This is a genomic window from Streptomyces sp. NPDC044063, from assembly GCF_056434285.1.
Genome location: NZ_JBWKFM010000008.1, coordinates 1 through 57,671 on the forward strand (window position 1 = coordinate 1; position 57,671 = coordinate 57,671).

The following is a 57,671-nucleotide window of genomic DNA, read 5'->3' on the forward strand; positions in this document are numbered from 1 at the left end:
CCGATGCTGTCCCATTTCCACATGGGACACGAATCCCACGCTGCAGAGTCCAAGCCGCAGCGGCTCCACGCCGACAAGGCCTACGACATCCCGCATCTGCGGAAATGGCTGTGGGGCAAGCACATCGGCGTCCGCATCGCCCGCAAGGGCATCGACTCCAGCGAACGTCTCGGCCGCCGCAGATGGGTGATCGAGCGCACCATCTCCTGGCTGACCGGCTACCGCCGCCTCACCATCCGCTACGAACGCCACCCCCGTAACTACCTGGCCCTCCTCGGCCTCGCAGCCGCACTCTGCTGCTACAAACGCCTCCTCAAACTGACCATGTAGGACACTGTCTTAATCGTCCCCGGCGTGCCCCGCACGCCCGTCTTCCAGTAGCGGGTGACGTAGTCGGCGACGGTGATGGAGCCGTCGCGCGGGTCGACGAACTCTCCCCGTTCGCTGTCGGTGCCAGCCCGGCGCAGCCACGCCTTTGCGTCCTCCAGGACGTCGAACGACATGTCCCGCACGCCGGGAATTCCGGCGACGCGATATCGAGTGCCCTTGCCGTAGCGGGCGGTGCGCTCCCGCTTGCCGGTGACGGGGTCCTTCTTCTTGTTGATCCAGCGGTCTTCGATGTAGCCGGCCAAGGACTTCCTTGCAGGTGGGGGATCGGGAGCCGTCGTCCTGGTGGTGCTAGGCGGTGGCCGTGTAGCCGGCACGGCGCTGCGGCGCAGCGCTCACGGGGTTCAAGGCGGGGTTCGAGCGAGAGTCCGCCTGCTCCTGCTCGCGTATCCACGCGTCGAGAGCATCGAGCCGGTACGTCACTCGCCCGTGGGCTCCCATCCGGAAGCTCGGCGGCCCCTGCCGACGGTGGCGCCAGACGTACAACGTGCGGGGCGAAATCCCGAGGTACGCAGCCGCGTCCTTCACCCCGAGAAATGCACGACCGATGGTGGGGCCACCTCCGACTGCGGACATAGCGTGAGAGGTAATGGAGGTGACGACAGACAAGTGGGATTCCTTAAATCGGCAAGCAGGAATTGGCAGCGCACCTCGACTGCAGGGAGCGCCAGGACGACCAATGGTCCGGAGAGTCCCCGGTTAGGAGAACCGGGGATCGTCGGCTACATTTCGCCCGCTCCGACCGGCTCAAGGCGGGCGAGGAGGGTGTGGGGCGGGGTCCCGAGAGCGGCTGCGATGGCGACGAGGTCGTCGATGTCGCAGCGGCGGACTGTGCGTTCGATGCGAGAAAGCGCAGTGAAGGTCATGGGTCGGCCGAGTGCGGTGACACGGGCGGCGAGCTGGCGCTGCGAGTGGCCGCGGGCGATGCGGGTGCGTTCGATGGCGCGGGCGGCGGCTTGTCCGGCGGGTCCGATTTCGAGTGGGCGTGGCGGCATTGGTGTGTTGTAGCTTGCGCACCAACCGCTTGGGAGAGCTTTTCAGTCTGCTGTGAGCGATGCGCCGATCACCGGTGAATTTCCGGGGGATTTCGCCAACCGGGATCGCGGACTTACAGTCAGCAGACCGGCGAAACGAACTGTCGTGGATTCCAGTGCCAAGGCTGGACTTTCACGCACCGGGTGTGGCTGTGTTGTCCACGCACCCCGGCCCCGCCGGATGCCCCGTCCAATCCCCGAGGTGGTCTCTATATGACCGCCAGTGAAGGAGCCGCCTTGGAAGCCGCCGCCCCGATGCCCTCCCCCGAAGACGCTCAGCCGTCCTGGCCACCGGTCGCCGTCCCCGGCGAACCGGCTGTATCCCAGCCCGATCCCGCCCAGCCCTCCGAGGGTGAGCAGGTGTTGTCCGACCTGCGGGCAGAGTTCCGGCGGTACGTGGTGCTGCCGAACGAGGACGCGCTCACTGCGGTGACGCTGTGGGTGGCGGCCACACACCTGCAGACGGCGTGGCAGCACGCCCCACGCCTCGCGGTCGTCGGCCCGGCCAAGCAATGCGGCAAGTCGCGTCTGCTGGACGTGGTCACCGAGACCGTGCACGACCCGCTGATCACGGTCAACGCCTCCCCGACGGCGGTCTTCCGGTCGATCACCGAGAACCCGCCTACCCTGCTGGTAGACGAAGCCGACACCCTCTTCGGCTCGGCGAAGGTCGCCGAGAAGAACGAGGAGATGCGCGGCCTGCTCAACGCCGGCCACCAGCGCAACCGCCCCACTCTGCGGGTCTCCGGCCCCAACCACGAGGTGTCGAAGTTCCCCACCTTCGCCATGGCCGCCCTCGCCGGCATCGGTGAACTCCCTGACACGATCATGGATCGCTCGGTCGTCATCCGGATGCGCCGCCGCAGGCCGGGCGAGAAGGTCGCGGAGTTCCGCACCGTCCGTGACACCCCTGCCTTGCATGCCCTGCGTGACCGCCTCGTGGCCTGGCTCGCCCCGCTCCACGCCACCGCGATGGATCTCACGCCGCCGATGCCGGTCGAGGACCGCGCCGCCGACACCTGGGAGCCGCTCGTCGCCGTCGCCGACCTAGCCGGAGGTCCCTGGCCCGAAGCCGCTCGCGCCGCCTGCCTGGCGATGACGAAGCACGAGGCCGAGCAGGACCAGGACAACAGCGCCCTGAACATCCGCCTCCTCGCCGACGTCCGCCGCGACTTCGCCGCCGAAGGCAACCCGGCGATCATCCGCACCAGCCGCCTGCTCGACTCCCTGAACGAGGACGCCGAGTCCCCCTGGCCGGGGTACAGCGACAAGGGCCTGACCGCACGCGGGCTGCAGATCCTGCTGAAGGACTACGGCATCGGTTCGGCCAACCGCCGCTTCCCCGACGGCTTCCAGGCCAAGGGCTTCACCCGCCTGCAGTTCACCGACGCCTGGGCCCGCTACTGCCCCGAGCCCGAACCGACGGCCGAGCCGGAGTCCACGACCAGCGCCTGACCCGACACCACCCGTCCCCACTCGTCGCCGCGCAGGTCAGAGCCGGGACGACTCACCGGCCCGCAACGAGTCGACCCGGCATCAACGCCCTGGCCCGTACCTGCTCTGACCAGGCACGCGACGAGTCGCAACGGGTCCCCACCCGCCACGGACACACCCTCCACCCCCGACTCCTGGAGCGCCCTCACTCTTGCCTTCACCCACCACCACTCTCACCTCCGTCTCCGTACCGGCAACTCTCGCCGCCTCGATCCGCACCGGTGTGGCCCTGCTGGCCCTGGCCGCCTTCGCCCTCTCCTACGACGCCCTGCGTCAGATGGCCGCCGCCAGCCACATCCACCAGATGCTCACCTACGCCTTCCCTCTCGTGATCGACGGCTTCATCGCCATCGGTATCGGCGCCCTGCTCGTCCTGCGCACCTCGCCCCTGCGGCCTCGCCTGTACGTCTCGGTGCTGGTCGGCATCGCCACCGGCACGAGTATCTGGGCCAACGTCCTGCACGCCGTCCGTCTCAACCAGCAGACCCGCCGGAGCAGACTCGCACTCGACGACATCACCGTCGGCGTCATCTCCGCCATCGCCCCACTCGCCCTCGCCGGCGCCGTCCACCTCTACCTCCTGGTCCAGCGCCGTCCCGCCCAGATGGAGCCGCACGAAGAGCCCAGCCACACCGCCGCCGTCCCCGTCTCCGTCGCCGTCCCAGCAAGTGGCGCCACAACTACCCCGGAACCGGTGCCGGTCAGCAATGTGGCTGAGGAAGCCACCGATCAAGTGGCTCAGCCCAAAAGGCGGCCCGCCGGACGGCCCGGCCAGCAGCCGAGCGCCACCTTGGAACGGGCCATCGAGATCGGCCGCACTGCACCGCTGGGACGTGGCGGCCGCGTATCCCGTCGCCACATCGAGAAGGCCATCCGCGACAAGGGCCTCGGCATCGGCCGTGAACGCCTGGACGAGGCCAAGAACTTCCTCCAGGACGAACTCGACCGAGCCCGGGCCGACGCCGCATAGGCCCGGCCCTGCCCGCAAGCTCCACCGTTCGCCCCAGAGCTTCCTGGGGCGAACTCCACTTCCCCTCCCCCACCACCCGACCGGAGACACCCGCTGACCCAGCCCCGGGCGGAGCAAGGTATGACGTTGGACCGTCCAAGAGTCGGTCCAACGCGAACGCCTCCGCCCCAGGGGTGGCGGAGGACGTCGGGCACCAGGGGGTGCCCGAGGAGGAGGCACCTGCCGCCTCCGCCGACGAAGCCACGCTGCGGCGCATCGCTCGCCGCCGCACCCGCGAGGACGTCCAGCGCAAACAGCGCGTCGACGTCCGCTACAGCATTGACGAGAAGGCCCGGATCCTCACCCGCGCCGACGAGATGGGCATCGCCGGCGCCCACCTCGTCGGCGCCGTGATCACGGCCTACCTCGACGGTGATCTCACCATGGGCCTGGCCGGTCAGCGCACCCAGCTCGATGACTGCCTCGACAAGCTCGACGCCCTGCGAGCCGAGGTCGCCCGCATCGGCAACAACGTCAACCAGATCGCCCGCCGCCTCAACGCCGGAGGTGTTCCACACTCTATGGACACCACCGTCCTCGCCCAGGCCGAGCGCACCTTGGACGCCGTCCGCGCCGCCATCGGCGACATCGCGCAGGTCATGAACCACGCCGTCTCCGCGAAGGCCGCCTGATGATCGCCAAGATCGGCGGCGGCAAGAGCACCGCCGGCCTGATCCGGTACCTGTTCGACACGAAGAAGGCCAAAGACCACACCGACCCGCACCTGGTCGCCTCCTGGGACGACTTCGCTCCCGACCCCGGCCGCGCCGACGACTTCGAGGCCACAAAGAAGCTCCTCGTGGCGGACCTCGACCTGCGGGTCAAGCAGGCCAGGCGGCTGGGCCGGGCGCCCGAGCGGCACATGTGGCACTGCTCGGTACGTGCCGCTCCCGGCGACCGGCACCTCACCGACGCCGAGTGGGCGGACATCGCGCGCCGGATTGTGGCGGCCACCGGCATCGCGCCACAAGGTGACCCCGACGGGTGCCGGTGGGTCGCCGTACGCCACGCCGACGACCACATCCACATCGCTGCCACCAAGGTCCGCAGCGACCTGCGCACCGCCCGGCACTGGAACGACTACCTGAAGGCCGACAAGGAACTCGCCGCCGTCGAGAAGGAATACGGCCTCCAGCAGGTCGTACGAGGCGACCGCACCGCAGCCACACGCCCCACCCGCGCCGAGACCGAGAAGGCCCGCCGCGCCGGCAAGGACAAAACCTCCCGCGAACGCCTGCGCACCACCGTCCGACAGCTGGTCTCCATCGCCGCCAGTCCAGAGGACTTCCTCCACCTGCTCGACGGCGTCGAGGGCGTGCTCGTCGACGTCCAGCACTTCCCCTCCGGCGACGTACGCGGGTACAAGGTCGCCGTCGAAGGCGACACCAACGCCGCCGACGAGCCCATCTGGTTCTCCGGCGCCAAACTCGCCCCCGACCTGTCCTTCCCCAAGATCCGCGAACGCCTCACCGTCATCGAGACCCCGCCCGCCGCCGAGCCGGGCAGCTGGCGCAAGCCCAACCCCTGGCATCAGGCCACCGCCACGGCCGAGCGCATCCCCCACCACCTCGACCACGGCGACGACGAAGCCTCCCAAGCTCACATCGCCGCCTTCGGCGAGGCCATCGACGTCCTGCCGCTGCTCGCCCCCAGCCAACTGCGGCCGCAGCTGGAGCAGGCTGCCATCGCCTTCGAACGTGCCACCCGCTCCCGCATCCGCGCCCAGCAGGATCAGGCCCGCGCCCTCCGGGGCGCCGTCCGGGCCCTGCGCGCCGCGCCGGTCACCGGTGGCGGGTCCGGGCTGGCGATGTTCCTCGACATCGCCGTCCTCGTCGTCATCGCGACAGCCCGCTGGCACCAGGCCCGCCAGCACGACCAGCAGGTCGCCGCCGCCCACCAGGCCCTGGCCCATCTCCAGGCTGCCTACCAGCAAGCCGCCGCTCAGCCACTGGCCACCCTCGCACAGCGCAAACCACCGGCCCGCACCATGGAACAGCACGCCCAGCGCATCCTCGTTGCTGTGCCCGACTACGCCCAGCAGGTCCTCGACGACCCCGCCTGGCCGGCACTGGCCGCCACCCTGACCGAAGCCGAGAACGCCGGCCACGACCCCGAGCAGCTCCTCCAACTCGCCGCCCGCCAGCGCACCCTAGACGACACCCACTCCACCGCCGGGACCCTCACCTGGCGCATTCAACGCCTCGCCGCCAGGCAAGCCCCTGGCGCCCGAGCACGAGCAGCCCAAGCCCGCACGACCACGACAGCGCGACCGGCACAGCCCGGCCATGCCCATACGGCACCTGCCCGACACCGGTGATCCCAGCGCTGATGGCCTCGCGGAAGCGACGCCGCGTCGGCCTGGGTGACCCTGGGCTTGGCCGTGACGAGTTCGCCTCGGTCCTGGCATAGGTACCGTTCTGACAGAGACGCCTGAACGGACGGAGGCACCATGCCCTGCCGAACGACTAAGCCAAGCCGGCCTATCAGCAGGTCGGGGGTGCGCTGATGCTGGAGGAAGCCGAGGAGATCGGTCGCCGCGCCCGTCGTGCCCGTCTCCGCCTGGGCATGCCGCAGGCCGACCTTGCGGCCGCTCTGGGCAAGTCGCAGGGCTGGGTCTCCAAGATGGAGCGCGGCCTGATCGAACTGGACAGGGTCGGCGTCCTGAACCTGCTTGCGGCCGAGTTGCACATCCACCCCAACGATCTGATCGGCCGCCCGTACACCAGCTCCCCCGACGAGAACCAGTGGCAGGTTGCCGCGTCCTCGATCCTGCGGGAACTGCGCCGCTACGACCTTGCCCCCGTGTTCGACGGCACCCCGCGTCCGGCGGCGAAGCTGTGGCGGGAGATGACGCGGCTGCACCGACTGCGGGACACCGCCGCGAACGTGGCCATCCTGCGCGTCCTGCCGGACCTTCTCCGCGAGTCACGTGCCCTCGCCGAGGTGACCACCGGCCACGAGCGGGAGGAGGCTTACGCGATCTATGCAGTGTGCTGCAAGTTCGCGCACACCGCCGCCCACGCTCTGGGCCACCCCGAGCTGGTCGCCATGGCCTGCGAGCGGGCCGCCTGGTCCGCACGGCTGTCCGGCGACCCGGTCATGCCCGCGGTCGCCGACTGGATGCGGGTCTGGGACATGTGGGCGAGCGCGGACTGGGAAGACGCCGTCGTCCTGTCCGACAAGGCCATCAGCACCCTTCAGCAGGACTACGAGCGTGGCGAGCCATTGGCCCTGCGGGCATGGGGCACGCTCCAGCTCCGTGCCGCGGTCTCCGCAGCGCGAGGCGGCCGGGCAGCGGAGGCGGAAGACCGCATCGATCTCGCCAGGACGGCGGCCGACCGCATGGGCGAGTACACCGGGCCTCCAGTGTACGACCGGCACTCGCTGACGTTCTCGCCCGGCAACGTCCAGATCCACGCCATCAGCGTGGCCCTGGAGATGGGACATCAGCGAAAGGCCCTGACGATACACCACCGCACCAGCCCGGAGCTGGTCGCTTCGATGCCCAACTCGCGTCAGGGACACCACCACATGGACCTCGCACGAGCCTGGCTATGGGACGGGAACCGCGACAAGGCACTGGGCGAACTGGAGAGGGCGGAGCGAATCGCACCCCAGCTCATCCGCAACCACCCCATCGCCCGCTCCACCCTTCGCAGCATCGTCTACGCCGAACGAGCGGCGACACGGGAGAAGTTGCGGCGCATGTCCGACCGCTTCCACCTGGACGGATGAGGGTCGTATTCCTCGGGCTCATATTCACCCCCTGACCCGTTCCTAGCGTCAGGGGCATGAGCGGACGACCAACTCCCCATCTGCCTTCGCAGGGGGCCGAGTTAGGCGCAACGGCCCCGTTCTTTCCTCAGCTCGGCGACCTCGCGGCCGATACCGCCCGGAACGGCCGAGTCGGCGTCGTCGTCGCCCTCCCCGGCGAAGGCGCCGCGACGTACCACCTGCGCCCGCCGGGCGGCGGCCCGGAATGGTCCGCGTCGGCCGACGCCAGCACGTTGGAGCCGGTGCCCGCCAGGCCCACGCACGCGACCCTACTTGTCACCGACCCGGTCTACGACCCGCGTGCCAAGCAGGGGTCGGTGGCCATCCTCGTGCATCACGAAGATGGTGGCCGCAGCGAGGCCGCGCTGATCCTCACGTCGGCCGACCTGGAGCGCCTGCACACCCAGACCGGGCGCATGCTCGGCGACAGCGAGCGCTCCCCCGGCGAGGCGCCGTGATTACCCAGGGACGACACCGCGCGCCGGACCACGGTCCGAGCAGCCCGACTCACCGCGAATCCGGCGGCATCGCCCTGACCGTCCTGGCCCTGCTCGGCCTCGCCGGCCCCGCCTGGGTCCTGCGCGGCCAGGCTGCCGATCTTCTCGCCGCCGAGCGGCCGACGGCCGTCTTCATGCCGGACGCCACCGAACCGGCCCCCTAGACCGCTCCGGCCCCCGGCCTGGGGCCTGCCCCCGGGTGCCGGAGCACCGGACACCGCCCTGGAGGAGGTGCGGTGCGGGGCCGCCCGAGCTACGGCGGGCTGCCCCGCAGCACAACCCGTTCCGCCCGGCGGAAACCAGCGGCTCGGCTCCGCCGGGCGGAACGGCGCTCGACCTGGCACATGTCGTACGGCATCCGATCGGCTGCCCACCGCTGTGGGCAGGCGGACCATCAGCAGGGAGGGAATCCCGTGGAGATCCCGTACATCGTGGTCGATCAGCTCACCCCATCGCAGCAACAGGTGTGGAACACCTACTTCGGCGACGCCGACCGTCCCCGCTACATCGAGGAGGGCATCTGGCGCCGGACCCAAGAGGAATCCACCGCCGACCAGTCGGGCTGGAGCGGAGGCGACGACGCCCGCCGCCGCATCATCCACTACCGCTACCGGTACGGCCTGGTGCCGACCACGGCCGCCCCGGCGATCGGCCTGACCGACCTGTACCTGTACCACTCCGTGACCGCGCCCGCCGGCGAGATCGCCGCCCACGAGGACGCAATGAGGGCCGCGCTCGCGGTCGGTGGATGGAAGCGCGCTCCCGGCGGATCGCTGTGGATGCGCCGGGACCTCAAGTGCAAGATCACGCCGTTCGCACTGCACCCCCAGGACGCCGTCTCCCGCCGCAAGCTCCCGCAGAACTACCGCAGCCTCGACGTCCAGATCACCTCCGCCCAGTACGCCCCGCCACCAGCCGTTCGGCAACGGCCCTGGGACGTGCTGGCCTCCGGTATCCGGGTCAAGGACCAGCGCGGCACGCCCACCGTCGTCCCGGACCTGTCCGTCCTCGCCGGTCATCTGCCCTTCCAGGTCGAGATCGGCTGCGGCACCTCCGTGGAGGCCGGCATCCCGCCCCTGCACCGCCTCCACGAGATCTACCGCGTCACCGACCGCCAGGGCGACGACCCGCGCGAACACCGCTTCGTCCTCTCCCCCACCTCCGACCCGCTTCTGAACGAAGTGCTCAACGAGCCGGAGGAGAAGACGGCCGAGTTCACCGAGATGTTCAAGGCATGCTTCCTGGCCGAGCCGACGCCAGCCATGCACGCGCTGAAGGAACTCCACGACGCCGGACACCTGGTCGGCCCCGTGATCACCAACAACTTCGACGCGCTGGCAGCCCGCGCCAGCCTGGAGGAGTGCTTCATGCGCCGCTACGACCAGGCCGTACCGGACGTCGAGTGGGTGGACGGCGCGAAGGCCCTGCTCGTCGTCGGTCTGCACGCCGACCGGCGCAAGGTCCAGGCCCGCGCCCGCGAGCGCGGCCTGAAGGTCGTCTACCTCGACCCCGAGGGCTTCTGGCACGACGGCCAGTTCAAGCCCTACCCGCTGGAAGGCCCCCAGGACGGTGACCTGGTCTGCCGGAAGCCGGCTGCGGAGGGCCTGCCGGAACTCGTCAACCTTCTCGCCCTGGCCACCAACTGACCTACCTGCACGATCAGGTCCGGGCCGGACGGCGGCGCTAGCGTGTCGCCCCTGACCGGCCCGGACCACCGGGCAGGCGAAACAGGGAAGGAGCGCCGGCACCATGCGCGTATCCGTCATCGGCTGCGGCCACCTGGGCATCCCACACGCCGCGGCCATGGCCGAGATCGGCCACGAGGTCATCGGCGTGGACCTCGACCAGACGAAGATCGACCGGCTCAACGCCGGCGAATGCCCCATCTACGAAGAGGGCCTGCCGGAACTTCTGGCCACCCACACCGCCACCGGCCGCCTGCGCTTCACCACCGACCTGGCCGAGGCCGCAGCCTTCGCCGACGTCCACTTCCTGGCCGTCGGCACACCGATCGACGCCGACGGCCGCAGCTACGACACCGGCCAGGTCTTCGGCGCGGCCCGCGCGATCGCCCCGCACCTGACACGTCCCTGCGTGATCATCGGCAAGTCCACGGTCACCGTCGGCACCACCCACGACCTGGCCACCCTCCTCGCCCGCTTCGCCCCTGCGGGCAACGACGTCGAGGTCGTCTGGAACCCGGAGTTCCTCCGCGAAGGCCACGCCATCGAGGACACCCTCCGCCCCGACCGCATCGTGGCAGGCGTCCCATCCCCGCACGCCGAGGACGTCGTCCGCGAGGTCTACACCCCGCTGCTCGACAACCAGGTCCCTCTGTTCGTCACCGACCCCGCCACCGCCGAACTGATCAAGGGCGCCGCGAACGCCTACCTCGGCATGAAGATCTCCTTCATCAACGGCGTCGCCGACATGTGCGCCGTCGCCGGCGCCGACGTCCATCAGCTCACGGAGGCCATCGGCCTAGACCCACGCATCGGCCGCGGTGGCCTGAACGCCGGCCCCGGCTACGGCGGAGGCTGCCTGCCCAAGGACGTACGTGCGTTCACCGCCTCCGCACAGAGCCTCGGCGCCCTCGACGCGGCAGCCCTGCTGCGAGCCGCCGAGCAGGTCAACGAATCCCGCCCCACCGCCGCCCTCGCCCTCATCGAGCAGACCCTCGGCCGACCAGTGGCAGGGGCACGCGTCGCCGTGTGGGGTGCCTCCTTCAAGGCCGGCACCGACGACGTGCGCGAGTCTCCAGCCCTCGCCATCGCCGCCCTCATGCACCAGCGCGGCGCGACCGTCACGGTCCACGACCCCCACGCCGTGCCCACCGCACTCGTACGCCACCCCGAGCTCGACTACGCGGAAGACCTGGAGGAGTCGGTCAAGGGCGCGGAGCTGATCGTCCTGGCCACCGAGTGGCCCCAGTTCCGCGACGCCGACCCCAAGGCCCTGTCCGCCCTGGTCGAGCAGCCGGTGCTCGTGGACCTCCGCAACCTCCTGAACGCCGACACCTGGCGCGAAGCCGGATGGACCGTGCGCCAACTAGGCCGACCTGCGCAGGCATAGAACCCCAGGCCTGGCCCCACCCCGGGGCCGGGACACACGGATGGGAGATCCGTCATGGACAACCTGTGGGACAACATCGCCAAGCTCTCCGCCGTCTGCCGCAAGGCCGGTGAACACCTCCCCGACGAGGAACTCAAGTCCCTCCAGGTGGGCAAGGTCGCCGAGGAGGCCGGCGAGGCCATGCATGCCCTCCACGGTCTGAAGGGCCTGACCACCTGCGACGACGCACACGGCTGGCCCGAGGTCCAGAACGACCTGGTCGGCGCCGTCATCGCCGCCTTGCTGGCCATGCACTACATCGACCCCGAAGGCGCCCACGCAACCTTCGAGGACATCTTCCACCGCCGTACCCGCAGGGGCCGCGAAGCCGCTGCTGCCGCCTGACCGCTCCCTCCTCCCCACGCTGGCGGTCGCGTCCCTCGGTACGCGACCGCCAGCCCGCGTCGTAGACGCTCCTCGCCCACCCGCAGGGTGGACCATGGTGAGATGACCGGCACCCAGCTACAAGCGGAAGCGATTGAGGCCGGCACGGGGGTATCCGCGCTGATCACAAACAGCCGGGGCGAATACCTGCTCCACCTCCGCGACGACATCGAAGGCATCTGCTGGCCCGGCTACTGGACGCCTGTCGGTGGACGTCCTGAACCGGGCGAATCGCTGGCCGGCACCGTCGCACGCGAGGTAGCGGAAGAGACCGGACTCCTCATCCCGCTCAAGGAGTTCACCACCGTCCAGCAGAGGAACGTCGAATACCTCGGCAAGGGCCCGATCGCCATCTACACCGGCCACTGGGACGGAGACGCCCACGCCCTCCCCCTCACCGAGGGCATCATGCTCCACTGGTTCCCGGTCTCGGTGCTCCCCCGGCTCCGCGTACCCCCGTGGTGCCGAGAGGCGATCGCCCTCCACCGAAATGCACGGACCAGCTTTCCCGCTTCGGAGGACAACCGCCCATGACCGCCAGCCGCTGCGGCCTGATCACCGGGGCAGGCCACGAGTGCTCTCCAGAATCGCCTCAGCCCGGTGTTGTGGACGATCAGCGGGCGAGTCAGGCTGTGGACCGGCAGGACCGTTCGGAGATGCAGCACGCGCTCCTCGCCGCTGACGCCGAGGAAACTTCTCGACAATTCCGAACGTGTACACGAATGAGTCGTGAGAGATTGTCCTGCGGTGTGCGGCCGCGAATGGGGGAGAGCATGCTGTTTGAAGAGCTTACGGCACTGGCAACAGAAGGCGGACGGGCAGTGGTCCAGGCCGTGGGTACCGCGTTCTGGCCCGTGACGCAGCGTCGTGCCGCGGAGTTGGTCGGCCGCGGTGACGCCGAGCGCGTGAGGGCTGAACTCGTGCGGCTCGATCGCACTGCGCAAGCCCTGACGCCCCAGCTGTCAGGCGATGCCGGCGCGGAGAGGGCGCGGCAGGAAGGGCTGTGGGCCGGACGGTTCGAGGCCCTGCTGGACCACCTCGAAGGGACCGAACAGTCCAGTGCAGCAGCAGAGTTGCGCACGCTCTTTGAGTCCCTCACCATCTCCTCCGGTGACACGGCCATCGGCACCGGCAACGCGACGGCCCGCGACGGCAGCCGCGCCATCACCGGAATCCGGAACGCCAGCGGTAGCCGTCCCGGCCCGTCGAAAGTCGTGCACACCGGAGACGCGGAGGCCGCCGGACCCGGCTCCAGCGCCATCACCGGAATCGTCAACGAATAGGCCGGTCCTGGAACAGCCAGGCACCTCGTGCAGAGCATCGCACGCACCGCAGACACCGACGATCGGCATCGCACTCCCGGAGCTGACCACAGCTCCGGGAACTGGCAATCAGCAATTTGAGGGACGTGCTGCCTCTCACACCGTGTACCTCTGAAACGTGACCCGTTTGGCGAGATCTTGCAGCCCGCGTAAGCGCGTTGACCGATCCCACCAAGGGTGGCATTGAAGCCGGACTTGCCGGAATTATTCTTACTTCCGTCCTCCTCTTTGCGTACCAAGGACTACCATCCGGCTGCAGCGAATGTCCGCATGAAACTCGCCGCAGTCCCCAATCGCAACGGACAACGCGGTCAATCATGGCCGGGTAGTCGCATCACCCCCCGGACTCGCCGACACTGCCCTCCCCGCCCGCCCACTGCAGCAGTGCTTGAACTTCCGCCCCCGCCGCATCATGCACGGACACGGCGCATTCCTGCGCGGCCGCATCACCGTGAACGGCACAGCTGCCCCAACAGCCTGCCCGAGGAGGATGGCGCGATCGAGGTACGTGGGGTCGTCCGCCACCATGCCCGGAAGGTTCCGGCCGGCGATGACGATCAGCGAGCCATGGTGGGCCCGCTCGTACCAGTGAGGTAGGAAGTTGAGCGGCAGCCCCGGCAGGAGGTCGCCGTGGGGGCTGCTGAGGGTGAGTTTGTTGTCGACCAGGCGGGCCTGAAGGTCCCGGCCGGGGACAGGCGGGAGGTCGCGGAGGTCGAGGGGCTTGCCTCCGTTATTGGTGTACAGGGTGCGCAGGTTGGTGAAGCCCGACTCCAGGAAGAGCCTGAGGGCGACGTCCTCGATGCGGCGGCTGCCGTTGATCGCTCCCCAGCCGCCGTGGCAGTCGAGGACGACACCGACACGGTCGCCGCCGAAGAGGATGCATTCGGCGTCGAAGCGATCCGGGGAACGGTCGGGGGCCGGGCCAGAGAGTTCGATCACTTCGGAGAGGTGGCAGTGGGAGTGCGCGAGCCGAAGCATCGGGTGGTGGACGTCCGGGTGGCGAAGGTAGAGGAGTTCAGCCTCGCCGGACTCGTCGATGATCAGATTGCACATAGTGCAGTACTGCTGGGAGGTGGCGAACCGAAGCGTGAGCGACTCCAGGTCGAATGCGGCCAGCGCCTGTTGCACGGTGTCGGAGATCCGCACGCTGCGCAGCCGAGGCAGGGTAGGGGGCGGCGCCACCGCCTCGTCTCGACCGTCCCGGAGGACGCGAGCGCGGAGTGATTCGAGGACGCGCAGGTCAACTGGGCCGCCGCCCACGAGCTCCACGAGGCTGGGCATGGTGCCGTCCGGGTCCGTCTCCTGGTGGAGTGCCCCCAGGAAGACCAGGGTCTCGCCCGCCTCCGGCCAGTTGCCGAGCGCCTGGTGGAGTGCGAAGGCCTGTCGGGCGCGGGAACGCGCGGCCTCCGATGTATGGAGGGCCTTCTCGGCGCGGGCCAGGTTGAACAGGCAGGTGGCGCGCAGGGGGCCGTCGTCGAGACGTTCGCTGATCTGCAGGGCCGTGCGGAAGGACGCGGCCGCGGCGGGGTGGTCGCCGGCCTCGGCGTGGCAGGCACCGAGATTGGTATGCAGGGATGTCAGCACGCTGTCCATGCCGAGCTTTTCAGCGAGCGGGATGTTCTTGGTCATCAGGGCAACGGCTTCGTCCCGGTTGCCGGTATGCAGCATGCAGGTCGAGGTCTGCGAGCGGGCCGAGAGGAGGAGATGGAGATCTTTGTGCTCGGCAGCGGCTCGCGCGGCCTGTTCGTACTGGTCAGCTGCTTCGGCCCACCGCCCGGCCCGTGCGTGGATGTTACCCAGTGCCATCCGGCAGTGCAGGACGCCGTCGACGTCGTCGTGCCGCTCGCAGTCGTTGAGTGCCCTGGTGATCGCGGACAGGGCCTCGGTGTGCTGGCCGCGTCGTGAGTGAAGGACGGCCAGTGCGCGCGTCGCCCGGGCCCGGGTACTGGGGGAGGCGGCGTCACTGAAGTCGGAAACTACGGACCGCAGCATGCGGGCGCCGTCCTGCCACCGCCCCGCGACGAGTAGGGCTTCGCCCAGGGCCGCCCGCACTTGGGCGAGTGCCCGACTCTCGTCAGTGGCGGCGAGAGACTGCTCCGCTTCGGTCAGCAGGCGGACGGCGTCTCCGATCCTCCCCCGGTGCCACAGCAACTGGGCTCGCTTCCGCAGGACATCTGCTTGAAGAACTGGGTTGCCGGACTCTTGGGCCATATCCGACGCGACCTTGAACTGCGACTCCGCCGTGTCGTGGTGCCCGATGCCGCCGCTGTACGAGGCGAGATAGGTCAGGGAGCGCGCCGCATGCTGATGGTCGCCGATTCCGATGGCGAGCTCGGCGCACTGCGCGAGGTAGGTCGCGGCCCGGTCGAGGTCAGCGCGGTGCGCGGCATCCTCACCGAGCCGGAACAACGCCCGGACCTGGCCCTGCACGTCCCCCGTCTCCCGGTGGATGGACAGGGCAGCCTCGAGCGGCTCGGCCGGAGCCGATTCCGGCCGGGCGCTGGCCGGGGCCGCCGCGAGGTCCATCAGCGCCGACGCCTCCCACTCCCGGCTGCCGATGGCCCGTGCCCGTTCGATGTCCCGGACGGACTCCACCGCAGCCTCCGCCACTCGGCCCGTACTGCTCAGCAGTCTGGCGATTGACCGGGTGGCGAGCGTCTCGCCGAAACCGCTGCTCCGGCTCAGGTCCCGGCTGTTGCGCAGGTAATTCTCGGCCCGGCGGGTCTGTCCGACCGCCAGGTACGCCTGACCCAGGTTTCCCAGGGCGAGCGCGAGTGCCTGATGATGTCCGACGGTCCGCCAGTAGTGCAGTCCACTTCGCAGGTATTGGATGGCGTCGCGGGGCCGGCCCAGGTTGATCAGCAGCGTCCCCAGGCCGAGCTGCGCCATGAACAGGTGCTCGGCATCGTTGGCCGCGCGCGCCATTTCGGCGCAACGGTAGTACAGATCCACCGCATCCTGACTCTCGCCTAGGTGCCCGGCAACCACAGCCCGGTTGTACAGCGCGGTGGCCGTCCAGTTGGCGTGTCCGGCCAGCTCCCCGGCCTCCTGTACGCACCGGTAGACGCGGTCGAGCTCCTTCCAGTAACTGGCAACCCGCAGGTGTTCGGTGAGCGCGAAGGCGAGAAGCAGCAGGTGGTCCCAGGCCTCGTACTGCCGGGCCGTCTCGACGAGCGCAACCGCGCCAGGACGGTCCGCGTCCAACGATCGCAGCGCTTCAGCACTGCTCTCGGCGGGCACGGTCGCCTCCTCGTCCAGGAAACCGATTGAATCGGTAGACGACCGCACGCGGACGGCTGTGACGAGACAGGCGTGACGAACGACATCCGCCCGTTGCGTCCCCGACCACGGCGCGGACGTCAGCCGGGCGAAGCGGTGCTGAATTTCGTGCATCACGAATCGATCGTCGTCAATCTGCTCAATGAGGCTGAGTTCGACCAGCGAGTCGAGGAGCGCAGCCGCGTCCGTGAGGTTGTCGTCGTTGATCTCGTCCAGCGGAGGCTGTGTGATGCCCGCTGCGACGACATCGACGGTGAACGACATGTGCGGCAGGACGCCGAGCGCGGAGAAGACCTGCGCCTGGTCACCTTCGAGCGCGTCGAAGCTCTGCTGGAACACAGGCTGCAGCGCGGTCTGGCCGGCGACAAGGGCCTTGACGCTGCGGTCGGGGTTGGTGATCTCGGACAGGTAGCGGTCGGCGTTCACACGGGGCCTACGGGCCAGGTGCGCCGCAGCGATGTGCAGGGCAAGCGGGTGACCAGCGCACGCCGCGGACAGCGCGGCCGTCTGCTCGCCGGTCAGCCGGCCGGGGCCGGCGACCGACCGTACGAGCTCCTCGCTGGGCGCGGTCGGGAGCGGACCAAGGTCGATGAGGCGGACCAGGCCGCTGAGCCCGCTGAGCTTGACGCGGCTGGTCCCCACCAGCGCGAACGGGCCATCGACGGAGAGGATCTCAAGGAGCGCCTCCTCCGAGACGATGTCATCGACGAGCAGCAAGACGCGCTTGCTGGCAAGCGTCATCCGTAGCAGCGCCAGCTGCTGGTCACGGCGGTCCGGCAGGGGAGGCTCGGGTGGGAAAAGCGCGTGGAGGATGGACGACACGAGGTCCGTGGGGCCGGTCGACAGTGCAAGATTGATGTGGAACTGGCCGTCCGGGTACCACTCCGCGGCCAGCCGGGACATGCGCAGGGCGACGTCGCTCTTCCCGATGCCAGGAGCTCCGGTCACCACGACTGCCGCCCGGCCACCGTCGTCCGCGTGCCGCAGCACGTCGAGGCCGGCGGAGATCTCCGCCTCGCGCCCGAACAGGCGCGGGCGCCGTTCGCCGGGCAGGACGGAGTTCTGCACCGAGCGGGACTGTGGGGACGGCAGCGTCACATGGACGTCGCCCGCCACGTTCCCAGTGATTGCCACCCCACCGTGCGAGGCGAACGCCGCCCCCATCGCCCTGACCGAGACGGAGCCGGGCGCGCCGACCACCGTCGCCGCACTGACTCCGGTGATCGCGGTGCCGCCGTCCGTCGCACGGGCGTCGCCACTGTCCCGCACCTCAGCGCCCGGCCGTGCCTCGCCGGACCCGTTCTCTTCCTCCATCAACCCGCTCCCCGAGACTAGCTGTAGTCGATCCCAGTACCGGCACTGCTGCCGGACCCGCCAGCCGTCGCGTCACCGGTCCGATCCACCCGCGCCGATCCCGTGCCCGCCCCACCGGGCCTGCGGATCCCAGTGTGCGCCGCCCCGCCACCGGACGCCTTCGCCTGGCCGGTGTCCGTGGCCGAGTCCTCCTGTCGGGGCTGCAACCACGCCCACACCAGCGCTGCGACCCCGGTGGCGACCTGCAACGACGCCCCGACCAGCTCCCCGGTCCCTGGGCCGTTCAGCAACCACACCATCGGCGTCGCCGCGATGCAGGCCACCCCGACCACGATCAGCACGATCTTCCACGGCCGTGTCACGCCGTCCACCTTCCCCCTGGCCAACCTTTCGGCAGGTATAGCAAGGACGTTCATGCCGTTGCCACTGGTTTCGATGGTCTGGGTTGTCCGTGGTCGTACCTCGAACGATCCGTGCGACGGTGAACAGGGGGGCGGATCGCTCACCCCCCGTGGCTCACTGTGCAGCGTGCTTACGTGAGCGCAGTCCGAATGCGCCAAGGATGCCGAAATCCCGAACATCGCTTCGGGGAGGACGCCGGTTCGGGCGGCGGCAACATTGACGGCCATCGGGAGCGGGCGAAGCATCGAGGTTCCGGTGTAGGCGGTGCAGTTGGCGCCGCCCTTGTCGGCGATGGCGAGCAGCACCAACGAGGCACAAAAACATGCCGCCACGCAGGATGCCTCTGGCCGGAAGGTGGTGGCTCCCCAACATGGTTGGGATACTGCACGGAACTCACGCTATGGCATCCTCCACCAATTGGGTTTCCTCTACCACCTGCAGCTACGGGCGTCGAGCATCTGGGGAGGACGCAGCCCTGTTGTGGGGCAGGTTGAGGGATCCACTTGCGGCGCGCAGGGCACCTGTCTAGCCTTCAGGCAGGAATGGAGCCTGGGACAGCACCTGGGCCACCACCAGTCATCCTGGGGTACGGAGCGTCGGAAAGCACCCTCGCCACCACCTCCTTCCACCCCTTACGCACCCATCCTGTCTCGGCTGTCATCTACCGGACAGGCGAAAGGCGTTCCCGTGACCATCTACTCCCAGCACGCCAACCGTGGGAAGACTCAGATCCTGGCGACCTACCAGGGGCCGAATGGCGTCACGTCCAAGACTGTGACGAGTCTTGGTGACTCTTGCCTTGCGGCTCCGATCATCGACGCTCTCAATCGGATCTCCGCGTTCGCTACCGTCCCTGTCAGTGTCCACGACCGCCGGGAACAGCGTGTGGACTACTACCCGCGCAAGCATCTTGCGGCGCTGACCGACGCTGCCGCCCGAGCCGGGCTTCTCAACGGCGCCCACAGTCTGTGGTACGAGTACGTCTGCCTACGGCTTCATCAGGCACTGGCAGATCTGGACAATGCCTTGGTGACTGTACCCGATACGGTTAGCAGGGCAGTCCGAACCGAACTGGAGCTAGAAGAGCACGAGTTGCGTGCCGCACTCGATGATTTTTCGGGGACCTCTTCGGGAAGTGAGCCGGAGTTCGAGCGCCACTGGGAGTTCAACCATCCTCTCGTGAAGTATGACGATGGAACGGACACGTTGAGCGACGACACCCGCGCGCAGCTAGATCGCCGTGAGGGTAAGTTCGCCGCGGAGGATCGGGGCAAGGCCATCGCCGACCTCCGGGTGCTGGTCACAGCGCACTCCAAGAGTGGCGTCACGTGGGCTTCACTGGATGATCCCAGCTGCGAGCTCTTCGCGGAACCGTACGACTCTGACGGTTTCTACTTGACGGTCCAAGCTCCGGAACCCGGCGACGACGATTTGTGGGAGATCGGGATCGGGCGCTGGGAGCCGGACAACCCCCACGAAGAATACGGAGAGCACACCAGCGCGACGGGCAGCATCGTGGTCGGCTGCGCTCTTCCCACTGCACCGGACGCCGACGAGATCACGCACTTGCTGAAGTCCGTGGACGAGAAGCCGCTGCTGCTTGCTCAGTGGGCCAAGACACCAGTGGGGACGGCGTTCGAGGGGACGACCATGGCGGTAACAAAACGCTACGACTCCTGATCGGGCATCCGGAAGGGTATCGGGTCGGCCGGACAGCGCCCACCTCGACCGGCCACTCATCGAAGGACAGCCCGCGGCGCGTAACTGCCCCCGCTCGCCGGAGAGCGGGGGCAGTTCTGACGGGAATGACGCAGTCGACTCGAAGGCTAGCGTCAGCCTCGACGAGAGCAGCGGCAATAGTGAGCCCTGCCGCCTCAGCCCTGACAACACCCCCTCAGCCTCGGCCCTAGTAGGACTCCGTTAGGTCGGTCTTGATCTTGTTGTGTGTGTCCTGGTGGGCAGGGTTTGGTGGCAGGTGGTGCAGATGCCGGTCCAGCACCTCAGAACGTTCTGGAGAGCGTCGAGGACTTGGTAGAGAGTGGGACCGGTGTGGGTGCTTTTGGGGCCAGGCGCTGTTCGGTGAGGAAGGCGTGGGCGGCGGTCACGAGGGTGACATGGTGATGCCAGCCCGGCCAGGAACGTCCTTCGAAGTGGTCCAGACCCAGGCCGTGCTTGAGCTCACGGTAGTCGTGCTCGATGCGCCAGCGGATCTTGGCCAGGCGGACCAGGTCGGCGATCGGGGTGCCGGCCGGCAGGCTGGACAGCCAGTAACCGGTGGGAGCGTCGGCGCCGGCGGGCCATTCGGCCAGCAGCCAGCAGTCGGGCAGGACCCCGTCCCACCAGCCCAGCGCGGACGAAGCGGCGGCCTTGACCGGACGCTCGACGGCCTTGCCGGCGGGGCGGACGCGCATGGCGGCGAAGCGGGACCGTAACTGACCGCGGGTGCCCTGCCGCCAGGCGACGGTGGTGAACGCCTGCGGCTCAAGACCGGCGACCAGGGTCGCCACCGATGGTGCGGGCTGTCGATAGCGAGGCTGGGGCCAGCAGCCGACCGGCCCGTTGCGGTCCGGCGCCTCAGGCTCCGCGTCGAACGGATGGGCGGTCACATCCCCGCGGACGGCAAGCACGTAGTCGATTCCGCGGTTCGCCAGAGCGGTCCGCAGGTGTGCGTTGGTGCCGTAGGCGGCGTCGGCCACCACAACCGGCGGCGTCATGCCCCAGCCGGCAAGCGTGTCGAGCATGTCCAGAGCAAGTCGCCACTTCTCGCGGTGCGTGACCTCGGGCGGGACACGTGCCGCGGTCCGGCGGGCGACGTCCGTCTCCCACTCCCGGGGCAGGAACAGGCGCCACTGGAGCCGGCAGGAGGCCGTGTCGGTCGCGGCGTGGACGCTGACCGCGACCTGGCAGTTCGCCTGTTTGCCCAGAGCTCCGCAGTACTGCGGGGCCACGCCGACCGACATCCGGCCCTCCTTGGGCACCGACACGTCGTCGATCACCCAGGCCACCGGCTCGATCAGCGGCAGCATCCGTTCGCAGATACGGCGCTGCACCGGCACCGGGTCCCATGTCGACTGGTTCACGAACTGCTGCAGGTTCTGCTCGTTGCCGTCCGGCAGCCGCGCGGCCATGGCCTGAATGGACTTGCGGCGGCCATCCAGCATCAGCCCCCGCAGATAGCAGTCGCCCTTGGCCCGCTGGTCCTTCCTCGGCACCGACGCGAACACATCAGCGACGAACAACCCCAACTTCACCCGAACACGACCCACTTCAAGCGCGTCCATACACCCAACATGCCACCGAAAACACCCACCAGGAAGACCTAACGGAGTCCTACTAGAGGCCTGGAGGCAGCAACCGGGGGGACCGAGCCAACCCCCTAGACCGATCCGCCCACCACTGCGATGTGTAACCGACTCAGCATGTCCTGGTAGACGCCTCACCAGCGGCGACATCTTCAAGTGCCAGCGCTGGCTTGGGGAGAATCCGGGGAGTATAGAGCCGCTCTGGGGAGCGGCTGGGGAGGATCGGCCGTACAAGCAGGCAGCACGATGAAAGGGCTGGAAAACGGATCGCCGCAGGTCGGAGCGCCCTCCTGGTCGATCGCCGCAGGTCAGCGCCCCAAAGGCGACGACTTCAAGAAGATCTCGTCGCGGGCGGCGATCCTCTTCGCTCCCACGCTGGTGGGAACGATCTACGGCATGAACTTCGACGCCATGCCCGAGCTGCACTGGGCGTTCGGCTACCCCTTCGCGATCCTGCTGATGGCAGTGGTGTGCACGAGCCTGTACTTCATCTTCAAGCGGCGGGACTGGCTGTAGGCGCCGAGCCAGACCAAAAGATCCACTTCGTGCTTGCGAATGCCCGCAAGGGCCCGTCTCGGCGCCCTGGGGAGAATGCGCTGCGCTGAGGAGCGTGCCATCGCTCTCCTCACCTGCTCTTCCGTACCTGCCCTACGACGCGGCTCAGCCGGGCGGCTTCAGCCAAACCGTCACTGAGAGTGACTTGCCGGGCTCTGTAGGCGTCTGCGCGCAGCGCAGCTCGTTTTCTCCATCACCCCTATCCGTCAGCAGTCACTTCCTGCCCCGCCGGCAAGACGGATGAGGAACTCGTTCTCTCGGGAAAGGTATCGTTGTCACTGAAGCCGGTCAGTCGGTGCTTCACCGCGGCCTCGAACTCCTTCAGGCGGTCGCCGAAGAGGTGGGGCGCGGCAAAGGACGTGGAGTAGAGGTAGCCGAGGATGCTCTCGGCGGTCCAGGCGCGCTGGACGGGGGCGCGGAGTTCCGCGACCACATTGAAGAAGGATGACTCTTCCGTGATCGCGCTGTAGGAGCGGTTGTGGTGCTGGAAGGTGCCGGATCCCGCGCGCCGCTCCTCGCCGAGGAAGCTCTTCACGACCTCTCGCACGGCTTCCTTCCAGGTACTGCCGGCTACCAGAAGTCGAAGCGGCTGAGCAACGCTTCTGCCACCAACCCGGTCGCCGTCCCGACATCCAGGAGCCGACGACGGCCATCCGGCCTTGCTGGGGCGGCTTGGTCGAGCACCACTGCCACGTCATCGGGAATGCCGGGGCGGAACTGACGGTAGTACGTGGTGGTTCCGGCGAAGAGGCCCATGCAACGCTCCCTGCGGATGCAGGTTCGATGTCCGTGGCGGCTGCCGCCAGGTCGGTGGCGACGGACACACTGTGGTCGACGACCATTGGGGACTTGGCGTCCACGGGATATCCAAATCACCCTGATGCCTCGTTCGACTGCCCCATACATCAGTGAGGTTGGGCTGGGTGTGGAGGCTGGCTTGCGTGATCGCTCGGTCCCGTACGCCGGGCAAAGGGGAGACTTGGGTCAGTCGCATCGACAAGCCGGGGCCGTCGGCGGTGTTGTGAGTGCCGCCAACGTCGACCGTGACCAGGAGCGGGGGGTCCGTAGCTCTGCTCTTGGTCATCGCGAGGGCGGACACGATTGCCTCAACGCGTGACTGCCGGGCCTCACGCTCGGTCTTCCCCAGCAGATCCGGCGGAACGATTCGCGGGCGCGATCAGGGCGCGTCCATGCCTCGCAGGCTCTGGACGACATACGTCATGTGCTGAGCATTGCCGACCCACAACCACGTACTGAAGTTGCCGGTTCCACCGCTCCCTTGTGCGCAGTCACGGATCCAAGCCTCTCCGGCGCTCGTACTCGGCATCCGGAAGCCGGGAGAGTCGAGTAACTGCCGGGCCATGAAACGATTGTTGGTCGTATGCCCCTCGCCGCGCGCCAGCATCTTCACAATGACAAAGGAGCGGTCGGTGGTGTAGCGCAGCGCTCCCCATGGCGGGCCGCCCCTGCCCGATGGCGGAACGCGAGCAAGGTCGGAGGCGGGCTGTATCCCATAGTCGCCGTAGGTCAATAGGGACAGGTAGGGCCGTCCGCTCTCGACGGTCTCGCACCACAGGGTCCAGTCCGTGCGCGGCTCGTCGCGCAATCCCTGGTCTACCAATTCAGCGGTCAACGGTGGCATTCCACCACCGATCACCGCGGCGGTCCGCCACGGGGCGAGAGGTACCAGCGCGTCCAGCGCCCTCAACGCCTCCTTGCTCGCATCGGGGCGGTCGGCCAGCACAGCAACAAGGTCAAGGAGCAGGTCCACCCGTACAGCAGGGTCCGCACGCGCCACCAGGTCGCGAACACTCTCGACTGCGTCACCACCCCAGTCCTCTGCCATCCGAACCCGGATGCCGAGTCCGTCACCGGAGCGCTGGGCCGCGTCCAGTGCCCATGTCTGCTGCGCCCGAGATCGCTCCGGCCCCGTCACAGGACGTAACGGGGCCGCAGCGACGACGCCGCTCAAGAGGGGCCCAAGAACCGACAGCTGACCTTCATCGGCGAACGGGGCATCCAGCCACGCTGGATGGTAGCGCTGAGCTTTCGTCACTTTGTTCAGGTCACCCCGGAACATGGCCCCCAGCTCCGAAGGCAGCAGGCCGGGGCGGGGCGGGAGACTCCACAAGGGTGCCACAGCCCGCTGGGTGTCGGGACGCAGCCGGCGATAGGCGTCCGCAGCATGAGGTCGCGCCGGAAGTGCGGGAACGTACAACGGTTCGGGCATAGCGGCTCGCCCCCCTCATGCACCGCTTACTCCTCGTCCCTGCTGACCAGGGTGAGCGGCAACGCTTGGTTGCGGAAGAGGGGGTTCTCAGCCAATTCAGCCCCCATTGACCACGCGACACGAGATCAACACCCTCTTGCGCTGGAGAGTTGAGAGGAACGGGTACCGCGCCGTGCTACAACCTCAGCTCACGCCGCCGTGACGCTCTTAGAGCCTGCATCGAGCAGGCAATCAATGGCCGCCCGTCCCTTTCCGCCGGTCTCCGGCAAGAAGTGGGCGTAGTAATCCAGAGTGATCGTCGGGCTGGAGTGGCCGAGCCAGCTGCCAGGGCGACGGCGGACTCGCCCGCTTCGAGGTGACTGAAGCGAACGTGTGCCGGAGCACGTGGAATCCGTCCCTTCGTGATGCCTTCCAGCGCTTCCCCTTCTCCCCCATGGGGATGACCCCGGCCGCCGCGTGGGCGGGCTTCCAGACCTCGTCGTTGAAGCTATTGGCCCGCAGCGCGTGGCCGTACGTAGTCGTCAGGACGAGTGGGAACGTCTGTTTCTCCCGCTCCGGCTCCGCCCCGGCTACCGGGTGCTGGAGGAAGTGGGCGGCCAGTTAGGCGGCGGCTGCCCCAGGCATGTCGACGATGCGCGTCTTCCCGCCCTTGGGCAGGGTGAAGTACAGACGGCCCATGCTGCCCACCGAGACCAACCCGATGACCGGACCGACCTCCTTCGGCCACACCGGCCGAGGCGGCTCCCTCGGCTTCGCCGACCCCGAGCACGGCATTGCCTTCGGCTACGTGATGAACCACATCATCAGCGGCTCCGACGATGTACGGGCGACTTCGCTGGTTGATGCGGTACGCAGGTCACTGATGTGACTGAGTTTGCGGGCGGGGCGGCGTGTTCGGCACACCCTGGGGTCCTCGCCCTCAACACTCAGAACCGAGCTGCCCCGCCTCCCCCACCAGCAGTGCGTACCCAGGAGCGCATCCGCGACAACCGTGTTGCTGAGCCGGGAAGTTCACCTCACCCTGCAAGCAGCCCGCCGGTGTGACACGACGTCTGCAGGAGGCGTGCCGATACGCCATCCAGACCCTGGCAAGGCCGTGAAGAAGATCCTTTCTGGCTCGGTGAACATCGCCGTCGGAGTCGCCGAACAGCACAACCAGGGCTTCGGTAGGGTCACAGCCATGCGAGCGCGCCGTCCGGCCTCAGAGTCCGTCACGCCCGCCTGAGGGTCAACGCGGCCGTCACCTGGTGCGAGCTGATCCTCGACCCTGACCCCACCGCGCCATGGAGTAAGGCGAAGGTCTGGTCGCTCCACCCTCACAGATACCGCCATGCCTGCAGGGCCTTGCAGCAGACCGCGCGAACTTGCTTCCACAATGCGATCTGCGGGCGAGGTGGCGGCAATTCCTCTCTCCTTCCTCGATACCTGCGATCGCCCGGGAAGACGACAGTCGACGGCTGAGACGCTGCTGCACATCGCGGAGGTGGCCAGATGCTGCCCCTACTGTCGCCCCCGGGCTGTCACCAGGGAACGGCCTCGTGCCAAAGTCGCTGGTCGGACAGGACAAACAGAACACCGACGCGAGGAGCAGCACATGCGCAACGGGGGACCACAGTGGACACTCACCGTGCCCACAGGCGGCGACACACTCCGGCAGGAGCGCCTCACCCGGGATCTCCACGACACTCTGCGGAGGACGGACGGCCTCGTCGTCGGCTTCCATGACGCCGACGGGCCCAGCGAACCGGGTCGTAAGGGCACCGGCGTCGGCGAGGTGGCTCTCTGGGCCTCCGCCACCGCCGCCGTCGCCCGTCCGGCGTCCCAGGTCCTGATCACCCTGATCAAGGGGTGGTGTGCCAAGGAGCGGCACCGCAAGGTCGTGGTCACCGTCGGGGACGACTCCATCGAGATCACCGGACGGCCGGACGCCGCACAGGAGCGCATGGTCCGCGAGTTCCAGGACCGGGTCGCCGACGGCGACGGTCCCGAACCGGATGACGGCGCGGCGTGACCCGCTTCCACAAGCGCCGGGCTCTACTGATCGGCAACGAGCACTACGACGACGGCCGCTTCTCGCCACTGGCTTCCGTACGGGCGGATGTATGGGGACTCACCCAGGTCCTGAAGCACCGCAACATCGGCAACTTCGTCTCCGTCCAGACCGAATCCGATCTCACCGCCGACGACATGCGGGCGGCCATCGGCGAGTTTCTTCAGGAGCGCGACGAGGACGAACTTGCGCTCGTGTACGTCTCCGGGCACGGTGTGCGCACCGTACGCGAAGGCGGCGAGTTCCACTTCGTCGCCAAGGACACCGACTACGACCGGGTGGCTTCGACCGGTGTCAGCGCAGGGTTCCTCAACGACGCGCTGGAAGAGTGCGTCGCCCCCCAGAAGATCGTGATGATCGACTGCTGCCGCAGCGGCGGGTACGCCGTGGGCCTGCGCACATCGGACCGAGGGCCCGAAAACTCTGTGTCCAAGTCCGGCGAGCAGCCCCCGCTGACCAGCAGGGGCGTGTACGTCCTGTCGTCCTCGCGGGCCGGGGAGGATTCGTATGCGGACGCGGGCGGCGGCGATGACGTAAAGCCGTCGGCGTTCACCGGCGAGGTCATCGAGGCGCTGCGCACGGGGAAGGTCAGCAAGGACGGCGGCCAAGCGGTATCGGTCAGCGACCTGTTCCACTACGTCAACCGGCGCATGCGTGCCCAGGACGGCGGACGCCAGGTGCCGGTGCACTCCGCGCTCGGCGTCGACGACCGCATCGTCATCGCGGACAGCCCCTTCGGCCGGGCCCCCATCCTTGACCCTCTGAGCTCTCGGCCCCGGGCTGCCGCCGGAGAAGCGGCACAACCACATGCCGCGAAATCCGCTCACGCACAGCCCGCGTGGGCCAACCTGCTGGACTACTACCGCGAGTGCGTCCTGGCCGAGAGCGCCGAGACACCTCTGATGGAGGTGAGCCATCAGGACACGTCATACGTGTGCCTGGGGGGCGCGGAGAGGTTCATCTCCGGCGACGTCGATGACGACGGCTGCGTCGCGCTCCCCAAGGAAGCGGCCCCGCTGGTGGACTCAGCGGCCGAGGAGGACGCCGAGCTCTGGGCGGGCTACCCGGCAGTGGTCCTCACCGGGCCTCGCGCCGGGCGCCCCTGGCGGCAGCCGAAGTTCGCGCCCCTGCTGGTACGCCGGGTCGAGATCGTCCAGGACGAGGGCGAGGTGCGGCTGAAGCCGTACGGCCCCGTCCAGCCGCATCCTCAGCTGGCGCACGACTGGCTGGGCGAGGAGGAAGCCAACCAGCTCGTCGATACGTTTCAGCCGTCCTGGCATCGAGGACAGCACGACCGTATGGCGGTGGAGGTGCGCAACCTCCTCACGCAGGAGTTCGAGCTGCCGTGCGTGCAGGAGCTCCGTCCCGACCAGCTCGCCGACCGCATCGATGTCCGCACGCCCGGCCACGGGGCCCGCAACACCGCCGTCCTGTTCGCGGCACGCCCCCAGACAGGTTTCACGAAGGGGCTTCTCAACGACTTCGCCGACATCGCCAGAAAGACGGACCAGATCGGGAAGACCGCCCTCGGGGTCCTCGCGCCCGACACCGCGCAGCGCGCCCGATCCCTCGCCCACGCGGACCCCGAACCGGTACGCCTCGTAACGCCGCTGCCCTGCAACGAGGCCCAGACGGCGGTTCTCCGGTCCGCCATGACCCGCCGCCTCACAGTGGCCACGGGCCCGCCCGGCACCGGCAAGAGCCAGTTGGTCGCCAATCTCGTGGCCACGGCGATCGCGGCAGGTCAGACCGTACTGGTCGCGTCCACCAACAACGATGCCGTGGACGAGGTCTGGCGCCGCTGCGACAAGCTGGTGCCCGGCAGCGTCGTGCGTACCGGCTCGGCGCGGAAGAACGGCAAGAGCAACGCGGAGTACGAGGCCGCCGCGCTGCACGCGCTGCGTACCGGCCCGGAGCCGTCCACCACCGCGGCCACGGCATCCATGGCAACCACACTGGCCACCGACCGTCTGGCAGAAGTACGGCAGCTTCTGGCCCACATCGCGGAGACCGAGCTGCGGCTTCGCCAAGCAGGCGAAGCCCGCGCCCGTCACGCGGAAAAGCTCGGGATCACCGTCACCGAACTCCAGAACCTGCTCGGTGGCCTGCCCCGACCGAAGGAGCTGGAGGACAAGGCACGTCGTCTCGCCCACGCGCGTTTCCTAGGATCGTGGCGCCGAACCCGTTTCCTGCGCAAGGCCGGTCTGGAGGGGCACGCCGGTGATCCCGCCCCTGGGTGCCTCGCGCTCGCCGGCTTCGCCGCGGCCGAGGCGGAGTGGCGTGACGGGCGCGAACACGCGGCCACCGTAGACGACACAGCGCTCACGCGTACCCTCCGCGATGCGGAGAGCACCGTTCAGGACGCTTCACGCACGCTCCTCGCCACCACGGTCCAAGCCTCCGCCTGGGCCGGACGCCGCCGCATTCTGGACCTGTTGACGGCTCGGGACGGCAAACGCGGTGACTGGCCGCAGTTGGGAAGGGTTCTCGGCCGCTCGGGAACATCGACGGACGCGCCCGTAGTGGCTGGGTGGGCAGTCACCAGCCTCTCCGCCCGGCGTTTCCCTCCGGACCCAGCCCTGTTCGATCTCGTCGTCATCGACGAGGCCAGCCAGTGCGCCATCCCCCACGTCCTGCCGTTGCTGTTCCGCGCGCGGCGCGCCCTTGTCATCGGCGATCCCATGCAGCTCACGCACATCACGCAGACCAGCCCGCACCGCGAGGCTCTCATCCGGCGCGGGAACGGACTGCGGTCCGACTGGCTGGAGAAGCACCACCTCGCCTACCGGCGCCACTCCGCCTTCCACGCGGCCGAGCAGTCCGTGGGCGGCACGCTGCTTCTCGACGAGCACTTCCGCTGTCATCCGCACATCGCCGGGATCTCCAACGAATTCTTCTACGACGGTGGGCTGACCGTTCTCACCGACACCCGTGGCCGTCCCGCTCTGGCTCGCCGCCCCGCCGTCATCTGGACGGACGTGACCGGGCGGGCTGCCCGCCCTCCGTTCGGTGGCTCTTGGGTCAACGATGACGAGACCCACAAAGTGCTCGCCAGCGTCACGTACCTGTTGGACCAGTTGCCGCCCGAGGCCACCGTCGGCGTTGTCACTCCCTTCACAGCGCAGGCTGAAACGCTGCGCAAGCGGCTACGACCGTACGACGAGGAGCGTCTGCGCATCGGTACGGTGCACACCTTCCAGGGGGGCGAACGCGATGTCATGGTGTTCTCCCTCGTCGTCGGAGAAGGCATGCATACGGGCGCAATCGAGTGGGTCAGCGGACAGCTGAACCTGTGGAACGTCGCCATCACCCGGGCACGCAGTCACCTCATCGTGGTGGGGGACAAGGAACTCTGGCGACAGCGAGGAGGCGTGGGCGCCGCGCTGCTGGAGGCTGCAGAGCGGAACGGCGTACCCCCGGGTGGCGGAGACGAGGACGTGCTGCTCAAACGCCTGTATCAGACCCTCTCCCGCACGAAGGAAGCCACTGTCACGCTGGGCGAGACAGTTAACGGGCATCCGGCGGACACTCTGGTGGGAGGCATCGGCGCCACCGCACCCAGAGCTGTACTACTCGACAGGGGAATCGAAGAGGGCTCCGACGCAGCCCGCCACCTCCGGCTCATGCTGCATCGACGGAACTTGCTGGGCAGCGACGACGGAGAAGTCGAAGCCATTCGATGGCCGGCTTGGAGGTTGTACGAGGCAGACGAACAGCGGAGGTGAGATCTGGCCCGCGCCCTGAGCCGGGCGCGGCTCTTGCTCCCCATGCGCCTGTCCTCACTGAGCCCCATCCTGCCGCTGGACGCGGAAAGCGGAAAAGGGCCGCTCCAGCGCTTTGGGCCACCTGGCGGGACGGGCCGACCTAGCCTGCCCCAGCTACTACGCCAGCTCTCGGGAGCCATCTGGGAGTCAACCCACTCCCAAACCCCTTCCAAACCATCCGAGACCACCCGACGCCAACGCCCTGAGCAGGTAAAATACCGAATTACCTGGCCCCGGCTCGACCCGAACCTCATTCGGGACGAAGAGGTCGTGGGTTCAATCCCGCTCATCCAGACCTTCAGCCCAGTCCCCCGGATCCACCGACTGAGGCAGCCACTCTCCCATTACACGACCGAGCAGTTGAGCGGGAACAGGCTTTCGGAGCGCTCCAGACCGTCCTCCGAGCGCAGCCGTACCGTCAGCGGCCTCATGCCGTGATAACCAATGCCTAACGTCGTGCGTGAATCGCGGGACGATTTCGACCTCGCTCGGGTTCACCGCCAGGTACAGCACCACCTCGCAGCTATGCGTGCTGCCGAAGCAGGCGAATCTTCATGTCGAACACCAGGCCGTTGGGCGCCCGACCCGGACGAGCGGAGCGAGGACTAGGGGGTGTATCGAAAGTGCGTGCGGCGGCGGGCGTGTCGTAGTACTGCTGGGGAGACACAGAGACAGGTTCGTTCTCGTTTGGAGTCATCGATGGCCGTTCGCCGTGTCGTACCCAACATCCGGTCGGAGGCCGCGCAGGAGAGCCGGGAGTTCTACGGCCTGCTGGGCTTCGAGGAGGTCATGAACCACGGCTGGATCATGACGCTTGCCTCCCCGTCCAGCCCGGCAGCACAGATCAGCGTCATGACCAGCGACAAGACCGCGCCCGTCACCCCCGACATGAGCGTCGAGGTGGACGACGTGGATGCGGCTTATACGGTCATGCGGGAGAGCGGTGCGGAGATCATTCACCCCTTGCAGGACGAGGAGTGGGGCGTGCGTCGGTTCTTCGTTCGCGACCCCAGCGGACGGGTGGTCAACGTGCTGGGCCACCGCTGACGGCCCCTCCCGCGACCTGGCGAAAGTGCTGGTCACAGCCACTCATTGATGGCCGCGACCAGGACGGTTGCTTCGTAGCGGACGGCGAGTTTCTCGTAGCGCGTGGCCACTACCCGGTGGCGTTTGAGGCGGTTAATTGCCACACTCCACCGCATGACGTTCCCGGTAGTCGACCTTGCCGAACTTCGGCGGACGGCCGCCGCGAGCGCCGAGCTTCTTGCGGTTGCGGACTTGGTCGGCCCTGTCCGGAATGGTGCAGCGGATCCCGCGACTGCGCGGGTAGGCACGGTTCTTGCGGGAGGCGTACGCCTTGTCGGCCCGCACCCGATCGGGACGGGTGCGCGGCCTGCCTGTCCCAAGACGAGGGACACGGACCTTGTTCAGGACCGGCTCGAACTGCGGTGAATCGCCCCGCTGCTCGGCCGTGATCACGATGGACATGGGCTTCTGGCCCTGTTCGACGGCCAGGTGCAGCTCGGTGGTCAGACCGCCGCGCGAGCGCCCGAGTCCGTGGTCGTCCGGCTCGACGCTGACGCCGCCGGGCGGCTCCTTCTGTAGTTCCCCCTTTTCCTCGCACCGGCGGCGTGCTGGTGGGCCCGGCACACAGTGGAGTCGACGTTGATGTCCCAGGTGATCAACTCTTCCGCGTCAGCCTGGGCCTGGATTCAGTGAAGATCCGATGCCAGGTGCCGTTCCGCTGCCAGCGGCGGAACAGGTCGTACGCCCGGCCCCAGGGCCCGTACCGTTCCGGGATATCCCGCCATGGCGCCCCGGTCCGCGTCCGCCGCCGTATGCCGTCGACCAGCTGTCGCCTGGCCCATAGTGGTGGGCGTCCCGGCTTCCTGCCTGTCAGCAACAAGGGCTCCGGCCTGGCCCACTGCGCATCCGTCAGATCTCCGCGTGCCACAAGGCGAGATCATCCCACCTCAAGATCCACTTTCGATACACACCCTAGCGCCCTCTCCCCCTGTGACTCCCCAGTACAGTGAATGACACCCCAGCCACGACCAAGGCTCCAAGGCCAGCCCTCCTTCTACGTGATCCATCAGCCCCGCTGGGGAGAATCTGGGGAGAACGAATCCCCGCTGGGGAGCGTCTGGGGAGGATCGCCCACACAAACAGGCAGCACACCGAAAGCTCCGGGAACCCTCATCGCCGCAGGCCAGAGCCGCCCACCAGGCGATTTCCGCTGGTCAGCGCCCCAAGGGCGACGACTGCAAGAAGATCTCCTCATGGGCGGCGATCCTGTTCGCACCGACGCTGGTCGGCACGATCTACGGCATGAACTTCGAGGCGATGCCCGAGCTGCACTGGGCGTTCGGCTACCCCTTCGCGATCCTGCTGATGGCGGTGGTGTGCACAAGCCTCTACTTCATCTTCAAGAAGCGCGACTGGCTGTAGGTACTCACACCACACCCTTGATCTACTCAGCAGAAGCGAACCACGGATCACGCCTCCGGAGGCCGCCTGGGGAGAATCCGGGGAGAATGCACGGCAGCGGGTAGACCGGGTTCAGGGCCTCCCTCTCGTCGAGCGGCGGCGCCCGGCACGCGACAGCGACACCGAGCGGCAGCCGCGGCGAAGGCTCCGGTGGCGACCGCGCAACGCGGCATGACACGCGCGCTGCGACGCGTCGACGAGAACGGGTGGCACAGCATGTGCCGTCAAGGACGCGGAGCCAACCGTCCTGGCCACCGGGTGGCCCCAGTTCCGCGACGCCGACCCCAAGGCCCTGTCCGCCCTGGTCGTGCAACCGGTCCTCATCTTCCACCGCCGTACCCGCAGGAGCCGCGAAGCCACTGCTGCCGCCCGACCACTCCCTCCTCGCCACACCGGCGGTCGCGTAAAGGGTGTGCGGACGAGCCTTCCCGTTTCGGAGGACGTCCGCCCATGTCCAACAGCCGCCACGACCTGATCACCGGTGCGGCCTGCCCCTGCTCTCCGCAGCCTCCTCAGCGCAAGGCGGCCATCCATCCAGACCGGGGAAACCGGGACCCGGACACCATCCTGGTATCGCCGACGCAGTACGCACGCATTCCCGGCTGCACACACTTCTCCGAGAGCGAGATCAATTCCCGAGATGGGAATGGTCCACCGTCGCCGCAGGTACGTGGGCAAGGATATCCCCAAGCCTGCCGAGTTCCGGCCCCGTCCCGCGCCCGCCCTATAAACTCGGATCAACAATTGATGGACGAATGCAGCATGCGGAGCGAATGCCGGAATTTCCGGGCCGACCTCTGAGCGGTGGGTCACCGCTCCGCACATGCCGTCAAAACCCGTGCCCTTCACAGGCGGGCAGCGACACCCGGACGAACCGCCCAGGACGGCGCTTCCCGGTGTGACGTCCCTCACGGCGAAATCCGGAACGCGACAGCCGTGCCAACCCTGCGGAACGCATTGAACCGAGCACGGTTCTCGGCCATCCGACAGGCGTTCAACGGAAGCCGCCAGCAGGCTGGTTGCGTGGAGCGTTGCCTTGGCCATGAGTTTCGTCGAGTCGGCCACCCACCTGCCACCGTCAAGAACGCCTTTCCAGCCGATGACCAACAAACGACGCGAAACAAACGCGCCAGCCGCAAGCCGCCCCAACGGCCGAGAGGAACCGGCCGGCCCCCCGGGACCGGTGAACACTTCCCTGGGCGGCCGAGCCAAAAGGCGTTTCCCTCCTCTCCACCTCCCCAGGCGTCACATGTTCACCGTTGACCGTGACACCCATGGTGGATGCAGTTACTTCTGCGACATGAAAGGCAGGTGAAGACCCAGCACTCCAGACCGCGCTCTCCGCCGGGATCCGACAGCCGCTGCGGCCGGTCACCCCCGCAGGCTGGCCGATATCGATTTCTGCGCCGTTGACGTACCCCCTGGGAGACGTATTGACTTGCCACTCACCTCCTCAAAATCGAGCTCACCGAAGCGAACCCGTAGCCAAAGCCTGACGCTCCAGCGGAATCACGGCGAGAAATCCGGGTCCGCGCCCGCCTGCCCGAAAACACCTCGAAGGCACGTCGAAGACACCTGCGGGCATTGACGAAAGCCCGGCGGAAGAACATCGGCGCATCCGACGTCCTCAGCCCAGAGGAGAGGAATCCGCATGACCACGCCCGCCGCGACCCCCGACGCCACGCCGCCGAGCCCTGAGTGGACGGGTATCCGGACTCTCGGGTACGCGAACCGCTTCGCCGTCTGGGACAGCGAGTTCCGGTACGACGGCCGGATTCGCGTTCCGATGGGAGTGAAGATCAGGGAGATCCGGTACTCCTACACCGGCAATGACCAGGCCGATGTGAACGCCGTCGAGGTCAAGCGCGGCCGTGGCGGCATCGACCAGGAATTCGAGGTGGTCGACCTCACCTTCCTCGACGACTCCGACCTCATCACCTTCACCCTCCGCGGCGACCTCAATGTCGACGCCGACCCGCGCCCGGCCTATGGCCGCCGCTACCGGATCCGCGTCGACGTCACCCTCGACAACGGAGACGTCCGCACGGCGAATCCGGAGATCGAGGTGCTCGCCGGCGCCTGGCAGACGAACGACCCGGAGAAGGTGGGGCGGCCGTTCACCCGCCTGCCCTTCGACAACGCCTGGGGCGGTACGCCCAACAGCCAGGCCGGCTTCGGCCATGTGTCGGACAACGGCCGCGTTCCCGCGGACAAGTTCATCATCGACCTGGTGAACCTTCGCCAGGGTGAGGCGGGCGTGGCGGGCAGCAACAGCGACCACGTGTACTTCCAGCTCGTCCACGAGGACGGCACACCGTCCCACTACACCCCGACCCCGCAGCCGCTGAAGGCCGAGGGCCACCGGGACAGCGGTACGGGAAACAAGGTGACCCTGCCCGCGCTCGACCTCCGCGCGCTCGGTGACAAGCCCGGGTACTACCGCTTCCTGGTCTGGCCCCAGGCACAGAACCCCGACGGCTCGGTCAGCGAGCTGACCTGGGATCCGGCCAACCCCGAGGATGCCTTCCAGGTCGGCAGCGTCTACTACCGCTATACCGTGCCCCGCACCATCGACCCCGGCCTGCGCGCCGCCGTCAAGACGCAAGAGCTCACGGCGACCGCCGGGCAGGACCGCTGGATCTACCCGCCGTTCGTCGTCCGCAACACAGGCCAGCGCGTGATCGGCACGGTCAAGGCCGTCTTCACCGCGCCGGAGGGGACGTATTTCACCGAGGACCATGTGGCCTTCACTCATTGGGCGGACGAGAGCCACGAGAACATCGCCCGTGGTGTGCTGTCTGCCGACCGCCGCACCCTCACCTGCCCAGCCGTCGACCTGGCCCTGGAGCCGAGCGGCCCCGGCAAGGACGCCTGGGTGTCGCTCTACCCGGCGCTGGTGGTCGAGGCTTCGGCCCCGGCCCCCGCCACGCTCCAGGTCGGCATCCAGCTGGGCGAACCCGTCTTCGTCACCGCCCTCGGCCGGCTCGTCGTCGAGTCCACCGGCTGATCCGGCCCCACCCGGACGACAAGGGTGCGGTGTCCCGGCGCCGCACCCCGGCCCTCCCGGCCACGACACCAGCACGACGACACGACGAAGGCACGGCCACGCCACGACGAACGCGTCGCCGCACCTACTCGTTCCAGGAGTCCACCCTCATGAGAAGGCCGCGCTTCTCCCGCGAAGCACCCCCGGTCACCGCACCCGAACCGCCGGACGACACGGACCCCACAGCACCCCGTATCGTGGCGCTGATCCCCGCCCACAACGAGGCCCAGCGCATCGCCGCGGCCATCGCGGCCCTCCACCGCCAGGAACGCCCGCCGCACCGCGTCGTCGTCGTGGCCGACAACTGCACCGACGACACCGTGGCCGTCGCACGGGCCAACGGCGCGACCGTCACCGAGTCCGTGGACAACCGGCACAAGAAGGCCGGCGCCCTGAACCAGGCCTTGGACCGCTTCCTGCGTGAACTCGCGGCGGCGGACTTCGTCCTCGTCCAGGACGCCGACACCGTTCTCGACCCGTCCTTCGTCGCCAGCGCCGTCGCGGCCATGGACCACACCGTCGGGGCCGTCGGAGGCATCTTCTACGGCGAGCCCGGTGGTGGCCTGCTCGGAGCGCTCCAGCGCATCGAATTCCACCGGTACGCCCGCGAGATAGCCCGCCGCGGCTACCGCGCCGACGTCCTCACCGGCACCGCGACCCTCTTCCGCGCCCGCACCCTGCGCGAGGTCAAGGACGCCCGCCGCGAGGGCCGCATCGGGGGCGGGTCCTCGTATTACTCCCTGGCCTCCCTCACCGAGGACGACGAGATCACCAAAGCCGTACGGACGCTGGGCTACCGCACGGTCTCCCCACCGGGCTGCGCCGTGGTCACCGAGGTGATGACCAGCCTGCCCAAGCTCTGGCACCAGCGGCTGCGCTGGCAGCGCGGCGCCCTGGAGAACCTGCGCGACTACGGCTGGACCCGGGTGACCGCCCCCTACATCGTCCGCCAGGGGTTCATGGGCCTGTCCGTCCTCTTCCTCGCCCTCTACCTCGTCTTCACCGGCTGGATGCTGGCACGGGGGAGACCGGAGTTCCGCCCCTTCTGGATGGCCGTCGGTGCGGTCTTCGTCGCCGAGAAGGCCGTAACCGCCCGTGGCGCCGGCTGGAAGTCACAGCTGCTGGCGGGGACGCTCGCCGTCGAGCTGGCTTACGACATGTTCCAGCACGCGGTCTACGTAAGGTCGTTGTGGGACATGGCGCGCCGCCGCGAGGAACGCTGGTGCGCCACATGACATACGGAGCCCTGCCGCCACTCGGCACGCTGGGTGCCGGCGGGACCTTGGCCCTCTCGGCCAGGAGACCGGGCTCCGGCTTCCAGGCCCTGGCCACCGTGGTGGCCGCGACGACCTTGATCATGGCCGGGGCCTCGCTGTGCAAACTTCTGCCGCCTCGACGCCGGTTCGCCGAAGGCGTCGTCGCCTGGCACTCCCCGCGGCAGATCGCCGTGCACGACCGGATCACGCAGGACGGCACCGCCTGGATCGCGGTGCCGTGACCGGTGCTCATCCCTGAGAAGAAAGGGAGAACCCTTCAATGACCGAGGAAGCGAACAGCGGTACCCAGCCGCCGGACGATGATGGGGCGGAGGGTCAGGCGGTCGAGGGACCGGAGGGCCGGCCGGTCGAGCCGCAAAGCAGGTTCGGGCCGGGCTGGCATATTCCGCTCCCGAGGCTTCCCATCCCCAAGCCGCCGGCGCCCCCGCCCACCACGACGACGCGGCGTCCGGTGACCACGACGCCCAAGCCCACCACCACGACGACCACGACCACGACCACGACGACCACCACGACCACGACACCGCCTCCGCCGCCGCTCACCGCCACCATCACAGGGCGGGCTCCCAAGGCGAACACCGCCGATCCGGAGGTCGTGACCGTATCGGTCCTGCTGCAGAACACCGGCACCCGGATCGACACACAGACCGTGACGATCACCGCTCCGGCGGGGACACAGCTCATCAACGAGTTCGTGGGTATGTGGCACGAGCCCACCGACGCGGAGACCGATCACGGAGGCACCCTCTCACCGGACGGGACCACCTCGACCATCCCGGTCCCGATGAACCTCGACCCCGGCCAGCGGATCGTCCTCTACACCGGAGTCCGTGTCCCCGCGGGCGTCACACCCAGCCCCACGCACGTCACCTTCGCCGCGGGATCCCCCGCCTTCGCCAACGGCACGGGGAGCCTCGTCTGAACGCCGCCGGTGTGCCGGCGCACCGTACGTCCGGCACACCGGCGCACCCGCCACGTCCGCCAGGACGTCCGCCTACTGGAGATGACCGGTTGAGCGCCGCAGCGCACCATGACCCCGAACCCGCCGTGACGGCCTACCGCCTGTCCGACACCCCGGACATGGCCCTCGTGCCCGCACCCGCGCGGCGGGCCTGGATGGAACGCGACACCCTCCGCTACATCTACCGGTGCCTTCCCCTGCGCATCGCCAACCAGAACGGCTGGTGGATCCTCAACGACCGTACGTTCACCGCGCGCTGGAACGGCGGGGACGCACTGGCGGACCTGAGTATCCGCTACGAGGACGACGGAACCGAGGGACAGGCCCTGAGCCACTTCGGCTACGGCATCCTCACCTTCCACATCCCCTACCTGATCCGAACGCCGCCCGGCTGGAACCTGCTCGTGCGTGGCCCCGCCAACCTCCCCAAGGACGGCGCGCACGCGCTGGAAGGGCTCGTGGAGGCAGACTGGTCCGTGGCCACGTTCACCATGAACTGGAAGGTCACGAGGGTGGGCGCCGACATCACCTTCGCGGCGGGCGAGCCCGTCCTCATGCTGGTCCCCCAGCGGCGCGGGGACCTGGAACACCTTCACCCCCGGTGCGCCCCGCTCGACCTCATGCCGGACGCCGACGACCACCGGACCTGGAGTCAGAGCCGCTTGGACTACGCCCAGGCCATCATCTCGGGCGACCCGTCCGCGACGGACGGCTGGCAGCAGCACTATATGAAGGGCACGCATCCGGCCGACCCCCGCCCCTTCCCCGAACACCAACGGACGCTGCGCCTTCGCGTGTTCGAGGAGACCCCCGGCCCCGGGCAGTCCACCGACGACGAAGGGAGCGCGCGATGAGCCGGCTCACGGTCGGTATGGCGACCTACGACGACTACGACGGCGTGTACTTCACGCTCCAGGCGCTCAGGCTCACCCACGCCGCCGAATTGTCCGACGCGGAATTCGTCGTCGTGGACAACAACCCCTCCGGTCCGGCCGCGCCGTCGCTGCGCGCCCTCGCGGACCGCATCCCGGGCTACCGCTATCTGCCCTTCGGCCAGTACGCGAGCACCGCGGTCCGTGACCTCGTCTTCCGGGCGTCGCGCTCCCCCGTCACGCTGTGCCTGGACTCGCACGTCCTGCTCGCCCCCGGAGCGGTCCGCGCCGTGCTCGACCACTTCGAGCAGCGCCCGCACAGCCGGGACCTGCTCCAAGGTCCCCTGATCGCGGACGTGCTGGACGACGGCCGTGAGCCGCCCTCCACCCATCTGGCCCCCGAATGGGGCGAGGCGATGTACGGCGTGTGGCGGTCCGACCCGCGAGGCGCCGACCCGCGGGGGAAGCCGTTCGAGGTGGCCATGCAGGGGCTCGGCCTGTTCGCCTGCCGCACCGAGGCCTGGCCGGGCATCAACCCGCGCTTCCGCGCCCACGGCGGCGAGGAAGGCTATCTCCACGAGAAGGTCAGACGCGGCGGCGGCCGCGTGCTGTGCCACCCCGGCGTCCGCTGGCTGCACCGCTTCACCAGGCCACAGGGCCCTTCCTTCCCTGTCGGCCTGCTCGAACGCGTACGGAACTACCTCATCGGCCATGACGATCTCGGCCTTCCCGACGACGGCTTGGTGGAGCACCTCCGCGGCCTGGTCGGCGAGGAACAGGCGCAGGACGTGCTCGGCCACGCCCGACGGCAGCTCGCCAGCCCCCTCGCCCACTTCGACGCCGTCACCTGCCTGCTCGGTGACGGATCGACGGAAGCCCGGGCGGGCGCACAACGAACCCTGGAAGCCCTCGACATCGACTGGCTCGCGGAATGGCTCACACCCGCACCGGCAGGTACAGAGGGGTTCCTCGCACCCGCCGACGCGGGAGCGGGAAGCGTGCCCACGACGACCGGTACGGGCGTCGGCTACGACCGGGAAGCGGCCCTCCGCCATGTCGTGACGGAAGCCGCCGCCCGAGGGCTCGACCGCGTCCTCGTCCTCGACGCCGCCGCCCTCCGCGCGCCGGGAGCCGCGCAGCGCCTCCGCGAGGCCGTGGCCCCGCTGCACACCATCACGTGGACCTTGCGTCCCCTGGAGACATCCAGCACGGAGTACGGCGCCCTGGCGGTACGCCGCAGGGCGTTCGACCCCCTCGGCCGCGGCGACCCCGCCACCTTGGCTGCTGCGGCACCCTGGCTGGACTGATGCCCGCTGGGGAGAATCGAGCACGCAAGCCGGCAGCCCGGCGAAAGAGCCAGAAACACCCATCGCTGCGGGTCAGAGCGCCTCTCCAGGCGATCTCCGCAGGTCGGCGCCCCGAGGGGGACGACTTCAAGAAGATCTCCTCATGGGCGGCGATCCTGTTCGCACCGAGCTGACCCCGGGCGCTCGCCGGAAGCCGGGTCGACGCCGGGGCGGCGAAAACCCTGGCGCGCGAGGCCGGCGGAACCGGGTAACGTCTTTGTCATGTTCTTCCAGACGCCGATTTACGAGTGAGAGCGTGACGGGCCCCTGCTGACGTCCCTCGACGTCGCCGCGCCCGTCCCCCACCGATGAATCCGTAGACCACTTCACATCACCACCGGGAGAACCCGTGCCCGACAGCAAGAACATCAACAACCCCGTGGGCCAGGGCGGCGGTCAGCGCAAGAAGCTGTCCCGCGCCGAACGGCAGAACAACGGTCCGCACCGCAACCTCGACCGCCAGGGTGCCGCCGACCGGAAGGCCGAGCTGGTACGCAAGATGCGGGAGAAGGCACGCGCGGCTGAGGCCGCCGCGCAGGCGGGCGACGACACCGCACAGAGCTGACACACCGCCGCCACAGGGCGGCACCGCATGGGCAGGGCCCGGACCGCGACCCACGGTCCGGGCCCTGCCTCCGCGGCATCCTCGCTTGCCGAGCACCGCTCGCCTCGGCCTGATGGCCGTGGTCCGCGTCAGTCCCTACTTCATCTTCAAGCGCGACCGGCTCTGGGGCACCACCGGGCGCTCGTTCGTCGCCCAGAGGGAGCGGACGTGGCCCAGGTGGCGGGTCATGCATTTCTCGGCGGCTTCGGCGTCGCCTGCCAGCATCAGGTCGAGGAGTTCGAGGTGCTCCTCGGCGGAGGGGATCAGTTCGCCGCGTTCGTCCAGGGCCGTCAGGCCGTACAGGCGGGAGCGCTTGCGGAGGTCGCTGACCGTTTCGACGAGGCGGTCGTTGCCCGAGAGGGCCAGCAGGGTGAGGTGGAACCGGCGGTCCGCCTCCAGGTAGCCGATGAGGTCGTGGTCGCGCGCCGCGCGGACGATCTCCTCGGCCACCGGGCGGAGGGCCTCGAGGTCCGTGGGGGAGGCGGTGCGGGTGATGCGGCCGGTCATGGGGACCTCGATCAGCATCCGGATCTCGGTGTACTGGTCGAGGTCCCGCTCGTTGACCTCGGTGACCCGGAAGCCCTTGTTGCGGACCGGCTCGACCAGGCCCTCGCGGGCCAGGTCGAGCATCGCCTCGCGTACGGGGGTCGCGGAGATGCCGAAGTCCTCGGCGAGGACGGGGGCGGAGTAGACCTCGCCCGGGCGCAGTTCGCCCGAGATCAGGGCGGCGCGCAGGGCGTGGGCGACCTGGTCGCGCAGCCGCTCACCGGCGATGACGAGGTTGCGCTGCGTGAGGTGCCCCATGGTGTCCCCTTTGTGCCAGAGCCCGGTTGGTTCACCAGTGTACAATTTCACATTGCGTTCAGGGTGTCAGGGTATAGGTCCGGCTCGACGTGTAGAACTCCAGCGCCGCGCGGCCCTGTTCGCGCGGGCCGTGGGCGGAGTCCTTGGCTCCGCCGAAGGGCAGATGGAAGTCCACGCCGGTGGACGGGGCGTTGACGCGGATCATTCCGGCGTCGAGGTGGTCGAGACCGTGCAGCACCGCGGGGAAGTCGGCGGTGTGCACCGAGGTGACCAGCCCGTACGGCACCGAGTTGGCGATCCGTACGGCGTGCTCCAGGTCGTCGGCGGGCAGCAGGACCGCCAGGGGGCCGAACACCTCCTCGCGCAGCAGCGGATGGTCCTCCGGCGCCTTCTCGACCAGCGTCGGGGCCGCGTACCAGCCGGGGCCCCCGGGTACGGCGCCGGTGGCCGCCACCGGAAGGCCGCTCCCCGCCCGCAGCACCCGGTCGCGGGCCCCGTCCGAGATCACCGGGCCGCACACCGTGGCGGGGTCCGCCGGATCGCCGACCCGGAGCGTGCGCAACTCCTCGGCCAGGGCCTCGCGCAGCGGGCCGAGGGCCGCGCCGACGGCGACGACCCGGCTGGTGGCGGTGCACTTCTGCCCCGCGTACCCGGCGATCGCGGCGGCGAGGTGCGAGGCGGCCCGGCCGATGTCGGCGTCGGGCAGGACGATCGCCGCGTTGAGCCCGCCCATCTCGGCCTGCACCGGAACGCCCCGGGCGGTGGCGGCGCGCACCACCGCGCGGCCGGCGGCCGTGGAGCCGGTGAAGGAGACGACGTCGGCGGCCCCCACGACGGCACCGCCCTCGTCGGCCCCGCCGGGAGCGACGGTGAACAGCGCCTCCGGAACGGCCCCCCGCACGATCTCGGCGAGGCGCAGGGCGCACGCGGTGGCCTCGGGCGCGGGTTTGAGGACGACCGCGTTGCCCGCCGCCAGCGCCGGTGCGGCCTTCCAGCTGGGGATGGCGAAGGGGAAGTTCCACGGGGTGATCAGGCCCGCGACGCCGTGCGGGCGGCGCCGGGTCAGCAGCAGCCCGGGGCCGGCGGCCGGTTCGTGGACGGCGCCGGTGGGCTCGTAGGGGGCCTGGGCGTAGTAGCGCCAGATCGCGGCGGTACGGGCCACCTCGGCCCGTGCCTCGGTGAGCGGCTTGCCCACCTCCCGTACGGCCAGGGCGGCCAGTTCGCCGGCGGCGGACTCGATCGCCGCCGCGACGGCGGACAGCGCCGAGGAGCGGGCGGCCGCGCCGCCGGCCGCCCACTCCGGCTGGGCGGCACGGGCCCGCCCGACGGCGGCGGCCACCGACGCCGCCCCGGGAACGGAGAGGCGGACGACGACGTCGGAGGGGGCGGCCGGATTGCGCGAGACGAGGGAGACGAGGGACGTGGCTGCGGCGGTCACAGCAGGAAACCTCCGGGGAAGGGGTCGTCCGGGTCGAGGAAGTACTGCGCGGTGCCGGTGATCCAGGCCCGCCCGGTGATCGTGGGGACGACCGCCGGCAGCCCGCCGACCTCCGTCTCGCCCACCAGGCGCCCGGTGAACTCGGTGCCGATGAAGGACTCGTTGACGAAGTCGCGCCCCAGCGGCAGCTCGCCGCGGGCGTGCAGCTGCGCCATCCGCGCGGAGGTCCCCGTCCCGCACGGCGAGCGGTCGAACCAGCCCGGGTGGATGGCCATGGCGTGCCGCGAGCGCCGGGCGTCGGAGCCGGGTGCCGCGAGGTAGACGTGCTTGAGGCCGTTGATCTCAGGACGCTCGGGGTGGACGGGCCGGTCCGGCGAGGCGTTGACCGCGTCCATGACGGCCAGCCCGGCGGCCAGCAGGTCGTCCTTGCGGCTCCGGTCGAAGGGCAGCCCCAGGGCTTCGAGTTCGACGAACGCGTAGAAGTTGCCGCCGAAGGCGAGGTCGTAGGTCACCGTCCCGTACCCCGGCACCTCGGCCTTGCGGTCCAGGCCGACGCCGAAGGCGGGCACATTGGTGAAGGTGACGGCCTTCGCCGCGCCGCCCTCGACGCGCACGTCGGCCGTGACCAGGCCCGCCGGGGTGTCCAGGCGCACGGTGGTGACCGGCTCGGTGACCGCCACCATGCCCGTCTCGACGAGGACGGTGGCGACCCCGATGGTGCCGTGGCCGCACATCGGCAGCACGCCCGAGACCTCGATGAACAGCACTCCGTAGTCGGCGTCGGGGCGGGTGGGGGGCTGGAGGATCGCCCCGCTCATGGAGGCGTGGCCGCGGGGCTCGTACATCAGGAGGGTACGGAGGTGGTCCAGGTGCTCGATGAAGTGCAGCCGGCGCTCGGCCATGGTGGCGCCGGGGATCACCCCGACGCCGCCGGTGATGACACGGGTGGGCATGCCCTCGGTGTGCGAGTCGACGGCGTGGAAGACATGACGGGTACGCACGGACGTCCTTTCCGTTCGGGGGTCGGTCAGTGGTGTCCGGCGGCTACGGCCTTCTCGGTGGCGGCGCGCACCGCGGCCTCGGTCTCCCCGGTGAGCGGGAGGCGCGGGGGGCGGGTGGGGCCGCCGCGGCGGCCGGTGATGTCCATGGAGAGCTTGATGGCCTGTACGAACTCGGTCCTGGAGTCCCAGCGCAGCAGCGGGTGCAGCGAGCGGTACAGCGGCAGCGCCGTCTGGAGGTCCCCGGCGACGGCGGCGCGGTAGAGCTCGGCGCAGGAGGCGGGGAAGGCGTTGGGGTAGCCGGCTATCCAGCCGCACGCCCCGGCGAGGGCCAGTTCGAGCAGGACGTCGTCGGCGCCGATCAGCAGGTCGAGCTCGGGGGCGAGTTCGGCGATCTCGTAGGCGCGCCGGACGTCGCCGCTGAACTCCTTGACGGCCACGATCGTGCCGTCGGCGTGCAGCCGGGCCAGGAGGTCCGGGGTCAGGTCGGCCTTCGTGTCGATCGGGTTGTTGTAGGCGACGACCGGTATGCCGACCCCGGCGACCTCCGCGTAATGGGCGCGGACCGCCCGCTCGTCGGCGCGGTAGGCGTTCGGCGGCAGCAGGAGGACGGAGCCGCAGCCCGCCTCCGCCGCCTGCTCGGCCCACAGGCGCGCCTCGGCGCTGCCGTACGCGGCGACGCCGGGCATCACCCGCGACCCGTCCCCGGCCGCCTCGACGGCGGTGCGCACCACGCGGGCGCGCTCGTCGGCGGTGAGGGTCTGGTACTCGCCGAGGGAGCCGTTGGGGACGACGCCGTCGCAGCCCTGGTCGAGGAGGTGGCGGACGTGTTCGGCGTAGGCGTCGTGGTCGACGGAGAGGTCGTCGCGCAGCGGGAGCGCGGTGGCGACCATGATGCCCCGCCAGGGGTGTTCGGGGGTCCAGGAGGTGGTGGTCATGCCGATGGCCTTTCCGTTGGGTGGTGGGGTGGGTGATCGTGCTGTGCGGCCAGCGCACCGAGGGGTACGGGTACGGCCAGCGGTCTGCGTTCGGCGGAGGGCGGTACGGTCCCCTCCCCCGTACCGCCCTCCGCCGCGAGGCAGGCCACGGCCGCCCCGCACATCCGGCCCTGGCACCAGCCCATGCCGGCCCGGGTGAGGAGCTTGACGGTGCGCGCGTCGCGGGCGCCGAGCGCGGTGACGGCCTCGCGGACGGCTCCTGCCGTCACTTCCTCGCAGCGGCAGACCTCGGTGTCGTCGGTGAGCCAGCCGGTCCAGCCGGGTCCGGGCGCGTGCGCCGCGGCCATGGCGGTGGCGAAGGCCCGCATCCGGTCCCGGCGGCGTCGCAGTTCCCGTGCGCGGGGACCGGTGACGAGGGCGGGCCGGCCGCGCAGTGCGGCGGCCGCCGCGAGGCCCGCGAGTTCGCCCTCGGTGCGGGCGAGCAGCCAGCCGCCCACCCCGCCCGTCTCGCCCGCGGCCCACAGGCCGGGCACCGAGGTGCGCTGAAGGCCGTCGAGGACCAGCGCCGCGGTGCCGTCGGGGGTGCGACGGGTGGCGCAGCCCAGGCCGGTGGCGAGTTCGGTCTGCGGGACGAGCCCGTGTCCGACGGCCAGGGCGTCGCAGTCGATACGGCGGCCCGTGCCCGGCACCGGCCGCCAGTGGCGGTCGAGCCGGGAGACGGTGACGGCCTCCACCCGGTCGGTGCCGTGCGCCTCGGTGACGGCGCCGCGGGTGAGCGGCCGCACCCGGTGGCGCAGCAGGGCGGTGCCGTGGACGGCGGCTTCGAGGAGTTTGTGGGGGTTGGCGGCGAGGGCCCGCGGGTGGCGGGCGTAGCCGAGGTAGCCGGAGGCCTCGACGACGGCGGGCACTTCGGCGCCCGCCGCGGTCAGGGAGGAGGCGACGGCGAGCAGGAGCGGTCCGCTGCCGGCGACGACGACGCGCCGGCCGGGCAGGACGAGCCCGGACTTGAGCATCGCCTGGGCGCCTCCGGCGGCCACGACGCCGGGCAGGGTCCAGCCGGGGAAGGGCAGGTGGCGCTCGTGGGCGCCGGTGGCGAACAGCACCGCGCGGGCCCGGACCAGCACCGGGCGCCCGCCGTCCGCGTCGGCGCCGGTGAGGGCGTGGACGGCCCAGGTGCCGGGGCCGGAGTCGGAGTCGGCGTCCTCGCGGGTCACGGTCCACACCTGGTGGGCGGCGAGATGGTCGGCGGTGCTGGCCTCCAGGCGCCGGCGCAGCCGGGCGAAGGCGGGCCAGTCGTGGTGGAGGGCCTCCGGGCGCCGGGCGCGCAGGGCCGGGTCGGGGTGGCGGAAGTACTGGCCGCCGCTCTGCGTGCCGGCGTCCAGCAGGGCCACCGACAGGCCGGCCCCGGCGGCCGCGACGGCGCCCGCGAGCCCGGCGGGGCCGGCCCCGAGCACGGCGAGGTCGTAGGGGTCAGAGGCCGGTCGGGGCATGGCCGTGTCCTTCCTGGGTGGTGACCGCGTCGCCGGGGTGGGCGGGCACCAGACAGGCCCGGCGGTTGGGGGTGCCGTTCACGGTGGCGAGACAGTCGAAGCACTGGCCGATGCCGCAGAAGGCGCCGCGGGGACGGCCGCTGTGGCGCGTGGTGCGCCAGGCGAGGATGCCGGCCGCCCACAGGGCGGCGGCGAGGGACTGGCCGGGCAGGGCGGTGACCGTCCGGCCGTCGAAGGTGATCTCGAACGGGGCGTCCGGCTCGGCGCCGGCGAGGCGGACTGGGGTGCGGGCCACGGCGGGCCTCCTCTCGGGGTGCTTACGGCGGGGGCGTGGGGCCGTCGTTCAGGCGGCTGTGGCGAAGCGCCCCGGGTCGAACGGCGCGATGCCGAGGGGAGGTTCGTCCCCGGTCAGCAGCCGGGCCACGACCAGGGCCGTGGCCGGCGCGAGTCCGATCCCCGCGCCTTCGTGGCCGCAGGCGTGCAGCAGGCCGGGCACACGGGGGTCGGCGCCGACGGCGGGCAGGTGGTCCGGCAGGTACGGGCGGAAGCCCGCGTACGTCCGGATCGCCCGCACCGTGGCCAGCGCCGGGAACAGCGCGGTGGCCCCGCGCGCGAGGCGGGCGAGCGCCTCGGTGGACACCGTGCGGTCGAAGCCGACCCGTTCGCGGCTGGCGCCGATGAGCACCGGGCCCGCCGGGGTGCCCTCGACCACGGCCGAGGTCTGCAGGGCCGCCGAGTCGCTGGCCACGTCGGCGACGTAGTCCGCCGCGTACGCCTTGTGCCGCACCAGGCGCGGCAGCGGTTCGGTGACGAGGACGAAGCCGCGGCGGGGCAGGACGGGCAGGTGGGTGCCCGCCAGCCGGGCGAGTTCGCCGCCCCAGGAGCCGGCGGCGTTGACCACCGCGGGGGCGTGGAGGTCGCCGGCCGGCGTCCGTACGCCCCGTACCGCGCCGCTCGCGGTGGTGAGGATCGCGGTGACCTCACGGCCGGTCAGGACCCGGGCGCCCGAGGCCCGCAGCAGGTGGGCGGCGGCGAGGGCGGGCTGGACCTGGGCGTCCTGGGGGTAGTGGAAGCCTCCGGCGAGGCCGGGGGCGAGGTGGGGTTCGAGGTCGTGCAGCCGGTCCGCCGGTATCTCGTCCGCCGTGACGCCCGCTCCGGCCTGGGCGCGGGCGAATGTCCGCAGGGCGTCCATCGTGGCGCTGTCCTGGGCGACGACCAGGCCGCCCTTCGCCTCGTACTCGACGCGCTCCGGCAGGATTCCGGCCAGCTCCCGCCATAACCGGGTGGACAGCAGGGCGAGTTCGAGCTCGGGGCCGGGTTCCTTGTCGGAGACGAGGAGGTTTCCCTCGCCCGCGCCCGTGGTCCCGCCGGCGACGGGACCACGGTCGAGCACGGTGACGGAGAGACCGGAGCGGGCGGCGTAGTAGGCGCAGGCGGCACCGACGACGCCCGCACCGACGACGATGACGTCCGGGGAGTTGCTCTGGGGCACGACAGTAATATTTCACATTGCACTAGACGTGCCAAGGGTCTCCCGCCCCCGAATTCCCTTCCCGGGCACCGGCTTCCGCGCCGGTCACCCCTCCATCAGCGCACCCATCCACGCCTCGATGTCGTCCGGCGTGCGCGGCAGCGCCCCGGACATCAGACGGGCGCCGTCGGCGGTGATCACCAGGTCGTCCTCGATCCGCACACCGATGCCCCGCAGTTCGGCGGGCAGCGTCTCGTCGTCGGGCTGGAGGTAGAGTCCCGGCTCGACGGTGAGCACCTGGCCCTCCTCCAGGACGCCGTCGAGGTACGCGTCCGCCCGCGCCTGGGCGCAGTCGTGGACGTCCAGGCCGAGCATGTGCCCGCTGCTGCACAGGGTGTAGCGGCGGTGGAGGTCGCCCTCGGCGTTCTTCAGCACACCCCACTCCGCGAGGCCTTCGGCGATGACGCGCATGCCCGCCCGGTGGAAGTCGCGGAAGCTCGCGCCGGGCCGCAGTGCCGCGATGCCCGCCTCCTGGGCGGCGAGGACGAGGTCGTACACCTGGCGCTGGACGGGCGAGAAGCGACCGGAGAGCGGGAGGGTGCGGGTGATGTCGGCGGTGTAGAGGGTGTCCGTCTCCACGCCCGCGTCCAGCAGGAGGAGTTCACGGGGGTCCAGCCGTCCGTCGTTGCGGATCCAGTGGAGGACGCACGCGTGGGCCCCGGAGGCCGCGATGGTCTCGTAGCCCGTCCCGTTGCCCTCCGCGCGGGCGCGCAGGCCGAAGACGCCCTCGATCCACCGCTCGCCGCGCGGGTGGGCCAGGGCGCGCGGCAGGGCCCGTACGACGTCCTCGAAGCCGGCGGTGGTGTGGTCCACGGCCAGCTGGAGCTGCCCGACCTCCCAGGCGTCCTTGACCAGGCGCAGTTCGCTGAGGGCCGAGGCGAGACCGGCGTCGGACGAGGCGTCGCGACCGGGCGGCAGCCGGTCGAGGCCGTCGAGGTGGGCGCAGCGGATGCCGGTCGCGCGCTCGGCCTCGGCGAGCTCGGGGCGGCGCCCGACCCAGAACTCGCCGTACCGGCGGTCCCGGTGGAACTCCTCGCCGGTGCGCGGCGAGCGCGGGCGCAGGTACAGCACGGCCTCGTGCCGGTGCGGGCCGTCGGGTTCGAGGACCAGCACATGGCCGGCCTGCTCCTCGCCGGTCAGGCCGGTCAGCCACGCGTAGGCGCTGTGGGGGCGGAAGCGGTGGTCGCAGTCGTTGGAGCGGACGGCGAGATCCCCCGCGGGGACGATCAGGCGCTCGCCGGGAAAGCGCCGCGAGAGCCGCTCGCGGCGTACGGCGGTGAGGTCCGCCACGGGCAGCCGGAGCTCGCCGGGCAGCGGGGACGGCGCCCAGCCGCCGGCCATGAAGGCGGTGAACTCGGCGGAGGGGGGCAGATCATGACTGACCGTGCGGAGCGCGGGGACGGCGGATTCCTTCACGGGGCCTCCTCGGGACACAGGTGGATAACGGAGAGGCTGACACCTTGTCAGTGCAATTTCACATTACTATGTTACGGGTCACATTTCAGCCACGCTGTTCGACTGTTCACGGAGTGACCCTGATGAACAAGCGCACGTGTACCGCCCTCACCGCCGCCCTGGCGGCCACCCTCGCCCTCGGAGCGTCCGGATGCTCGGGCGGAACGTCCGGCAAGCACCCCGCGAACGGCCAGGAGGGCGCCCGGAATCCGGCCGCGGCCAACGTGGGCACGACGGTCGGCGGCACCCCACGCAAGGGCGGCACCCTCACCGTCCTGTCCCACCAGGACTTCGAGCACCTGGACCCGGCCCGCAACTGGGTCATGAACACCATGGACTTCGGGACCCGGCTGCTCTACCGCACCCTCGTGACCTACCGGGCCGCACCCGGCGGCAAGGGCGGCGGGCTGGTCCCCGACCTCGCCACCGACCTCGGCACCCCGTCCGCCGACGCCAGGACGTGGACGTTCCACCTCAAGGAGGGCGTGCGGTACGAGGACGGCTCGCCGGTCACCGCGCAGGACGTCAAGTACAACGTCGAGCGGTCCTTCTCCCCCGACCTGCCCGGCGGCGCCGACTACGCCGCCCGCTACCTCGCCGGCGCCGACGGCTACCGCGGCCCCGCCGAGGGCAGGCACCTGGACTCCATCAGGACGCCGGACGACCGGACCATCGTCTTCGAACTGCGCAAGCCCTTCGCCGAGTTCCCCTGGGCCACGGCGATGCCCACGTTCGCCCCCGTGCCGCCGAAGCAGGACAAGGGACCGCAGTACGACAACCGGCCGTTCTCCTCCGGCCCGTACAGGATCGAGTCCTACGCGCGCGGCAAGAAGCTCGTCCTGGTCCGCAACGACCACTGGGACCCGAGGACCGACGAGGTCCGCAAGGCCTACCCGGACAGACTGGTCGTCGTCATGGGCCTGAAGGCCAACCAGATCGACGACCGTCTGATAGCCGGCCAGGGAGCGGACGCCTCCGCCGTCTCCTGGGGCGCCCTGCGGCCGGAGAGCGCCGCCAAGGTGCTGCCGAACGCCGAGGTCAGGCGCCGACTGCTCGCCGAGTCCCAGAACTGCACGGACATGGTCCAGATGCACACCGGCCGGGCCCCCTTCGACGACGTGCGGGTGCGCAAGGCCGTGCAGTACGCCCTCGACCGGGACGCCGTCCTCACCGCCTCCGGCGGCCCCGCCTTCAACGACCCGTCCACCGCCTACATGCCGGCCCCGCTCTTCGGCGGCAAGCAGCCCGACACCCTGAGGATCCCCGCCGGCGGGGACGTGGAGAAGGCCAGACAGCTGCTGAAGGAGGCCGGCAGGCCCGACGGCTTCTCCACGAAGATCACCGCATCCGCCGGCGACAAGGGCCGCGTCGAGGCCGTCCAGCAGTCCCTGGCCCGGGCGGGAATCAAGGTCACCATCGAGACCGTCGACCCGTCCGCCTTCTACGCCACCATCGGCGACACCACCCACCGCACCGACATGGTCTACACGGGCTGGTGCCCGGACTACCCCTCCGGCTCCACCTTCCTGCCCTTCGTCTTCGACGCCCGCTACATCAAGGAGAAGGGCAACTCCGGCAACCACTCCCTCTTCCGCGACGACGCGACCGTCGAACGGATGGACGAGATCGCCGCCATGACCGACGCCAAGGAGGCCGGTGCCGCCTGGCAGCGGCTGGACGGCGAGATCCTCGCCAAGGCCCCGGCCGTCCCCGTGCTGGTCCGCCGCTGGCCGCTCGTCCTGGGCACCAACATCGCGGGCGCGTACGGGCACACCTCCTTCGGCGGCCAGCTCGACTACGCCACCGTCGGCCTCAAGGACCCCGCGAAGAGCCGGGGCTGAGGGACACCGTGACCACCACCACGAAACCCGCCGCGGCGGACTCCCCCACCGGCGCCGGCCCCTGGCGGCTCGCCCGCGCCGAACTGCGCCGCCGCACCTCGGTGAAGATCTCGCTCGCCGTCGTCGCCCTGTTCCTGCTGATGGCGGCCGGCGCCCCGCTGCTGAGCGCGCTCGGCGGCTGGTCGCCCGAGGAGTTCGACAAGACCGCCGTCGACCCCTACCTGGGTGGCGCGCCCATCGGCCCGCTCGGCGGCGTCTCCGCCGACCACTGGCTCGGCGTCGAACCCGTCACCGGCCGCGACCTGTTCGCCCGCGTCGTGCACGGCGCGCAGGTCTCGCTGCTGATCGCGCTGACCGCCACCGCGATCGTCGTCGTCGCCGGGACGGCTGCCGGCATCACCGCGGGCTACTTCGGGGGCCGCACGGACACCGTGCTCTCCCGGCTCATGGACCTCACGATGTCCTTCCCCTCCCTCATCTTCATGATCGCGATGCTCTCGGTGGCCAGGGACGTCAACCGGATCGTGCTGATGACCGCCGTCATCGGGCTGTTCGGCTGGCCCGGCGTGGCCCGCGTCGTCCGCGGCCAGACCCTCTCGCTCAAGCACCGCGAGTATGTCGACGCCGCCCGCGTGGGCGGCTCCGGGCCCTGGCGCATCCTCACCCGCGAGATCCTCCCCGGCGTCCTGGGGCCCGTCATCGCGTACACCACCCTCGTCGTCCCCGGCATGATCGCCACCGAGGCCGCCCTGAGCTACCTCGGCGTGGGCGTCCGCCCGCCCACGCCCTCCTGGGGCCAGATGATCGCCGAGAGCGTCGCCTTCTACGACACGGACCCCATGTACTTCGTCGTCCCCAGCACCTGTCTGTTCCTGACGGTGCTCGCCTTCACCCTGCTCGGCGACGCCCTGCGCGACGTCCTCGACCCGAGGAGCGCCCGCACATGATCCTCTACCTGGGCCGCCGGCTCCTCGCCGTCGCCGGCGTGCTCCTCGCCGTGGCCGCCGTCACCTTCACCATCTTCTACGTCCTGCCCTCCGACCCCGCGGCCGCCGCCTGCGGCAAGTCGTGCAGCGCCGACCGGCTGGCGGCCATCCGCGCCCACATGGGCCTCGACCAGCCGCTGTGGCGGCAGTTCGCCGACTTCGTCACCGGCGTCTTCACCGGCCGCACCATGGGCAGCGGCCAGTACGCGCTGGAGTGCCGCTTCCCCTGCCTCGGCTACTCGTACGAGAACTCCGAGGCCGTCTGGGACCTGCTCATGGACCGCCTGCCGGTCTCGGCGTCCCTGGCGCTGGGCGCGGCCGTGCTGTGGCTGCTGCTCGGCCTGGGCGCCGGCGTGACCGCGGCCCTGCGCAAGGACACCCTCACCGACCGTGCCCTGATGGTCGGCGCCGTCGCCGCCGCCTCCCTGCCGGTCTACTTCACCTCGGTGATGCTCATCTACGGGCTGATCCGGGTGGCCGGGCTGCTGCCCTACCCGCAGTACGTCCCCCTCACCGGCGATCCGGCGCACTGGGCGTCGAACCTGCTCCTGCCCTGGCTGGCGCTGGCCGTGCTGTACGCCGCCATGTACGCGCGCCAGAGCCGGAGTTCCATGATCGAGGCGATGGCGGAGCCGTACATCCGCACCGCCCGCGCCAAGGGGCTGCCGCGCCGCACGGTCGTCGTCAAGCACGGGCTGCGGGCCGGTATGACACCCGTCCTCACCCTCTTCGGCATGGACCTGGGCGGGCTGCTGGCGGGCGCGGTCATCACCGAGTCCATCTTCGGGCTGCCGGGCGTCGGCCGGCTCTTCTACGGCGCGCTGTCCACCGGCGACCAGCCGGTCATCCTCGGCGTCACGCTGCTCGCGGCCGCCTTCATCGTCGTCGCCAACCTGGCCGTCGACCTGCTCTACGCCGTCGTCGACCCGCGAGTGAGGTACTGATGACAGACGACCGGCCCCTGCTGTCCGTCACGGACCTGACCGTCACCTTCCCCACCCGGCACGGGCCGGTACGGGCCGTGGACTCCCTCGGCTTCTCGGTGGACCGCGGGCGGACCCTCGGCATCGTCGGCGAGTCCGGCTCCGGCAAGTCCGTCACCTCGATGGCGGTGATGGGCCTCCACACCGGCGCCGAGGTCACCGGCTCCGTCGTCCTCGACGGACGGGAGCTGACCGGCCTGCCCGAGCACGAGTTCGGCCGGCTGCGCGGCCGCCGCATGGCGATGATCTTCCAGGACCCGCTCTCCAGCCTCCACCCCTTCTACACGGTCGGCGAGCAGATCGCCGAGCACCACCGCGTCCACTTCGGCTCCCGCCGCGCCGCGGCCCGCAGAAGGGCCGTCGAGATGCTGGGCGAGGTCGGCATCCCCGAGCCCGCGCGCCGGGCCCGCGAATACCCCCACCAGTTCTCCGGCGGCATGCGGCAACGCGTGATGATCGCCATGGCCCTGGCCTGCGAACCCGACCTGCTCATCGCCGACGAGCCCACCACCGCCCTCGACGTCACCGTCCAGGCGCAGATCCTGGAGCTGATCGCCCGCCTCCAGCAGGACCGCGGCCTCGCCGTCGTCCTGATCACCCACGACCTCGGCGTCGTCGCCCGCGTCGCCCAGGAGGTGCTGGTGATGTACGGCGGCCGGGCGGCGGAACAGGCGCCGGTGGACGCGCTGTTCGCCGACCCCGCCCACCCCTACACCCGGGGGCTCCTGGACTCCCTCCCCCGCCTCGACGACGCGGACGACGCACCTCTGCGAGCCATCCCCGGCAGCCCGCCCTCCCTGCTCAGCCCGGCCCCGGGCTGCGCCTTCGCGCCGCGCTGCCCGGTGGCGGCGGCCGCGACGGCGGGCGAGCGCGAGCGCTGCGAGCAGACGCGGCCCCTGCTCGTCCCGTCCCGTGACCGCCTGGTGGCCTGCCATCTCCCGCTGCGCTCCGGCGCCGACACCCGAGGAGGCGCCCGATGACCGCGCCCGCCCCGCCCCTGCTCTCCGTGCGGGACCTGACGATGACCTTCCCCGGCAGGCGGGGCCGTTCGGCGCCCGTCCGGGCCGTCGACGGCGTCTCCTTCGACCTGGCGGCGGGCGAGACCCTGGGCCTGGTGGGCGAGTCCGGCTGCGGCAAGTCCACCACCGGCCGCATGATCGTACGGCTCCTGGAACCGACCTCCGGGTCGGTCACCTATGACGGCCGGGACATCAGCCGGCTGCGGCAACGCGAGCTGAAGCCGCTCCGCCAGGAGCTCCAGATGGTCTTCCAGGATCCGTACTCCTCCCTCAACCCGCGCCGGACGGTGGCCCGGACCATCGCCGACCCGCTGCTGGCGCAGGGCGGTTCGGCGGCGGAGGCACGAAAGCGGGCCCTGGAGCTGATGGAGCTCGTGGGGCTCATCCCCGAGCACATCGACCGCTATCCGCACGAGTTCTCCGGCGGGCAGGCGCAGCGCATCGGCATCGCCCGCTCGCTGGCCACCCGCCCCCGGCTGATCGTCGCCGACGAACCGGTCTCGGCGCTGGACGTCTCCGTCCAGGCCCAGATCGTCAACCTGATGGAACGGCTGCGGCGGGAGCTCGGGCTCGCGTACCTCTTCATCGCCCATGACCTGTCGGTGGTCAAGCGGGTGTGCGACCGGGTGGCGGTGATGTACCTGGGGCGGATCGTCGAGATCGGCGCCAAGGAGCGGGTGTACGCGGCGCCCGCCCATCCGTACACCCGCGCCCTGCTGTCCGCCGTTCCGTTGCCGGACCCGGCGGCCGAACGGGGGCGGGAGCGCATCACCCTGCTCGGCGACCCCCCGAGCCCGGCGGCTCCCCCGCCGGGCTGTTCGTTCCACCCGCGCTGCCCCAAGGCGCGGGAGATCTGCCGCACCGAGACCCCGCCGCTGCGTGTCGTGGCGGCGGGCGAGGCGCGCCGGGCGGCCTGTCACTTCCCCGAGGCCGCCTGAGCGACGGGACGTGCCGGTGCCCTGGTTCCATGGGGGGATCCGGGGCGCCGGCGCGTGCCGTATCGGCACGGCTCTCCCGCACGGCCCGGCGAACTCCCGGCGAACTCGGGCCACCTAAGGGGTTGTCAGTAACATTTCACATTACTACGTTACACATCACATGGCGGCGCGGCGCACTCCCCACCTCAGCGCCATCGCCCAGCGGTTGACGCACGTGCACCGCCGTGCCGCCTCCTCCCACCTCCCACACAGGAGTCACCGGTGTTCCATCCGAGATCCGTGCTCACCGCCGCCATAGCCGTCACGCTGTGCGCCACGGTCGTCCAGCCCGCCCTCGCGGACTCCCCCGCGCCCGCCGCCTCCGCCGCGTCCCCCACGGCGCCCGCGCCCGCCCCGCGAGCGGACACCCCCACACCCAACCCCTTCGACGAGGTCACCAGGCTCGCCGAGACGCCCCGGCCGGCCGACCTGTCGAAGGCCGGACCGGGCTCCCTGTCCCGGGCCCGCGTCCCCGGCCCCGTCACGCCGGCGAAGAGCAAGGGCAAGGCCGCGTCCCCGGCCCCCCGCGCCACCGTGCGCGGCACCGCCGTGCCCTGCACGCTCGACGGCGTCTCCCGGCTCGGCCCCGAGCAGTTCGCCGACTTCCTGATGGACCCCGCCGTCACCGCCGACGGCTGTCTGCGCGACATCCTGTGGACCTGGGACCAGCGACTGGCCCGCGTCATGTCGAAGGAGCACGTACGGGCCGTCGCCGCGCGCGCCGAGCGGTACGGCTCCTCCCACGACGGGAAGAACGGCACCCATGTGCTGGAGCTGTTCACCTACCTCCACGCCGCGGCCTACCACGACTTCTCGCACGACGAGATCGACCACACCGACCCGCAGACCGTGGAGGCCGTCCGGCGGGCGGTGTACTACTTCGGCATCGCACCGCGCACCTTCGACGCCACCCGCACCAACGCCGAGAGCCTGCGCGAGGCCCTCTACGCCGCCAGCACCCCCGGGCTGCGCCACCAGCAGCTGCCGCTGATGAAGCGGGTCCTGGCCACGATGGACGCCTCCCACCCCGAGACCGCGAAGGACCGTTCCTGGGGCGGTGCCGCGCTGGGCGCGCTGTCCGTGGCCTACCTGGGCGTCTACAACGACGACCCCGCCTTCGACGCGGCCGTGGTCGCCGACCCCGCCTACCGCGCGGCCCTCAAGGCCTTCTCCGGCTACACCCACCTCAAGGGCACCGAGAACGAGTGGGTGGTGCGCGACGCGGTCAACGAGTACGCCCGGCTCAGCCAGGTCGCCGCGGTCAAGGGCGAGATCAGCTCCTCGCTGGGCGGGCTGCTGGACACCGTCGTCCGCAACTTCGGCCAGGGCAGCGAGCCCTGGGCCAAGGTCGTCACCTGGCTGAACGAGCTGGAGATGTGCGGGCAGTACGGGGTGTGCAAGGCCGACATCGAGCGGCGCGTCTTCCCGTACTCCTACACCTACGACAACGGCGCCATCAAGGTCCGCACCGCGCTGCCCCGGACCACCGTGGACAAGCTCTACTACGCGAGCAAGCAGGTCAAGGCGCAGTTCCACCGGGTGCTGGGCACCGAGCAGCCGCTGGCGGGCGACACCAACACCACGCTGAACATCGTGCTGTACGCCTCACGCAAGGACTACGAGATCTACCAGCCCCTGCTGACGGGCATGGGCACGAACAACGGCGGCATCTACATCGAGAAGGGCGCCACCTTCTACACGTACGAGCGCCGCGTACCGCAGGACTCCACGCTCACGTTGGAGGAGCTGTTCCGCCACGAGTACACCCACTACCTCAACGGGCGCTGGGCGGTGCCCGGCACCTTCGGCGAGGGGGCGTGGTACCAGAACGACCGCACCACGGCCATGGACGAGGGCACGGCCGAGTTCTTCGACGGCGCCACCCGCGACGACGGCATCAAGGTGCGCAAGTCGCTGGTGCAGAGCGTCATCAACGACACGGCGGGCGGCAAGCCGCGCATGACCGTCGACCAGCTGCTGCACGCCCAGTACGACCGCGACGGCTTCCGCTTCTACTCGTACGCCGGGACGTTCTTCGAGTTCCTCTGGGCCGAACGCCCCTCCCTCCTCAAGGAGATGTACGGCTACCTGCGGGCGGACGACGTGGCCGGCTTCGACGCCTGGCGCGACCGGATGGGCCGGGACTGGTACGTGCAGCGGGACTACAACGCCTTCCTCGACCGGCAGATCGCCAAGGTCGCGGACCTGTACGTGCCGAACACCACGTACACGCCGGTGGGCCGCCTGCAGCAGGCCACGGCCGACCAGGTCCGTTCGTCCTTCGCCGCCACCACCGGCAACACCCCCGAGTGCGGCGGCGTCCGCACCGCCGACCGTCCCCGCTTCGTGTGCACCGGCCGCATCACCGCGAACCTGAGCGACCCCGGCAACGCCGACCTGGTCTTCAAGGACATGTCGGAGACGGTCGACTACTTCATACTCGACCGCGCGAAGACCGGCTCCAACAACCTCGCCGACATGAACTGCTCCTTCGGCAAGGTCGACATCTGGTCCGACCGCCCGGCGGGCTCGGCCGACTACCGCTGCGAGGGCCCGCTGCGCGGCTGAGCGGACCGGGGACGGGGGCCGCCCACCGGGGAGACGGCCCCCGTCCCGTGCCCCTCTTTCGCTACCGCCCGGTGCCCCTCTTCCGCTACCGCCCGGTGAAGAGATTCCGCACGCGCCACCGGGCCCGGCCGCCGGGGTAGTC

At 70.1% G+C, this 57,671-nt stretch carries 48 protein-coding genes and 4 pseudogenes (1 of these 52 running past the window's edge); 33 read left to right on the forward strand and 19 right to left on the reverse strand.

The window, feature by feature from the left end:
- The coding region (locus AC07BS_RS12435) for a transposase (protein WP_478931855.1) at positions 1-330 on the forward strand (330 nt) is incomplete at its 5' end.
- Between the two features lie 2 nt (positions 331-332).
- Here the strand turns inward: AC07BS_RS12435 and AC07BS_RS12440 are convergent.
- From AC07BS_RS12440 to AC07BS_RS12450, 3 genes and pseudogenes are all read right to left on the reverse strand, one after another.
- Positions 333-632: pseudogene (locus AC07BS_RS12440) on the reverse strand (tyrosine-type recombinase/integrase); the annotation flags it as partial.
- A gap of 46 nt (positions 633-678) precedes the next feature.
- Positions 679-963 (reverse strand): helix-turn-helix transcriptional regulator, encoded by a 285-nt coding sequence (locus AC07BS_RS12445; RefSeq protein WP_478932106.1) that lies wholly within the window; start codon positions 961-963, stop codon positions 679-681.
- Positions 964-1,109: 146 nt separating this feature from the next.
- Entirely contained in the window at positions 1,110-1,382 is a 273-nt protein-coding gene (locus tag AC07BS_RS12450; RefSeq protein ID WP_478931857.1) for a helix-turn-helix domain-containing protein, read from the reverse strand.
- 252 nt (positions 1,383-1,634) lie between these two features.
- Here AC07BS_RS12450 and AC07BS_RS12455 point away from each other — a divergent pair, with 252 nt between their 5' ends.
- The 12 genes from AC07BS_RS12455 to AC07BS_RS12510 all read left to right on the forward strand — a co-directional run bounded on the left by AC07BS_RS12455 (position 1,635) and on the right by AC07BS_RS12510 (position 12,973).
- Positions 1,635-2,876, forward strand: a complete 1,242-nt coding sequence (locus AC07BS_RS12455) for a DUF3631 domain-containing protein (protein WP_478931859.1) — start codon at positions 1,635-1,637, stop codon at positions 2,874-2,876.
- A 190-nt stretch (positions 2,877-3,066) separates the two neighbouring features.
- Positions 3,067-3,885, forward strand: coding sequence for a DUF2637 domain-containing protein (locus tag AC07BS_RS12460; RefSeq protein ID WP_478931860.1), 819 nt, complete (start codon positions 3,067-3,069; stop codon positions 3,883-3,885).
- A gap of 173 nt (positions 3,886-4,058) precedes the next feature.
- A complete protein-coding gene (gene mobC, locus AC07BS_RS12465; protein WP_478931862.1) occupies positions 4,059-4,556 on the forward strand; it encodes a plasmid mobilization relaxosome protein MobC in 498 nt (165 codons plus the stop codon).
- A complete protein-coding gene (locus AC07BS_RS12470) occupies positions 4,556-6,241 on the forward strand; it encodes a relaxase/mobilization nuclease domain-containing protein (RefSeq protein WP_478931865.1) in 1,686 nt (561 codons plus the stop codon). The genes mobC and AC07BS_RS12470 overlap by 1 nt, the downstream gene beginning before the upstream one ends.
- A 188-nt stretch (positions 6,242-6,429) precedes the next feature.
- Positions 6,430-7,659, forward strand: coding sequence for a helix-turn-helix domain-containing protein (locus AC07BS_RS12475; protein ID WP_478931867.1), 1,230 nt, complete (start codon positions 6,430-6,432; stop codon positions 7,657-7,659).
- Between the two features lie 56 nt (positions 7,660-7,715).
- Entirely contained in the window at positions 7,716-8,156 is a 441-nt protein-coding gene (locus AC07BS_RS12480; RefSeq protein ID WP_478931869.1) for a hypothetical protein, read from the forward strand.
- Complete coding sequence (locus AC07BS_RS12485; RefSeq protein ID WP_478931871.1) at positions 8,153-8,359, forward strand: hypothetical protein; 207 nt, start codon at positions 8,153-8,155, stop codon at positions 8,357-8,359. Before AC07BS_RS12480 ends, AC07BS_RS12485 begins: the two co-directional genes overlap by 4 nt.
- A gap of 249 nt (positions 8,360-8,608) precedes the next feature.
- A complete protein-coding gene (locus AC07BS_RS12490) occupies positions 8,609-9,841 on the forward strand; it encodes an SIR2 family protein (RefSeq protein ID WP_478931873.1) in 1,233 nt (410 codons plus the stop codon).
- A 103-nt stretch (positions 9,842-9,944) separates the two neighbouring features.
- Positions 9,945-11,267: a UDP-glucose dehydrogenase family protein gene (locus AC07BS_RS12495; protein WP_478931875.1), complete on the forward strand. Its 1,323-nt coding sequence runs from the start codon at positions 9,945-9,947 to the stop codon at positions 11,265-11,267.
- Between the two features lie 54 nt (positions 11,268-11,321).
- On the forward strand, positions 11,322-11,651 hold the full coding sequence (locus tag AC07BS_RS12500) for a MazG-like family protein (RefSeq protein WP_478931877.1): 330 nt from the start codon (positions 11,322-11,324) through the stop codon (positions 11,649-11,651).
- Between the two features lie 102 nt (positions 11,652-11,753).
- On the forward strand, positions 11,754-12,224 hold the full coding sequence (locus AC07BS_RS12505) for an NUDIX domain-containing protein (RefSeq protein ID WP_478931879.1): 471 nt from the start codon (positions 11,754-11,756) through the stop codon (positions 12,222-12,224).
- Between the two features lie 239 nt (positions 12,225-12,463).
- Positions 12,464-12,973 carry a hypothetical protein gene (locus AC07BS_RS12510; protein ID WP_478931881.1) on the forward strand — a complete coding sequence of 170 codons (510 nt, stop codon included), beginning with the start codon at positions 12,464-12,466 and terminating at the stop codon, positions 12,971-12,973.
- Between the two features lie 354 nt (positions 12,974-13,327).
- Here the strand turns inward: AC07BS_RS12510 and AC07BS_RS12515 are convergent, their stop codons facing one another.
- The gene (locus AC07BS_RS12515) at positions 13,328-17,605 is read right to left on the reverse strand and encodes a tetratricopeptide repeat protein (RefSeq protein WP_478931883.1); all 4,278 of its coding nucleotides are present in this window, start codon (positions 17,603-17,605) and stop codon (positions 13,328-13,330) included.
- Between the two features lie 17 nt (positions 17,606-17,622).
- Positions 17,623-18,315: a hypothetical protein gene (locus AC07BS_RS12520; protein WP_478931885.1), complete on the reverse strand. Its 693-nt coding sequence runs from the start codon at positions 18,313-18,315 to the stop codon at positions 17,623-17,625.
- A 379-nt stretch (positions 18,316-18,694) separates the two neighbouring features.
- On the opposite strand from AC07BS_RS12520, the gene AC07BS_RS12525 reads away from it, so the two are divergent.
- Entirely contained in the window at positions 18,695-19,687 is a 993-nt protein-coding gene (locus tag AC07BS_RS12525) for a hypothetical protein (protein WP_478931886.1), read from the forward strand.
- A gap of 320 nt (positions 19,688-20,007) precedes the next feature.
- Here AC07BS_RS12525 and AC07BS_RS12530 read toward each other — a convergent pair whose 3' ends face one another.
- The gene (locus AC07BS_RS12530; protein WP_478931888.1) at positions 20,008-21,288 is read right to left on the reverse strand and encodes an IS701 family transposase; all 1,281 of its coding nucleotides are present in this window, start codon (positions 21,286-21,288) and stop codon (positions 20,008-20,010) included.
- A 351-nt stretch (positions 21,289-21,639) separates the two neighbouring features.
- Here AC07BS_RS12530 and AC07BS_RS12535 point away from each other — a divergent pair.
- Positions 21,640-21,825: pseudogene (locus AC07BS_RS12535) on the forward strand (CorA family divalent cation transporter); the annotation flags it as partial.
- Between the two features lie 238 nt (positions 21,826-22,063).
- On the opposite strand, the gene AC07BS_RS12540 reads toward AC07BS_RS12535, so the two are convergent.
- The 3 genes from AC07BS_RS12540 to AC07BS_RS12550 form a co-directional block, all read right to left on the reverse strand.
- On the reverse strand, positions 22,064-22,411 hold the full coding sequence (locus AC07BS_RS12540) for a hypothetical protein (protein ID WP_478931890.1): 348 nt from the start codon (positions 22,409-22,411) through the stop codon (positions 22,064-22,066).
- A 23-nt stretch (positions 22,412-22,434) separates the two neighbouring features.
- Positions 22,435-22,620 carry a hypothetical protein gene (locus AC07BS_RS12545; protein WP_478931892.1) on the reverse strand — a complete coding sequence of 62 codons (186 nt, stop codon included), beginning with the start codon at positions 22,618-22,620 and terminating at the stop codon, positions 22,435-22,437.
- A 421-nt stretch (positions 22,621-23,041) separates the two neighbouring features.
- Positions 23,042-24,094, reverse strand: coding sequence for a beta family protein (locus AC07BS_RS12550; protein ID WP_478931894.1), 1,053 nt, complete (start codon positions 24,092-24,094; stop codon positions 23,042-23,044).
- 658 nt (positions 24,095-24,752) lie between these two features.
- Here AC07BS_RS12550 and AC07BS_RS12555 point away from each other — a divergent pair.
- The 4 genes from AC07BS_RS12555 to AC07BS_RS12570 all read left to right on the forward strand — a co-directional run bounded on the left by AC07BS_RS12555 (position 24,753) and on the right by AC07BS_RS12570 (position 30,955).
- Positions 24,753-24,962 carry a hypothetical protein gene (locus tag AC07BS_RS12555; RefSeq protein WP_478932107.1) on the forward strand — a complete coding sequence of 70 codons (210 nt, stop codon included), beginning with the start codon at positions 24,753-24,755 and terminating at the stop codon, positions 24,960-24,962.
- Between the two features lie 726 nt (positions 24,963-25,688).
- Positions 25,689-26,105 (forward strand): hypothetical protein, encoded by a 417-nt coding sequence (locus AC07BS_RS12560; RefSeq protein WP_478931895.1) that lies wholly within the window; start codon positions 25,689-25,691, stop codon positions 26,103-26,105.
- Positions 26,102-29,869, forward strand: a complete 3,768-nt coding sequence (locus tag AC07BS_RS12565) for a caspase, EACC1-associated type (protein WP_478931897.1) — start codon at positions 26,102-26,104, stop codon at positions 29,867-29,869. The genes AC07BS_RS12560 and AC07BS_RS12565 overlap by 4 nt, the downstream gene beginning before the upstream one ends.
- A 738-nt stretch (positions 29,870-30,607) precedes the next feature.
- Positions 30,608-30,955, forward strand: coding sequence for a VOC family protein (locus tag AC07BS_RS12570; protein ID WP_478931899.1), 348 nt, complete (start codon positions 30,608-30,610; stop codon positions 30,953-30,955).
- 32 nt (positions 30,956-30,987) lie between these two features.
- Here the strand turns inward: AC07BS_RS12570 and AC07BS_RS12575 are convergent.
- Positions 30,988-31,862, reverse strand: a pseudogene (locus AC07BS_RS12575) (IS5 family transposase).
- Between the two features lie 308 nt (positions 31,863-32,170).
- On the opposite strand from AC07BS_RS12575, the pseudogene AC07BS_RS12580 reads away from it, so the two are divergent.
- From AC07BS_RS12580 to AC07BS_RS12615, 8 genes and pseudogenes are all read left to right on the forward strand, one after another.
- Positions 32,171-32,356: pseudogene (locus AC07BS_RS12580) on the forward strand (CorA family divalent cation transporter); the annotation flags it as partial.
- 1,690 nt (positions 32,357-34,046) lie between these two features.
- Complete coding sequence (locus tag AC07BS_RS12585) at positions 34,047-35,402, forward strand: hypothetical protein (protein WP_478931901.1); 1,356 nt, start codon at positions 34,047-34,049, stop codon at positions 35,400-35,402.
- Positions 35,403-35,551: 149 nt separating this feature from the next.
- Entirely contained in the window at positions 35,552-36,676 is a 1,125-nt protein-coding gene (locus tag AC07BS_RS12590; RefSeq protein ID WP_478931903.1) for a glycosyltransferase family 2 protein, read from the forward strand.
- Positions 36,673-36,939, forward strand: coding sequence for a hypothetical protein (locus tag AC07BS_RS12595; RefSeq protein WP_478932109.1), 267 nt, complete (start codon positions 36,673-36,675; stop codon positions 36,937-36,939). The genes AC07BS_RS12590 and AC07BS_RS12595 overlap by 4 nt, the downstream gene beginning before the upstream one ends.
- Before the next feature lie 230 nt (positions 36,940-37,169).
- Entirely contained in the window at positions 37,170-37,640 is a 471-nt protein-coding gene (locus AC07BS_RS12600; protein ID WP_478931905.1) for a hypothetical protein, read from the forward strand.
- 89 nt (positions 37,641-37,729) lie between these two features.
- Positions 37,730-38,533, forward strand: coding sequence for a DUF6065 family protein (locus tag AC07BS_RS12605; protein ID WP_478931907.1), 804 nt, complete (start codon positions 37,730-37,732; stop codon positions 38,531-38,533).
- Positions 38,530-39,858: a glycosyltransferase gene (locus AC07BS_RS12610; protein ID WP_478931909.1), complete on the forward strand. Its 1,329-nt coding sequence runs from the start codon at positions 38,530-38,532 to the stop codon at positions 39,856-39,858. The genes AC07BS_RS12605 and AC07BS_RS12610 overlap by 4 nt, the downstream gene beginning before the upstream one ends.
- Positions 39,859-40,246: 388 nt before the next feature.
- A complete protein-coding gene (locus AC07BS_RS12615) occupies positions 40,247-40,462 on the forward strand; it encodes a DUF6243 family protein (RefSeq protein ID WP_478640427.1) in 216 nt (71 codons plus the stop codon).
- Positions 40,463-40,597: 135 nt separating this feature from the next.
- Here AC07BS_RS12615 and AC07BS_RS12620 read toward each other — a convergent pair whose 3' ends face one another.
- The 8 genes from AC07BS_RS12620 to AC07BS_RS12655 form a co-directional block, all read right to left on the reverse strand.
- Entirely contained in the window at positions 40,598-41,305 is a 708-nt protein-coding gene (locus AC07BS_RS12620; RefSeq protein ID WP_478640429.1) for a GntR family transcriptional regulator, read from the reverse strand.
- 58 nt (positions 41,306-41,363) lie between these two features.
- Positions 41,364-42,743: an aldehyde dehydrogenase family protein gene (locus tag AC07BS_RS12625; protein ID WP_478931911.1), complete on the reverse strand. Its 1,380-nt coding sequence runs from the start codon at positions 42,741-42,743 to the stop codon at positions 41,364-41,366.
- A complete protein-coding gene (locus tag AC07BS_RS12630; protein WP_478640434.1) occupies positions 42,740-43,744 on the reverse strand; it encodes a proline racemase family protein in 1,005 nt (334 codons plus the stop codon). The genes AC07BS_RS12625 and AC07BS_RS12630 overlap by 4 nt, the downstream gene beginning before the upstream one ends.
- 26 nt (positions 43,745-43,770) lie before the next feature.
- Positions 43,771-44,679: a dihydrodipicolinate synthase family protein gene (locus AC07BS_RS12635; RefSeq protein WP_478640435.1), complete on the reverse strand. Its 909-nt coding sequence runs from the start codon at positions 44,677-44,679 to the stop codon at positions 43,771-43,773.
- On the reverse strand, positions 44,676-46,169 hold the full coding sequence (locus tag AC07BS_RS12640) for an FAD/NAD(P)-dependent oxidoreductase (RefSeq protein ID WP_478931913.1): 1,494 nt from the start codon (positions 46,167-46,169) through the stop codon (positions 44,676-44,678). The genes AC07BS_RS12635 and AC07BS_RS12640 overlap by 4 nt, the downstream gene beginning before the upstream one ends.
- The gene (locus tag AC07BS_RS12645) at positions 46,150-46,464 is read right to left on the reverse strand and encodes a (2Fe-2S)-binding protein (protein WP_478931915.1); all 315 of its coding nucleotides are present in this window, start codon (positions 46,462-46,464) and stop codon (positions 46,150-46,152) included. Before AC07BS_RS12645 ends, AC07BS_RS12640 begins: the two co-directional genes overlap by 20 nt.
- A 48-nt stretch (positions 46,465-46,512) precedes the next feature.
- Positions 46,513-47,661, reverse strand: coding sequence for an NAD(P)/FAD-dependent oxidoreductase (locus AC07BS_RS12650; protein WP_478931917.1), 1,149 nt, complete (start codon positions 47,659-47,661; stop codon positions 46,513-46,515).
- Positions 47,662-47,745: 84 nt separating this feature from the next.
- Positions 47,746-49,116, reverse strand: a complete 1,371-nt coding sequence (locus tag AC07BS_RS12655) for an aminopeptidase P family protein (protein WP_478931919.1) — start codon at positions 49,114-49,116, stop codon at positions 47,746-47,748.
- Between the two features lie 122 nt (positions 49,117-49,238).
- Here AC07BS_RS12655 and AC07BS_RS12660 point away from each other — a divergent pair, with 122 nt between their 5' ends.
- The 6 genes from AC07BS_RS12660 to AC07BS_RS12685 all read left to right on the forward strand — a co-directional run bounded on the left by AC07BS_RS12660 (position 49,239) and on the right by AC07BS_RS12685 (position 57,529).
- A complete protein-coding gene (locus tag AC07BS_RS12660) occupies positions 49,239-50,996 on the forward strand; it encodes an ABC transporter substrate-binding protein (RefSeq protein WP_478931921.1) in 1,758 nt (585 codons plus the stop codon).
- Positions 50,997-51,004: 8 nt separating this feature from the next.
- Positions 51,005-51,943 carry an ABC transporter permease gene (locus AC07BS_RS12665; RefSeq protein ID WP_478931923.1) on the forward strand — a complete coding sequence of 313 codons (939 nt, stop codon included), beginning with the start codon at positions 51,005-51,007 and terminating at the stop codon, positions 51,941-51,943.
- A complete protein-coding gene (locus AC07BS_RS12670) occupies positions 51,940-52,926 on the forward strand; it encodes an ABC transporter permease (RefSeq protein WP_478640451.1) in 987 nt (328 codons plus the stop codon). Before AC07BS_RS12665 ends, AC07BS_RS12670 begins: the two co-directional genes overlap by 4 nt.
- A complete protein-coding gene (locus tag AC07BS_RS12675) occupies positions 52,926-53,945 on the forward strand; it encodes an ABC transporter ATP-binding protein (protein WP_478931925.1) in 1,020 nt (339 codons plus the stop codon). Before AC07BS_RS12670 ends, AC07BS_RS12675 begins: the two co-directional genes overlap by 1 nt.
- Positions 53,942-54,922 (forward strand): ABC transporter ATP-binding protein, encoded by a 981-nt coding sequence (locus tag AC07BS_RS12680; protein ID WP_478640455.1) that lies wholly within the window; start codon positions 53,942-53,944, stop codon positions 54,920-54,922. Before AC07BS_RS12675 ends, AC07BS_RS12680 begins: the two co-directional genes overlap by 4 nt.
- A 261-nt stretch (positions 54,923-55,183) precedes the next feature.
- A complete protein-coding gene (locus AC07BS_RS12685; protein WP_478931927.1) occupies positions 55,184-57,529 on the forward strand; it encodes a collagenase in 2,346 nt (781 codons plus the stop codon).
- An 85-nt stretch (positions 57,530-57,614) separates the two neighbouring features.
- Here AC07BS_RS12685 and AC07BS_RS12690 read toward each other — a convergent pair whose 3' ends face one another.
- Positions 57,615-57,671, reverse strand: the 3' portion of a protein-coding gene (locus AC07BS_RS12690) for an MgtC/SapB family protein (protein ID WP_478640461.1). Its footprint extends 741 nt past the window's final position; the window shows 57 of its 798 coding nt (coding positions 742-798); its start codon lies off the right edge, out of view; the stop codon is at positions 57,615-57,617.

Bases quoted from the DNA above. Each gene is read 5' to 3' on its own strand.
- AC07BS_RS12445 (WP_478932106.1), bottom strand. From the start codon at position 963: ATGTCCGCAGTCGGAGGTGGCCCCACCATCGGTCGTGCATTTCTCGGG.
- AC07BS_RS12450 (WP_478931857.1), bottom strand. From the start codon at position 1,382: ATGCCGCCACGCCCACTCGAAATCGGACCCGCCGGACAAGCCGCCGCC.
- AC07BS_RS12455 (WP_478931859.1), top strand. From the start codon at position 1,635: ATGACCGCCAGTGAAGGAGCCGCCTTGGAAGCCGCCGCCCCGATGCCC.
- AC07BS_RS12470 (WP_478931865.1), top strand. From the start codon at position 4,556: ATGATCGCCAAGATCGGCGGCGGCAAGAGCACCGCCGGCCTGATCCGG.
- AC07BS_RS12475 (WP_478931867.1), top strand. From the start codon at position 6,430: ATGCTGGAGGAAGCCGAGGAGATCGGTCGCCGCGCCCGTCGTGCCCGT.
- AC07BS_RS12480 (WP_478931869.1), top strand. From the start codon at position 7,716: ATGAGCGGACGACCAACTCCCCATCTGCCTTCGCAGGGGGCCGAGTTA.
- AC07BS_RS12495 (WP_478931875.1), top strand. From the start codon at position 9,945: ATGCGCGTATCCGTCATCGGCTGCGGCCACCTGGGCATCCCACACGCC.
- AC07BS_RS12500 (WP_478931877.1), top strand. From the start codon at position 11,322: ATGGACAACCTGTGGGACAACATCGCCAAGCTCTCCGCCGTCTGCCGC.
- AC07BS_RS12505 (WP_478931879.1), top strand. From the start codon at position 11,754: ATGACCGGCACCCAGCTACAAGCGGAAGCGATTGAGGCCGGCACGGGG.
- AC07BS_RS12510 (WP_478931881.1), top strand. From the start codon at position 12,464: ATGCTGTTTGAAGAGCTTACGGCACTGGCAACAGAAGGCGGACGGGCA.
- AC07BS_RS12515 (WP_478931883.1), bottom strand. From the start codon at position 17,605: ATGGAGGAAGAGAACGGGTCCGGCGAGGCACGGCCGGGCGCTGAGGTG.
- AC07BS_RS12530 (WP_478931888.1), bottom strand. From the start codon at position 21,288: ATGGACGCGCTTGAAGTGGGTCGTGTTCGGGTGAAGTTGGGGTTGTTC.
- AC07BS_RS12545 (WP_478931892.1), bottom strand. From the start codon at position 22,620: ATGGGCCTCTTCGCCGGAACCACCACGTACTACCGTCAGTTCCGCCCC.
- AC07BS_RS12550 (WP_478931894.1), bottom strand. From the start codon at position 24,094: ATGCCCGAACCGTTGTACGTTCCCGCACTTCCGGCGCGACCTCATGCT.
- AC07BS_RS12560 (WP_478931895.1), top strand. From the start codon at position 25,689: ATGCGCAACGGGGGACCACAGTGGACACTCACCGTGCCCACAGGCGGC.
- AC07BS_RS12570 (WP_478931899.1), top strand. From the start codon at position 30,608: ATGGCCGTTCGCCGTGTCGTACCCAACATCCGGTCGGAGGCCGCGCAG.
- AC07BS_RS12585 (WP_478931901.1), top strand. From the start codon at position 34,047: ATGACCACGCCCGCCGCGACCCCCGACGCCACGCCGCCGAGCCCTGAG.
- AC07BS_RS12590 (WP_478931903.1), top strand. From the start codon at position 35,552: ATGAGAAGGCCGCGCTTCTCCCGCGAAGCACCCCCGGTCACCGCACCC.
- AC07BS_RS12595 (WP_478932109.1), top strand. From the start codon at position 36,673: ATGACATACGGAGCCCTGCCGCCACTCGGCACGCTGGGTGCCGGCGGG.
- AC07BS_RS12610 (WP_478931909.1), top strand. From the start codon at position 38,530: ATGAGCCGGCTCACGGTCGGTATGGCGACCTACGACGACTACGACGGC.
- AC07BS_RS12620 (WP_478640429.1), bottom strand. From the start codon at position 41,305: ATGGGGCACCTCACGCAGCGCAACCTCGTCATCGCCGGTGAGCGGCTG.
- AC07BS_RS12635 (WP_478640435.1), bottom strand. From the start codon at position 44,679: ATGACCACCACCTCCTGGACCCCCGAACACCCCTGGCGGGGCATCATG.
- AC07BS_RS12640 (WP_478931913.1), bottom strand. From the start codon at position 46,169: ATGCCCCGACCGGCCTCTGACCCCTACGACCTCGCCGTGCTCGGGGCC.
- AC07BS_RS12660 (WP_478931921.1), top strand. From the start codon at position 49,239: ATGAACAAGCGCACGTGTACCGCCCTCACCGCCGCCCTGGCGGCCACC.
- AC07BS_RS12670 (WP_478640451.1), top strand. From the start codon at position 51,940: ATGATCCTCTACCTGGGCCGCCGGCTCCTCGCCGTCGCCGGCGTGCTC.
- AC07BS_RS12675 (WP_478931925.1), top strand. From the start codon at position 52,926: ATGACAGACGACCGGCCCCTGCTGTCCGTCACGGACCTGACCGTCACC.
- AC07BS_RS12680 (WP_478640455.1), top strand. From the start codon at position 53,942: ATGACCGCGCCCGCCCCGCCCCTGCTCTCCGTGCGGGACCTGACGATG.